Source organism: Paraburkholderia sp. MM5384-R2 (assembly GCF_014201025.1).
In the GTDB taxonomy this organism is placed as follows: Bacteria; Pseudomonadota; Gammaproteobacteria; order Burkholderiales; family Burkholderiaceae; genus Paraburkholderia; species Paraburkholderia tuberum.
Window position 1 is genome coordinate 230687 of the sequence record NZ_JACHDI010000008.1, and the last position, 57204, is coordinate 287890.

Consider the following 57204-nt stretch of genomic DNA (forward strand, 5'->3'; position numbering starts at 1 on the left):
TGGCGCTTTCCTCGACGGAGCCGCCGATCTCGATCCGGTAGCCGACCGGCAGCGTCGCGCGGATCGGCGCGAGCGCGCGGTCCACCGCGTGCGTGACGTCGATGCCTTGCGCGCCGGCCGCCACGTCCGACTGCACGGTGATGGTCGGCTGACGGTCGCGTTCCCAGATCACGCCGTATTCGAGGTCGTTGCGCAGATGTCCGAGCGTGCCGAGCGGCACCGGGCCGTTGGGCGTCGGCATCGCGAGCGCGGTCAGCTGCGACGGGTCGACGCGTTCGGCGCGCGGCGCGCGCAGATCGACGCTGATCAGCTTGTCGCGCTCCCGATACTGCGTGACCGTGTAGCCGGACATCGTCATCGCGAGAAAGCTGGCGATGTCTTCGGACGTCACGCCGAGCTCGCGCGCGCGTTTCTGGTCGATCTCGAAGCGCACCGAGCGCTCGGCGGGTTCGTCCCAGTCGAACTGCACGTTGCGGGTGCCGCGATTGGCGCGCATCGTCGCGGCGACGCGTTCGGCGATCGAGCGCACGGTCGCGATGTCGTCGCCGCTCACGCGGAACTGCACCGGATAGCCGACCGGCGGCCCGTTCTCGAGGCGCGACAGGCGCGTGCGGATCGCCGGGAAGTTGTTGAGCAACTCCGGTTCGAGCCACTGCGCGAGCTTCTCGCGATCCTTGACCGACTTCGCGGTGATCACGAACTGTGCGAAGTTCGGCTGCTGCAATTGCTGATCGAGCGGCAGATAGAAGCGCGGCGCGCCGGTGCCGACGAAGCTGACTGAGTGATCGATTTCAGGCCGGCCTTTGAGAACCTGTTCGAGGCGCTGCGCCTGGCGCAGCGTTGCATCGAACGACGCGCCTTCGGGCAGCCGCACATCGACCAGCAACTCCGGCCGGTCCGAGCTCGGGAAGAACTGCTGCGGCACGAGCGAGAAGCCGGCCATCGCGAGCACGAACAGCAGCACGGTGATCGCGAGCACGACGAAGCGCCGCTCGATGCACCAGCCGATCCAGCCGCGCAAGCGCGTGTAGAAGCGCGTGTCATAGATGTCATGTTCGTGATCGTCAGGCTCGTGCGCATGGCGCTTGCGCTCGGGCAGCATGTGATAGCCGAGCAGCGGAATCAGCACGACCGCCGCGAGCCACGACGCGATCAGCGCGATCGCCGACACCTCGAAGATCGAGCGCGTGTACTCGCCGGTGCTCGACTTCGCGAGCGCGATCGGCAGGAAGCCGGACACGGTGACGAGCGTGCCGGTCAGCATCGGAAACGCGGTGCTGGTGTACGCGAAGGCCGCGGCGCGCGTGCGGTTCCAGCCTTGCTCGAGCTTCACCGACATCATTTCGACCGCGATGATCGCATCGTCGACGAGCAGGCCGAGCGCGAGCACGAGTGTGCCGAGCGATACCTTGTGCAGGCCGATATCGAACAGGTACATGCACAGCGCGGTGACCGCGAGCACCACCGGAATCGAGATCACGACCACCATGCCGGTGCGCACGCCGAGCGACACGAGGCTCACGACCAGCACGATCGCGACCGCTTCGGCGACCGCTTCGAGGAAGTCGTCGACCGAGCGCGCGACCGCGTGCGGCATGCTCGATACTTCGACGAGATTCAATCCGGCGGGCAGCGCGGCGCGCAGTTGGGTCATCTGCTGATCGAGCGCGCGGCCGAGGCGGATCACGTCGCCGCCCGGCTGCATCGTCACGCCGATACCGAGCACGGGTTTGCCGCCGAAGCGCATCTGCGTGACGACCGGGTCGTCGTAGCCGCGCTTGATCGTCGCGATGTCGCCGAGACGCAACGTGCGGTTGTTGATGCGGATCAGCGTGTCGGCGAGCGCGCGCACGTCGTTGAACTGGCCGCTCGGGCGCACGAACACGCGGTCGTCCGTGGTGGTCAGCGTGCCCGCGGGCGCGATCGTGTTCTGCGCGTTGATCGCCTGCCCAAGCTGTTGTGGCGAGATGCCGAGACGCGTCAACTGCGTGTTGGCGATCTCGATGTAGATGTGCTGATCGGGATCGCCGAAATAGTCGACCTTGCCGACGCCCGGCACGCGCACTAGCACCGAGCGTAGCTGGTCCGCGTAATCGTGCAGTTGCGCAGCGGAAAAGCCGTCGCCTTCGAGCGTGTAGATGTTGGTGTAGACGTCGCCGAATTCGTCGTTGAAGAACGGGCCCTGGATGCCCGGCGGCAAGCTCGACGCGATGTCGCCGACTTTCTTGCGCACCTGGTACCACGTCTCGGGCACCTGGCTCACCGGCGCCGAGTCCTTCATCGTGAAGAAGATCAGCGATTCGCCGGGACGCGAGTAGCTGCGCACGAAATCGATGTACGGCGTTTCCTGCAGCTTGCGGCCGATGCGATCGGTCAGCTGCTCCTGTACCTGGCGCGCGGTGGCACCCGGCCAGAACGTGCGGATCACCATCACGCGGAACGTGAAGGGCGGGTCTTCCGACTGCGCGAGCCGCGTGTAGGCGAGAATGCCGAACGCAGTGGCGAGCGCGATCAGGAATACGACCAGCGCCTGATGACGCAGCGCCCACGCGGACAGATTGAAGCGTCCCTCTTCGTGCGACGTGCTCATGAAGCGAAGTCCTCGGGATGCAGCGGTGCGATCGCGCGGACTTTCTGGCCGGCGCTCACGGTGTGCACGCCCTGCAGCACGACGCTTTCGCCATCTTTCAGGCCATCGCTGACGACGAACGTGCGCTCGTAGTAGCGCGTGACGGTTACGCGACGCAGCTCGAGCGTGTTGTCCGCTGCGCGCACGACCCACACGGCCGGTTCGCGCCCCTCGTGAAACAGCGCGGTGACCGGCAGCGTGAACACGCCGTGCTGCGCGGCCGCCGCGGCGAGCGGCACGGCCGGCGTGACGTCGGCGGTCATGCCGAGGCGCACGTCGGCGCCGGCATCGAGCAGGGTCAGACGCGCGCGCCAGGTGCGGCTCTGCGGATCGGCGGCCGGCGACAGCTCGCGCACGCGTGCGCCGAGCGTGCGGCCCGGCAGCGCGGCGAGCGTGACGCTCGCGTTCTGGCCGACCGCGAATGCGGCGAGCGCGCTTTCGGGCACGTCGCACAGCACGTCGACGTCGCCGCTCCACGCGAGGTTGTAGACGGCCTGACCCGCCGACACGTTCTGGCCCGTGTCCGCCTGTTCAGCCGTGATGACGCCCGCATGACCGGCGACGAGCGTCGTGTACTGCAGCTGGTTCTTCGCGAGTGCCGCCTGCTGCTGCGCCTGATCGCGCTGCGCGAGCGCGGACGCGTAGGCGTTGGTGGTCTGTTCGAGCTGCGCGGGCGCGATCAGGTTCTCTTTGGCCTGCGCCCTGTCGCGTTCGAGCTGCTGCTGCGCATAGACGAGGTTGTGCTGCGCGGCGTCGAGCTGCGCCTGCGTGCTCGCGGCGTTTTTCTGCGCATCGGCCGGGTCGAGCAGCGCGACGACTTCGCCGCTTTTCACCGTGTCGCCGAGCCGTACCCGCCGCTCGATGATCTTGCCAGCGACGCGGAACGACAGCGGCGTCGAATAGCGCGCCTGCACTTCGCCGGGCAGCGACGCCGCCTGCAGCGCGTGGCCGTCCGCATGCACGGCGAGCGCGACCACCGGGCGCGGCGCGGGCGCCGCGGCTTCCCTCTTCGAGCAGGCCGCGAGCGCGAGCACGCCTGCCAGCGCCAACGCGCAGGTCTGGCTGGAGAAACCGCGGTGAGAGGATGGGGGAGACTGCTGGCGCATCGCTGACGATGCGGGAGAACCGGGACGCTTCACAATTACCCCATCTGGAGACAGCGAACGAACACGGCAAGCCGCGCGGCCCGCCAGCGAAGACCCGCATGCCGCGCCATGCTAATGGCATACAGGAATGGCTTTGAATGAAGCAATGCATTCTAATACACTCATGTATCTGAATGTATGGATGGATTTGAATTCTTTTGGGTGCTAGGCTTGCGGCCATGAAACGTCAAAGACTGACAAGAGAGCAGAGCAAGGACCAGACGCGGGAGCGGCTGCTCGATGCCGCGCAGGCAATTTTCATGAAGAAGGGCTTCGTCGCGGCGAGTGTCGAGGACATCGCGGCGGCGGCTGGCTATACGCGCGGCGCGTTCTATTCGAACTTCCGCAGCAAGACCGAGCTGTTTCTGGAGCTATTGCGGCGCGATCACGAAGCGATGCAGGCGGGCCTGCATGCGATCTTCGAAAGCGCGGCGTCCCGCGAGGAGATGGAGGCGCGCGTGCTGCGCTACTACAGCTCGCTGCATCGCGAGAACAAGTGTTTTCTGTTGTGGGTGGAGGCGAAGCTACTGGCGGTGCGCGACGGCCGTTTCCGGCTGCGCTTCAACGCGTTCATGCACGAAAAGATCGAACAGTTGAGCGCCTATGTGCGCGAGTTCTCGGAGCGCGTGGGCACGCCGATGTCGATGCCGCCCGAGCAGCTCGCGATCGGCCTGATGGGTCTGTGCGACGGCGTGCAGTTCTTCTACACGGTCGATCCGCAAAATGTGCCGGCGGAGATGGCCGAAACGGTGCTGGCGGGGTTTTTCTCGCGCGTGGTGTTCGGGCGCGATGCGTAACGGTAGGCGTTGAGCCTGGAGGCGCGGATGCGCGGATGCGCGACCCGGAGGGATCGCGCATCAGAGACGGTTCAAGGCGGAAAAATCATTCGACCGGCAGTTGCGCGCAGGCCTCGGCGGCGGGCGCCGCGCACGCGAACGCGTACTGGCCGCTGGCGTCGAGGAATTTTTCCCCGGCGTGCAGGGCAACCTTGATATCGGGGCAGCGCTCGTAAGCGATATAGGCCGAGCTTGCGGCGGCCGACCAGCAAACCAGCGAAAACGCGATCTTTTCCAGCAGACGAAAACGATGTGGCATGGCGGTGTAGCGGTAACTTTCTTTGGCCGCCATCTTACCAGTAAACTAGGGTTTATACCTAGCTAAAATCCACGATAGACGCCGTAATAGTGGCGCGATGGACACGCCGCGCCGAATCTGACCGGAATGTCATGTCTGGGTCAGGGTTGGGACATGTCCTATCGCTAGAATCGGTTGCGTTGGGCGGACCCGCGCGCGCCCATGCGGCGCGGGTCGACACAGGCGGCAACGGTTGCGCCGGCCCGGCTTTACCGAGGCAGGAGTCGTCCATGAATCAACTGCAGTCGATGCGCGTGTTCGTCAAGGTGTCGGACCTCGGCAGTTTCGTCGGCGCGTCGGGCGCGCTGGATCTGTCCACCGCGGTCGTCACGCGGCACGTCGCGGATCTCGAAGCGCGGCTCGGCACGCGACTGCTGAACCGCACCACCCGCCGTCTTTCGCTGACCGAATCGGGCGCGACCTATCTGGAGCGCGTACGCCACATCCTCGCCGATCTCGAGAGCGTCGAGCAGATGGTGGTGGCGCGCAATCACGAGCCGGTCGGCACGCTGCGCATCGTCGCGCCGGTCGTGTTCGGATTGCACAGTCTCGCGCCGGTCGTGCAGTCGTACGCGGCGCGCTATCCCGACGTCGTGCCCGACGTCACGCTCGCCGACCGCCACGTCGATCTGGTCGAAGAGGGCTTCGACGTCGGCATCCTGGCTGCGCGGCACATGCGCAGCGCGAGCATCGTCACGCGGCGGTTGACGACCGGCTACATGACGGTTTGCGCGACGCCCGAGTATCTGGCGCAACACGGCACGCCGAAGCGCCCCGAGGATCTGCTCAGGCATTCGTGCCTGAGCAGGCCGGCCGAGCAGGGCGGCGAGGAGCGGTTGTTCAATGGGCCGGACGGCGAAGTGCGGGTGCGGCCGACCAACGCGATCGCGGCGAACAACGCCGAGATGCTGCGGCAGTTCGCGCTGCTCGGCATGGGCGTGGCGATCCTGCCGAGCTACCTGATCGGCCGTGATCTGACGGCGGGGCGGCTCGTGCGTCTGCTCGACGCGTACAGTCTGCCGCCCATCGAAATCACGATTGCGTATCCGAGCCGGCTGCATCTGCCGGCGAAGGTGCGGACGTTCATCGACCATCTGGTCGAGCATTTCCAGCCGGACAGCGCGCAGGCGCGGGATTCCCGTAGCGTGGCGCCGGTGCGGGTGGTGGCCGGGGTGAGCGGGTCCGACGCTCCGACGGCGCGCGAGATCGCCGACGACGCGCTCGAAAACAGCCGCACGACGCGCCGTGTGACGCGGGTGGCGCGCGCGCGGATCGCGGCGTCGTCGCAGTTCTGACGTGTGAGGTGAGGCGAGGCTGAATCCGGGTTCAAATCCCTAAGCCCGGGCCATAGTTGCCGCCGATCAGGCGCGTGACCGACTCGATGTCGACATAATCCTGCTCCGGCATACCATCGAGCATCGCCAACACCTCGTTGCTCGCGCCGGCTTCGCGCGCGGCGTCGACGAGTGCGTCCTTGTTGGTCGGGAATTCGACTTCGCTGAGAAGATCGGCGATCTGCAGATCGATCGATTCGCCGGGGATATCCGAGGCCGTCATGCGCATGCTCCTGGTGAGCTTAAGTTAGTCACGTCGTTATTGCTGCCACGAAAAGCCAGCGCCTCGCCGCGATGAGTTTCTCGCAGTCTGTTGCAATCCCGCGCCCATCGCCACCCCATCGTCATGACAGCCGGCGCAAACCGGGCAGGCGCGCCGTCGTAGCCGCGCCGCCGCCCGCCGTTGCGGCGGCCCTCACGTGGTCAGATGCTCGTTCTGCCCGGTCAGGCTGCGTTCCAGATGTCGGGACTTCGGCAGCGCAATATGCTCCCATTGCTGCGGACGGCTGGCGTCGGTGCTCGACACGTCTGGGGCCGCAGGCGCGACCGGCGCGGCGTTCGCGCGTTGCGCAAGCGTGATGGAATCCGTGCTGTCCGAGGCGGTATGAACCGGCGCGGCAAAGCACGAGGCTGACAGCGTCACCATGATTAACAGTGTCGAGGTTTTCATCGCCCGACCTCCTAAAGCTCATGCGGCGCTGACAATCGAGCAAACCCTGTGCCGTCCCGCGTCGAGAGGACGGTGCGAGCCGAGGACGGCATGGCGCTGCGCGGCCCCAGGCTCTTTACTATCTTAGATGGCAAATACTGCAACGCGCGCACATTTGCGACAAAACCGGATTGTAGATTCCATCATCGCATGAACAGGCGCGCGCGTCCGCCATGCGCTAGCGCAGCACATCGAAGCGCGTCCACGGCCACGACGGCCGGTCGCGCATATAGCCGTTCAGCCAGTTCCACTGCGGATGCCGCTTCATGAACGCCTGTGCGTCGAACGGCCGGCCGCACGGATGCCCCCAGCGCGCGGTGAAGGCCATCTCGCGGGCCATTTCGCTGTCGATCACCTTGCCGTCGTTCGCGCCCCACGGATTGAACGGCCCGTGATCGGTGCCGCCGAAGCGCGCGTCGTCGAGCTCCAGATGCCCGCAGATCGTGCGCGAGCACGGGTTGTCGTTGCGATCGAGATAGACGTCGTGATGATCGGCGATCATCTGCTTCGCGAGCTCGACGTCGATGCTGCCGCGATGCAGTTCCTCGAGCTGCATGAAACGCAGACGCCGCGCGCCGTTCTTGCGCACGTCGGTATAGTCCTCGCCTTCGCCGATGCATTCCTGGTTGCGGATCTTCAGATCCGTCGCGGTGTTGTAGCCGCTGTAGAAACCGTCTTTGGTGGTCTCGAAGCCCGCATAGTGCAGCCCGAGTTCGTAACGCGCGATCTCGCCGGTCTTCGTGTCGCCGAGCAGCCAACTGTTCGCGTAGCCGCCGTTGTTCGCGAGCGAGAACATGTCGCACCATTCCTTGATGCTGTTCGCATATTGCGACGCGCGCCGCGAGCGATAGAACTCGGGCGCACCGGCCGCGTTGTAGCCCGCGAAGTTCGAGATCGTCGTTTCGGTGATCATCAGGCCGGCCGCCGTGACCCAGAAATCGGTCAGGCTCGAGATGCAGCCCGGCAGGCCCTGCATCAGGATGCGGTTGCCGCGGTCGGGCACGATGTCGAACACGACGTTGAACGCGTCGCCGGCCGCGTAGCGGTCCCACGAGTTGTGCGCCATCACGATGCGGCCGTCGCGCGTCGCGTTGCCGGTCGCGATGAACGCGCTGCAGTGGTGACCGCGCCGGCCGCGCCACAGTTTCGCGCCCAGATGCGGCTGCGCCTGCGCGGCGTGCGTCGGCCACCAGCTTTGCAGCAGATCCATGTAGCCGTTCCACGCAAGCACTTCGGCGAACGGCAGATTCGCGCCGTCGGCGATGCCATGGATTTCATCGGCGAATTCGGTGTCGAGCTTGCTCGCGAACTGGCTCGTCGCGGCATTGACGAAGGTGTCGAACTCCTCGCCGGTGTCCCATTTGGCGAGATAGCGCGCGGTGCGGATCGCGTTTCTGATTTCGTCGGCGAGCAGCTGGCCGTGCTGCTCGCCGCGATCGTACGGCTCGCCTTCGATATGCACGAAAATCCAGCCGGCCTGATCGCGGCGTACGGCCTCGGGGGACGGTTCGCTCATCTTCGCTCCGACGATACGGCGGGCGCTGTCGCTGCGCCCAAGCTGGGCTCACGCGTGCCGGCCGCGTGAAGGGCCGGCGGGTCTGTCCATTGTAGAGAATCCGCGGCGCTTTGCATCGCGCCCCGCGAAGCCTGCGAAAGCTCTAGCGCGACGGACTCATGCGGAAGTACGCATCGAGCAGCGAGGTCTTGTAGACGACGCCGGCGAGCTTCGGATGCGCGGTGCTTTCGATCACCGGCAGCCGCTCGCCCTGAAACGCCATGAAGTGCTGTAACGCGATGGCGAGCGACATGTCCGGCGTCAGCACGTCGAAATGCGGCTGCAGATAATCGGCGGCGGTTTTCATCGACGTTTCACGCCGCTCGAGCAGATCGGACGTGATGTCCTTCAGCGCGACCACGCCGAGAAACGCGCCCGAGTCGTTCGCGACGTACAGATACTTGACCGGATACTCGAGGAACACGCGCGTCATGTCGTGCACGGTCGCGTTCGGCGGCACGACGGTCTGCGCGGGGCGGATCAGCTCGCGCATCTGCGTCGCGCGCAATCGCGAGCGCTCCTGCTCCTCGCGATTGCGGCGCAGCGTGATCTCGTACATCGAGGTCTTGCCGATCGCGCGAGCGACGAAATACGCGACCACGCACGACAGCATCAGCGGCAGCACGACCTGATAGCTCAACGTCATCTCGAAGATCATCAGGATCGCCATCAGCGGCGCCTGGGTCGCGCCCGCGAGGAATGCGCCCATGCCGACCATCGCATAGGCGTAAGCGGCCGACGTCGCATGCGGCCACAACGCGTGCATGCCCTGGCCGAACAGCGAGCCGACCGCCGCGCCGACGAACAGCGTCGGCGTGAACACGCCGCCCACCGCGCCGGAGCCGGCCGTCGCCGCGGTCGCCGCGAGCTTGCAGACGAGCACCAGCAGGAGCGCGGACCAGGTCCACGGCGAATGCAGGATCGAGTTCACGACGCTGTAGCCGTTGCCCCACACCTCGGGCTCCGCGACCGAAATGATGCCGACCACGAGACCGCCGAGCGCGAGCCGCACCGGCAACGCCACCGGCAGCTTGCGAAAGGCCGCCTTCGATGCGTCGAGCAGCCGCAGAAACTGCGGCGCGGCCGCGCCGCACAGCGCGCCGAGCGCGACGAACAGCAGCACCTCGGGACCGGTCACGGTCGGAAACTCCGGCATCTCGTAGGGCGGCTTGTAGCCGGCGAACTCGCGCATCGTGATGTTCGCGACGACCGCCGCGACCAGCACCGGCCCGAAGCTTTCCATCGCGATCGAGCCGAGCACGATCTCGGTGACGAAAAACGCGCCCGCGATCGGCGCGCTGTACGCGGACGTGATACCGGCCGCCGCGCCGCACGCGACGAGCAGGCGCAGCCGCGGCGGATCGAAGTGGACCCAGCGGCCGATCAGCGACGAGGCGAGCGCCGCGAGCTGCACCATCGGACCTTCACGACCGATCGAACCGCCGCTCGCGATCGTAAACAGCGACGACACGCTGCGCCACAGGCTCAGGCGCACCGGCACGACGCCGTCGCCGATCGCGACCGCTTCCATGTAGTCGGTGTGCGTTTTCGTGTCGGCGTGACGCTGCGCAATCAGCAGGAAAATGCCGGCGACGAGACCACCCGCGGCCGGCAGCCAGATGCGCATGGTCCACGGCAGGCTGCGCGCCATGTCGACGAAGCTGCCGGAGCGGCCGGCAATCGCCAGTTGCAGCAGTTCGATGCCCTTGCGAAACACGATGGTCGCCAACGCGCCGGCAATGCCGACCACAACGGCCCAGACCAGCACCGTATGGGCTTCTGAGAGGCGGAAAACGCTTTGGGCGCGGGTGCGCAGCTTCAGCAGGAATGAAAGCACGTCGTCGGTACGGGGCGTGAGGGACGGTTGAAAAACCCGTGGCACAACAGCAGCGCGCCCGCCTCGAATGGCGGGCGCGCGGCGGCGAGCGGGCGGGGGCGGGCGGCGCGGTTCAAGTCGCCGCCTTGTCGAGTTCAGGATAGTGCCGGAAGATGCAGCTTTCGTTATGGCCGATGCGCCGGTCCGAGTCCAGATACGCGGCGATGTTCGGTCTTGCGATCACGGCGTCGTGCAGCGCGGCGAGCCGCGGATAGTGCTCGCCGAAGCGCTTCAGCGCGCGCGGAAACGCGTACAGCAGACCGTCGATCAGTTGGAACATCGACAGGTCCACATAGGTCAGCGTGTCGCCGACCATGAAGCTGTCGCCGGCCGGATTCTGCGCGAGCACGCGCTCGAAGTACGACATGAACTTCGGAATCCGATGGTCGATGAAATCGTGCGCGCGCACCTTCGCCGCGTCTTTCTGATCCTCGTAGTAGAGGCCGCTCGCGAGCGGATGGTGGGTGTCGTGCGCTTCGGTGACGACGTCGGCGATCGTCAGCTGCAGGCCGTTCGCGACATGGCGCAGGCTGTCCACCTCCGGCGCGAGCTTGAGCCGCGGGCCGAGATAGAACAGGATGTTGGCGGTCTGCGCGATCACCAGATCGCCGTCTTTCAGAAACGGTGGCGCGAACGGCGGATACGGCTCGTCGGGGCTTTGCATCACCGCCATCATCGCCTTGGTGCCAAGGCCCTTCGAAGGCTTGCCGCGCGCGACTTCGACATAGTCGACGCCGGCTTCCTCCAGCGCGAGCCGCACGAATTCGCCGCGGCCTTGCAGGCCATCCCAGTAGTACAGTTCCAGGCTCATCGATCGATCCTCATTGCGGTCGCCCGGACGCGTCGCGGCAAGGCGGTTTCACCGCTGTCATCGGACGTCGCGCACGGGCGGGTTGGGGGGCAAAGTTCGCAGCAACGAGTATGCCGTGTGATCGGCCGGGATGGTGCGCGAGAAAGCGCAAAACCCCGCGCGCGGCGGGGTGTCGGGGAAGGCGGGAGAGCCGGCGACGGCTTAGTGGAACAGGTGCTGGACGGTCCATGTGATGCCGAGTCCGCCGGCGATCAGCCATACATAGAGAATCAGGCCGGTGGTCAGCGCGCGCGGACCCGCTTCGCGAATCTGCGAGAAGCGCGTTTCCATGCCGAGTGCGGTCATCGCCATCGTCAGCGCGAAGGTGTCGAACAGGTTCAGCGTCGAGGTGGCGCTTTCCGGCAGCACATGCAGCGAGTTGATCGCCACGCAGGCGAGGAAGCCGAGTGCGAACCAGGGGATCGCCAGCTTGCGCGGGGCGGCGCCGTGCGTGCCGCCATCCTTCGCGCCGCGCGTCGGGCGGTTCACCCACAGGCCGACCACCAGCAATACCGGCACGAGCAGCATCACGCGGGTCATCTTGACGATCGTCGCGATGTGCGTCGCTTCGGGGCTCACGTTGCTCGCCGCGCCGACCACCTGCGCGACCTCGTGGATCGTGCCGCCGAAGAACAGGCCGGCGCCGACCGTGTCGAGATGCAGCCAGCCTGCGTTGAACAGCACCGGGTAGAGGAACATCGACAGCGTGCCGAACAGCACGACGCTGCCGACCGCCATCGCGCTCTTGTGCGGCTTCGACTGCAGCGTCGATTCGAACGCGAGCACCGCGGCCGCGCCGCAGATCGCGCTGCCGGCCGCCGTCAGGAGCGCGGTGTCGCGATCGAGCTTCATGATTTTCATGCCGGCCCAGGTGCCGATCACGAGCGTGCTGACGACGATCAGCACCGACTCCGCCAGACCCGGCAGGCCGACCTGGGCGATTTCCTGCAGGCTCACACGCAAGCCGAAGAACGCGACCGCGATGCGCAGCAGCTTGCGCGCCGAGAAATTCACGCCGGCCGCCCAACTGGCCGGCATGCTGTCGCGCAGCGCGTTGCCGTAGATCGCACCCGCGACGATGCCGACGATCAGCGGACTCAGGCCAAGGCCGGCAATCGCCGGAATCGCCGCGATGCGCGTGACCGCGGCGGCGAACAGCGCGACGAACAGTACGCCGTTGAGCTGGCCGCGGGTGGACAGCGCGGGGGAGGCGGCGGCGAGCGGGGCGGTGGGTGTGGACATGATCGGTGGCTTCGTAACGGACTTGCGTGGGACTGCATAAGCAGCAATGGGGCTAATCCTAAATTAGATATATCGATATGAAAAATCGTGATTTAGAATGTGAAGTATCGGCTCAACGGATATTTAATCGAGATGACCCCGGATCAACTTATAACGTTCGCCGCCGTCGCTGAGCATCGCAACATCAGCCGGGCGGCGGTGGCGCTGCATCTGTCGCAGCCGGCGGTGTCCGGCCAGCTGAGGCAATTGCAGGACGAGTTCGGCGAGCCGCTGTATCAGCGCGATGGCCGCGGGGTGCGGCTGACGCCAGCCGGCGAACAGCTCGCCGCCTATGCGGCGCGGCTGCGCGACACCTGGCGGCAGGCGCATGCCTATCGCGACGCGCTGCGCGGTCTCGAACAGGGCACCTTGCGGATCGGCGCGAGCACGACGCCGGCGAGCTACCTGCTGCCCTACCTGATCGCCGAATTCCATCGCCGCTATCCGCACGTGAGCGTGCATACCGCCAACGGCAACACGGCCGAGATCGTCGGTGCGCTCGGCTCGGTCGACATCGCGATGATCGAGGGTCCCGCCGGCGCCGATCTGCCGCCGGACACGGTCGTCCATGCGTGGCGCGAGGACGAGATCGTCGCGATCATGCCGCGCTCGCATCCGCTCGCGCAGGCGGACAATGGCGGGCGCATCGAGCTGGCCGCGTTCGGCGCGTATCCGCTGGTGCTGCGCGAGGAAGGCTCGGGCGTGCGGCAGACGGTCGAGCGCGAGTTCGTGCGCGCGGGCGTGCCGATGCGCGTGGCGCTCGAAATCGCGGGGGTTGAAGGGGTGAAGGAGGCGGTGCGGGCGGGGATGGGTGTCGGTTTCGTGTCGGCGATGTCGATGCGGCATGAGAACGGTGCGCTGCGGCTCATGTCGCTGAGCCCGCAGCCGCTGACGCGGCGGCTGTCGATTCTGGTGCCGCATGCGAGCGCACCGTCGCGGGTCGTCGAGCAGTTTCTGGCGATGTGCGTCGCGGACGAGGGCGGCTGACTTCCGCGCTGGCAGCGTATGCGGTCGAGAATCCGAACCCGCGCGTGGCGCTGCCGTGCCCGGCGCGCTTCGCTTTACACTCGCCGTATGCCGGCCGCGCCTGGGGATTTCCTCTATGGTGCGCGATGGCTGTCCCGAGCACCATTCGCTCGTCGCGGCGCCTCGGCGCTTTTTTTCGAAGTTTAGTTGGAACCGGTTCCAAAAGCGGTTTCGCTTCAGAATTGCGTGAGTTGGATATGGCTGATGCAGTGGAGATCGTGGTCGTCGCCAGCGCGTTCGGCGTGAACGCCGTGCGCGCCGACGGCCATCTGAAATGGGCGCAGGCGGCAAAGCGCGCCGGCGCGGCGGGTTTCGAAGTGCGCCGGGAGCTGTTCGCGAGCGACGCGGACGCGGACTCGCAACGGCTGCGCGCGCTCGGCGCGGCGTTGGCCGATCTCGGGCTGTGGTCGGTGTTCTCGACGCCCGCATCGTTGTACGCGGCGGACGGCCAGCTCGATACCGACGCCCTGCGTATCGCGCTCGATCAGGCGGCCGCGCTCGGCGCGCGCTTCGTCAAGCTGCAACTCGGCGGCTTCGCGGGCGAGGCTCACGGCGCGGCCATCGTCGCGCACGTCGCGAGCGGCTCGGGCATCACGGGCGGTGCGCAGCCACGGCTCGTCGTCGAAAACGGGCAACTGGCGCAGGGCGGCTCGCCCGCGCAGTTCGTCGGGCTGTTCGATGCGCTCGCGCGTGAAGGCCACGCGGGCGTGCTCGGCATGACGTTCGATACCGGCAACTGGGCGTGGCTCGACGTCGCGCCGCTACCCCTCGCGCCGCAGCTCGCGCCGTACGTCGAGTACATCCATTGCAAGACCACCACGGGCGAGGGCGCGCGGCGCTTTGCGAGCGCGCCGGCCGAGGATGACGCGCCATTGCGCGCGCTCCTCGACCGGCTGCCGCGCGATGTGCCGCGCGGCATCGAGTTTCCGTTCGATCGGAGCCGGATCGACGCGGATGCCGCGCGTTATGTGAGCTGGCTTGCGCGCGCGTAGACGCGGGGCGCGGCATCACGAAGCGCCTCGGTCGAAGCCGTACAGCAGACGAGGCAGCAAGCCAGGCAGCAAAGAACGCATTCCACGCAACACGACTCACCGCATCAGCAGCACCACCAGGAGCCCAGCATGACGCACCCTTACCCCGCGCTCGACGTGATCACCTACGGCGAAGCGATGGCGATGTTCGTCGCCGCCGAAGCCGGCCCGCTCGCGGGCGTCGGGCACTTCACGAAGCGCATCGCCGGCGCGGATCTGAACGTCGCGATCGGCTTGTCCCGACTTGGCTTCAGGGTGGGCTGGATGAGCCGCGTCGGCGACGATTCGTTCGGCCGGTACGTGCGCGACACGCTGACGAAAGAGGGCATCGACCAGCAATGCGTGAGCACCGACGCGCGCCATCCGACCGGCTTCCAGCTGAAGTCGAAGAGCGACGACGGCAGCGACCCGGCGGTCGAATACTTCCGCAAGGGCTCGGCGGCGAGCCATCTGTCGCTCGACGACTACCTCGCCGATTACGTGCTCCCCGCGCGTCATCTGCATCTGACCGGCGTCGCCCCGGCGATCTCGGCAAGCTCGCGCGAACTCGCATTCCACCTGGCCCGCGAAATGCGCGCTGCGGGCAGGACGATCTCGTTCGACCCGAACCTGCGTCCGACGCTATGGCCCTCGCGCGCGGCGATGGTCGAAGGCTTGAACGCGCTCGCGGCGCTCGCCGATTGGGTGCTGCCCGGCATCGGCGAGGGTGAGATTCTGACCGGCCACACGCAGCCGGAGGACATCGCGAAGTTCTATCTCGAGCGCGGCGCGCGCGGCGTGATCGTCAAGCTCGGCGCGCAGGGCGCGTATTACCGCACCGCGACCGATGCCGCGACGATCGCCGGCCGGCCGGTCGCGAACGTCGTCGATACGGTCGGCGCGGGCGATGGTTTCGCCGTCGGCGTGATCAGCGCGCTGCTCGAAGGCCGCACGCTCGCGCAGGCGGTCGCGCGTGGCAACCGGATCGGCGCGCTCGCGATCCAGGTGATCGGCGATTCGGAAGGTTTGCCGAGCCGCGCCGAACTCGACGCGCTGGAGCTGGCCGAGGTACCGGACATCGCAAGCGCGGCCTGACGCGGATCGGACCGCATCGATAGCGCTGCATCCGCAACCAGCATCGACGACAACAAGAGCGCCCACAGCGCGCCCAGATTTTTTCATCATTGATTCGGGACGACGCCGTCCAAGGAGACTTCCATGACCTCATCACTTGCGATTCGCCGCTGGTGGACGATCATGCCGATCGTGTTCATCACCTACAGCCTCGCGTATCTGGATCGCGCGAATTTCGGCTTCGCGTCGGCGGCCGGCATCAACCAGGATCTCGGCATCAGCAAGGGGCTCGCGTCGCTGATCGGCGCGCTGTTCTTCCTCGGCTATTTCTTCTTCCAGATTCCGGGCGCGATCTATGCCGAGCGCCGCAGCGTGAAGAAACTGGTGTTCTGGAGCCTCGTTCTGTGGGGCGGCTGCGCGGCGTTGACCGGCATGGTCAGCAACATTCCGTCGCTGATGGCGATCCGCTTCCTGCTCGGCGTCGTCGAAGCCGCGGTAATGCCGGCGATGCTGATCTTCATCAGCAACTGGTTCACGAAGAGCGAGCGCTCGCGCGCGAACACGTTCCTGATCCTCGGCAACCCGGTCACGGTGCTGTGGATGTCGGTCGTGTCGGGCTATCTCGTGCATTCGTTCGGCTGGCGGCACATGTTCATCGCCGAGGGCGCGCCCGCGATCATCTGGGCGATCTGCTGGTGGTTCCTCGTCAAGGACAAGCCCGAGCAGGTGTCGTGGCTCACGCAAGAGGAAAAGGACGCGCTCGCGCGGACGCTGCGCGCCGAGCAGGCCGCGATCAAGCCGGTGCGCAACTACAGCGAGGCGTTTCGCACGCCCGCGGTCATCAAGCTGTGCGCGCAGTATTTCTGCTGGAGCATCGGTGTTTACGGCTTCGTGCTGTGGCTGCCGTCGATCCTGAAGAACGGCTCGTCGTTCGGCATGGTGGAAACCGGCTGGCTGTCGGCGCTGCCGTATCTGGCCGCGACGATCGCGATGCTTGCAGCTTCGTGGGCATCGGATAAACTCAACCGCCGCAAGGTGTTCGTGTGGCCGTTCCTGCTGATCGGCGCGATTGCGTTCGCGGCGTCGTACGGGCTCGGCTCCGCGCATTTCTGGGTCTCGTATGCGCTGCTCGTGATCGCGGGCGCGGCGATGTACGCGCCGTATGGACCGTTCTTCGCGATCGTTCCGGAGCTGCTGCCGAAGAACGTCGCGGGCGGCGCGATGGCGCTGATCAACAGCATGGGCGCGCTCGGTTCGTTCGTCGGCTCGTACGTGGTCGGTTATCTGAACGGCGCGACCGGTTCGCCCGCGGCATCGTATGCATTCATGAGCGTGGCGCTCGTCGCCGCGGTGATCCTGACGCTCGCCGTCAAGCCGGCCGCGGCCGAACACCGTGGCCCCGCTCGTCCCACCGTCGCAAGGAAAATTAGCTGATGAACAAGATCGTCGCCTGGAAGTCGCTGCCCGAGGATGTGCTCGCTTATCTGCAACAGCATGCGCAGGTCGTGCAGGTCGATCCGTCACAGCATGATGCGCTCGTCGCCGCGCTGCGCGATGCCGACGGCGGCATCGGCGCGAGCGTGCAGATCACGCCGGCGATGCTCGAAGGCGCGAGCCGGCTGAAGGCGCTGTCGACGATCTCGGTCGGCTACGACCAGTTCGACGTCGACGACCTCACGCGCCGCGGCATCGTGCTCGCGCACACTCCGGACGTGCTGACCGAATCGACCGCCGATACCGTGTTCTCGCTGATCCTCGCGTCCGCGCGGCGCGTCGTCGAGCTGGCCGACTGGGTCAAGGCGGGGCAGTGGCGCACGAGCATCGGGCCCGCGCAGTTTGGGCTCGACGTGCAGGGCAAGACGATCGGCATCGTCGGCTTGGGGCGGATCGGCGGCGCGGTCGCGCGACGCGCGGCGCTCGGCTTCAACATGACGGTGCTGTATACGAACCGCAGCGCGAACCACCAGGCGGAGCAGGCGTATGGCGCGCGGCGCGTCGAGCTGGCTGAATTGCTCGCACAGTCCGATTTCGTCTGTCTGCAGGTGCCGCTCACGCGAGAGACGCGGCATCTGATCGGCGCCGCCGAACTGCGCGCGATGAAGAAGAGCGCGATCCTGATCAACGCTTCACGCGGCGCGACCGTCGACGAACCGGCGCTGATCGAGGCGCTGCGCAACGGCACGATTCACGGCGCGGGCCTCGACGTGTTCGACACCGAACCGTTGCCTGCCGACTCGCCGTTGCTCGCCATGCCGAACGTGGTCGCATTGCCGCATATCGGCTCGGCGACGCACGAGACCCGTCATGCGATGGCGCTCAACGCGGCGGAGAACCTGGTCGCCGCGCTCGACGGCACGTTGACGACCAACATCGTCAACCGTGACGTCCTGGCGAAGTGAATCGCAGGGCGGGGCGCAAGCTCCCGCCCTCGGACCGACACGAGCGATGAGCGAATGAGCACGACCCCACCCCCGGCCAGCATGCCGCCTGGTCCCCCGAGCGCGCCGACGCGCCGCGCGACGATCACCGATGTCGCGCGTGAAGCCGGAACCGGCAAGACCAGCATCTCGCGCTATCTGAACGGCGAGTTCAGCGCGCTGTCGCCCGAGCTGCGTGCGCGCATCGAAGCCGCGATCGCGCGGCTCGACTATCAGCCGAACCAGATGGCGCGCGGCCTGAAGCGCGGCCGCAACCGGCTGATCGGCATGCTGGTCGCCGACCTGACCAATCCGTACTCCGTCGAAGTGCTGCAAGGCGTCGAGGCCGCGTGCCACGCGCTCGGCTTGATGCCGCTGATTTGCCACGCGGCGAACGAAGTCGAGATGGAGCGGCGTTACCTGCAACTGCTGACCACGTACCGCGTGGAAGGTGTGATCGTCAACGCGCTAGGCGTGCGCGAGGAGACGTTGCGGCCGGTCGGCGACGGCGGGATTCCGGCGGTGCTGGTCGATCGGCGCGTGGAGGGGCTGGTCGCCGACATGGTCGGTCTCGACAATGGCGCGGCCGCCGCGCTCGGTACGCGGCATCTGCTCGAACGGGGCTTCGAGCACATCTGGTTCGTCGTGCAGCCGTTCGAGCAGGTCAGCTCGCGGCAGTTGCGCGTCGAAGCATTCGATCGGGCGATGCGCGACGATGGCCGCGCGCGCGGTCGTACGCTGGTGCTCGATCTCGCCGATGCAACTGCGCTCGAGCGCGGTCTCGCGGAGCTGGATCGTGCGATCGACTCGCCAGGCGGGGCCGGTGCCGCGCCCGCCGGCGCCTCCCCACGCGTCGCGCTGTTCGCGGCCAACGCACCGGTCGCGTTGCGTCTCGCGCTGCATCTGAACGCGCGTTACGGCGCGCACTGGCAGAGCCGCGTCGCGCTGCTTTCCATCGACGATCCGGATTGGGCCGAGCTCGCCGGCATCACGACGATCCGCCAGCCGACCTACGACATCGGTTATCGCGCGGTCGAATTCCTGCACGAGCGCATCGAAGGCGCGCAGACGGGCGCGCGCGACTGCCTGCTGCCCGGCGAGCTGATCGTGCGTGCGTCGACCGCACGCTGATTTCCGGCCAATCTGCGATGATGCGGGCTGCGGCGCGCAGCGGTTGCGCGCCGGGGATTGCAAGGAACCCCGCAAGGATACTCATGGTCGTGCCACCGCTTACCCTCGCGAGCCTCGCGCTCGCCACGCTCGTCATCGCCGCTTTACCGTTTCTGATTTACCGACAATTGCGCCGTCCGCTCGCGCTTCGGCCGCGCGACGCGATCGCCGGCGTCGCGGTGTTCGCGCTGTTCGCGATGGTCATCGAGCGTGCGCTGCACGACTATCTGTTGCGCGGCAACGAAACGACCGCGGCGTTCCTTTCGCAGCCGCTCGCGTTCGTCGTCTATGGTGCGCTGGCCGCGGGCGTTTGCGAGGAAGTGGGGCGGTTCTTCGGCATGCGGCTGCTCATGAAGCGCGCGGCGGCGCGACCGGCGGTGCGCAAGAAGGCGAACGTCGACGCGCCCGCCGGCGTCGCTGCAAGCGCGGGCGCGAGCCCCGCCGCCAGCACGACCGCCGACACGCGCACCGCCGCATTGCGCGCCGACGATGGCGCCGCGCTCAGCTACGGCCTCGGCCACGGTGGCGCCGAAGCGTGGATGGTCGGCGTGTTCGTGCAGTTCCAGTGGCTCGTGTTCGCGGTCCTCGAAAACCGTGGCCGGCTCGGCGATTACCTCGGCAATCTGCCGGCCGAAGCGGTGATGCGCGTGCATCTGATTCTCGCGAGCCTGACGCCGCAACTGGCCGGCATTTTCGCGCTCGAACGCATCGCGGCGCTGGTGTTCCAGATCGGCCTGTCGGTGCTGATGTGGCGCGGCGTGCGGGCCGGCTCGCGCGGCATCCTGCCGCTCGCGATCGGGGTGCACGCGCTGATCGACGTGCCTGCGGCAATGACGCAGGCTCGGCTGTTGCCGCTCGCGGCGGCCGATACGATCTATGTGGTGGCGGCGGTGTTCGTCGCGGGACTGCTGATACGGATTTACCGGCGGCCGGCGGCGGCGTGAGCGGATGAGCCGCTGGACAGCAGGCGCCTCGCTATCCCTTCAGCGTTTCTCTAAAATGCGCCTACGTTTCAGGACCTTCTTTTCCCGGCAGCCTTCATGGAAGCTTACCAATACGACTGCGCGCATCCGGAGTTCGACGAGCTCGCGCGCGTCATCAGCGATCTGTTTCCCGAGCAGACGCAGTTCATCGAGCGTGCCGCCGACGATGGCACGCCCACACTGACGGTTCACTGGGTAGCAATGCGCTTCGGCTCGACCGCGCGCCGTATCGCGATGACGGTCGCGATCGCGCCGGCGGCGCTCGCGCGTTATCGCGCGATGCCGGCGCGGTTGCGTGGCCGCAGCTTTGCGGTATTGCGCGCGTACGTCGAAGCGAGCCTGGGCTCGCTCGAAGAAATGTACGCGAACGGCCAGGCGGTCCCGCGCGAAGTCACGGTCGATCTCGGCGAAGAGTTCGCGTGAAGCGCGAATGAAGCGCGAATGAAGAGCGAATGAAGAGCGGGCGAAGCGGATTCAATCCGCGAGCCGATAGACCTTCGCGAAACGCGCGGCCTGCACGACGCCGTAGTCGCCGGGCGCGTACTGCATGACCCAGTCGCCGGCCGCGCCGTGCAGCACGTCGCCGCCGCTCGCGCAGCGCGCGAGCGAGAAGGACTCGTCCATCCGGCGGGCGAGTACGACCGCCGGGCGGTTGCGGTAGGCGCCGGCTTCGCCGTGCGCGAGCGCGGCATCGGCGGGCAGGTACTTCGCATCGAAGCGCTCGCGTGACACGACCCAGCGCTCGCCGGTCGAGCCGGTGATCAGCGCATCGCCGCGCACATAGCGGTTCGGGCCTTCGAGGCTCATCAACTGGCCTTCGGCGGCGGCGAATTCGACGCTTACCGTTTCGTCCTTGACGACGCGTTGGGCGTGCGGATCGTCACGCAAATCGAGATTCCTGAGTTCGGTCATGAAGCGGGTGGAAGATTAGGGGGGAGCGTTGCGGCGAGACTTGCCGCTTTGCGGCGATCGTGCGTCGAGTCGCTGGGATGGGTAGCCGGCCCAGACAGCGCGACCCCGAATAATGCCAGATGCATGAGCCGGGCGGGGGAAGGCGAAAGGCTGAGACGTGGTGAGAAAGCCGCTGTTCGGGCGCCATCGGAATTGCCGAAATCAACCGCGTCCGAACGGACCCGCGCCCGCAACGGGGCACCCCCCGCCGCGGGCGCTCTTTCATTACGGCTTGACAGTCGCTTCGCTCGCGGCTTCTGCCGCGGGCTTGCCGCCCTTGCCCTTGCCATGGTGGCCGCGATGATGACCCTCGGGGCCGCCCTGGTGGAACGTCGCGTCGGCGAGCTTCTTCTGCTCCGGCGACAGGCTGCTATACAACGGATCGAACGCATCGACGAGCTTCTTCATGCCGTCCGCATGCGCCTGCGCGATCGTTGCGTACTGTTTCATGTCGTCGAGCGCGCTCACGTTGGTGGCCGCCTTGCGCTGCTCGAACAGCCGGCCCATCGTTTCGCCGTTGCTGCGCATGACGTCGGCGAAGGCCTTCCATTGCGTTTCCTGCGCGGGCGTGATCTTCAGTTGCGAGTGCAGATAAGCGATGCGGTCTTCGACGTTGCGTTCGTGGCCGGCCTTGGCCGCGGAGGCCGAGGCCGTGGTGTCCGGTGCTGCGGCCGGCGCGGCGGTTTGGGCGAACGCGCCGCCCATCGAAACGGCCGTAGCCAGCATAACCAATGCTTTTTTCATCGAAACTCCTGATGTCTGTTCGTTATTGAGACACGGCGCGCGGCGAGCGTCTTGCCCCGCGCCAGCGGCGAATGGCGCCGCACCGCAAGCGGCTGCCGCATTCGCCCGGCGCCGCTATTAGTAACACGTTAACCCTACAATACGGTGCGTGTGCGACAAACGCTTACAACCGAAACGAACGCGAAACGGCTCGCGCCTGAGCCGGCAATCGCGCCGACATACTGCGCCGAGGCCGCCCACAGTGTGCCGTGCATCTGTGACCGTAGCGCGTGACATGGCGCCGCTGCGTGCAGACGCGCGATAATCCGCGACATTCCACACCAACTTCCTTCCCCTTCGATGAGACCTCCGCGCCTCGACCAGCTCGACGACCTCGACCGCAACCTCGTTGCACTGCTGCAAGCCAACGCGCGCGAGAGCGTCGCGAATCTTGCGCGGCAGCTCGGCGTCGCGCGCACGACCGTGATCGCGCGCATTGCGCGGCTCGAGCGCAGCAACGTGATCGCCGGCTACAGCGTGAGGCTTGGCCAGGATGTGCTCGATTCGAGCATCGTCGCGTATGTCGGCATCATCATCGCGCCGAAGCACGGGCCCGCCGTGCAGAAACGCCTCGGCAAAATGCCCGAAGTGCAGCTGCTGTGCGCGGTCAGCGGCGAGTTCGACTACGTGGCATGGCTGCGCGCCGATTCGCCCGAGCGGCTCAACGATCTGCTCGATCAGATCGGCGGGCTAGAGGGCGTCGAGCGGACCACGACGTCGATCATTCTCGCGCGCAAGATCGACCGCGGCACGGTGTGAGTCGGCGGGCGGCGTAACCTCTTCGCGAGTGCTGCGAGAGTCCATCGTTGACGCCTTTTTTACGCTGTTTCGACAAATCGTTTGACCGGTTCGTCAGAACGTCGAACCTGATGGTCATACCGCAGCATTTTACGCGTATGAACTGTTTTTGCTTCTTCCTACACTGTCATTCAAGGGTTCGGCCCGCAGGCGCCGCGCGCAACACGCGGCGCACTTCCCAAGCTCGCAGACAGCACATGGATAACAAGGAGAAGCAGATGAAAGTAGCTATCGTTGGCGCAGGTCTGATCGGTCACACCATTGCCCATATGCTGCGCGAGACGGGCGACTACGAAGTCGTCGCGTTCGACCGCGATCAGCACGCGCTCGACAAGCTCGCCGCCCAGGGCATTCCCACCCGCCGCATCGATTCCGCCGACGCTGCCGTGCTGCGCGCCGCGATCCAGGGCTTCGACGTGCTGATCAACGCGCTGCCGTACTACCTCGCGGTCAACGTCGCATCGGCCGCGAAGGGCGCGGATGTCCATTATTTCGACCTGACCGAGGACGTACGCGCGACGCACGCGATCCGCGCGATCGCCGAAGATGCCGATCACGCATTCATGCCGCAGTGCGGTCTCGCGCCGGGTTTCATCGGCATTGCCGCGCACGAGCTCGCGAATCGCTTCACGGAAATCCGCGACGTGAAGATGCGCGTGGGCGCGCTGCCCGAGTTTCCGACCAATGCGCTGAAGTACAACCTGACGTGGAGCGTCGACGGCCTGATCAACGAGTACTGCCAGCCGTGCGAGGCCATCCGCGATGGCCGCACGCAATGGGTGCAGCCGCTCGAAGGCCTCGAGCATTTCTCGCTCGACGGCACCGAGTACGAAGCGTTCAACACGTCGGGCGGGCTGGGCACGCTGTGCGAAACGCTGGCGGGCCGCGTCGAATCGCTCGACTACAAGTCGGTGCGCTATCCGGGTCATCGCAACCTGATGCAGTTCCTGCTCGAAGACCTGCGTTTGTCGAGCGACCGCGATACGCTGAAGACCATCATGCGTCGCTCGGTGCCGTCGACCGCGCAGGATGTCGTGCTGGTGTTCATCACCGTGAGCGGCATGCGCGACGCTCAGCTGGTGCAGGAGGTGTTCACGCGCAAGATCTTCGCGAAGACCGTCTGCGGCGTGCCGATGAGCGCGATTCAGATCACGACCGCCGGCGCGATGTGCGCGGTGCTCGATCTGTTCCGCGAGCGCAAGCTGCCGCAAAAGGGCTTCGTGCGGCAGGAGCAGGTGTCGCTCGGCGATTTTCTGGCGAACCGCTTCGGCAAGTTGTACGAAGGTCAGTCGCTGGAGGCGATGGCGACGGTTTGAGGCCGGCATGGCTCGCGTCGAATGAAAATCCCCGTACGTCGCCGACGTACGGGGATTTTCCGTTTTTCGGCCCTCATCGGGCCGGCGCGGCACTCGCCAGACAGAAGGGAGGGCCGTCATCCAGCTACGATTTGCGCGACCAGCGCTTCATGGTCCGCCGAACTGGGCGCGGTATTGTCGAACATCAGCAGACCCTCGCGGCTCGCGCCGCTCGGCTCGAAGCGCCGCCGCCGGTAGTCGTCCCAGTGCGCGAGCTTGTACGCATCGTTGGGATTCGCGCGCGCGACGATCCGCTGCCGCGCCACGTCCTCCGAGGTCCGCACCCACACGACACGCAACCTCACGTCCGGCGCGACGCCGAGCCACGCATGATCGAACAGCCGCCGCTCGCGCACCTCGCGAGACAGCGGGCCGACGACCAACGCGCTGATGCCGAGTTCGAGATTGTCGCGCGCCGTATCGATGAGGCCGCGATACTCGGGGTCGCGCAGATGCTGCAGGAAAAGAGGGCTGTCGCGATCGTTCGGATTGCCGGTCAGCATCGCCATCGCGGCCGCGCTATAGCCGCCGTACAGCGTGTCCTTGTCGAGCAGGCAGAAGGGGGTGCCGCTCACTTTCATCAGCGGGCCGAGCAGTTGTTTCGCCAGCGTCGTCTTGCCCGTGCCCGCATGACCGCAAAAGAAAACCAGAGAAGTCACGCAGACTTGTCCTCACGCGGCGCGGCGGCGTCATCGGGGCGCGGGTCGCGCGCGAACGTGCCGTTGGCCTCGAGCCACATCACGTTGATGATGCCGAAGCCGAGCGCCACACCCACGCCGAGAATCCAGGTGAAATACCACATCGCAGTCTCCTTGATCGTGCGTCCGGCGACGCGGATCGACAGCCGCGAGCGCGGCCGCCTGCACCGATCATGAAGAAGAACGCCGCGCCATGCAAGAGGCGCGGCGCCCGAGCTCCGTGCGCCGTGGCTGGCGGAATATCCGCGCGTTGCTATGATGCGCAACGGTGATGCGTACGAGCGTACCGTGTCCGCCGAACCGGCGGACACGGAGCGACGACCCACACCGCGTAGTCGGAAACTTGGGCCACAATCGAGAGCACAGGGGAGAACCAGCATGCCGATGCGCCTGTCTTGCCGCTGCCGGGCCGCCCGGATGGCCGGGTCCGCACGCTGCGCCGCGTTGGCCGCATGCGTCGCGCTCAGCGTGCTCACGCTGGCCGGCTGCGCGTCGACGCCGGCCGAGCCGGTACCGTTCAAACCGGTGCCTGCCGAGCGCATCGTCAGACCGGGCTATACGGCGCCGGGCCCCGGCCTCGTCGCGGTGGACGTGCGGCGCGAGCGATCGCGCGACGTGATCGTGCGGTTCCGCAATGCGCTCGTCTATATCGACGGCGAGCGCGTGACCGACCTGATGAACGGCGAGCACGTGGTGTTCTATCTGTCGCCCGGCGCGCATCGGATCGGCGTATCGACGCAGTTCGATCCGGTCATCGAGCTGAACTTCGTCGTGACGGCCGACCCGCGCTACACGAACCGCGCCTCGGTCACGTTCAACGACGATCACCGCATCGGCCTGCAGCGGGTCGCGCAGTAGCCTGTCGTCGAGCATTAACAATTGGAAACGCGCGGCTCACGCGGCGCGTCTTAACATGGCGGCTGATTCAAGCCGGCTGGAAGCGTGCTTGTCCGTTCATGCAGACCCGTCGACCGTCTTACGCAATGCTTACGTGAGAGGGTGGCGCGGTCTGCTTTCGTATGCAAGGTAATCCGAACATGCTGATCAATTGCGCCGCCTATCAGGACGGCCGGAAACTCGCCGACATCGATATCGACAGCATCAGCGATTACGTCGCGCGGCGCGAGTGCTTCGTCTGGGTCGCACTGAAAGACCCGGAGCCCGAGGAACTCGCGGCCATGAAAGACGAATTCAATCTGCACGAGCTCGCGATCGAAGACGCGCAACACGGTCATCAGCGCCCGAAAATCGAGGAGTACGGCGATTCACTGTTCACCGTGATGCACACGGTCGAGATGGACGAGCAGGGCGAATTCGTGATCGGCGAAGTCGACGTGTTCGTCGGCAGCAACTATGTGCTGTCGGTGCGGCGCGGCACGCGCACCGGCTTCAAGAGCGTGCGCGCGCGCTGCGAGCACGAGCCGCATCTGTTGAAGGAGGGCTCGGCGTTCGTGCTGTACGCGCTGATCGACGATGTGGTCGACCGTTATTTCCCGGTCGTGGAGGCGATCAGCACCGAGCTCGAAATGCTCGAGGACCGCATCTTCGAGAAGAACGATTCGGCCGCCTCGCGCGCGATCGTGCAGGACCTGTACACAATGAAGCGCCGGCTCGTGATCCTGCAGCACCATATCGTGCCGCTGCAGGAAGCGGTCGGCAAACTGACGGGCGGCCGCATTCCGAGTGTTTGCGCAGGCATGCAGGCGTACTTCCGCGACGTCTACGACCACCTCGACCGGATCGTCAGAACCATCGAGGGGCGCCGCGAAATCGTCGTCACGGCGGTGCAGGTGAACCTCGGCATGATCTCGCTCGCCGAGAGCGAAATCACCAAGCGGCTCGGCTCGTTCGCCGCGCTGTTCGCGGTGCCGACCATGATCGCCGGCATCTACGGGATGAACTTCGAGCGCATTCCCGAGCTGCATTTCAAGTTCGGCTATCCGGTCGTGCTGGCGGTGATGCTGGCGATCGACTTCGTGCTGTACCGGCGTTTTCGCAAGGCCGGCTGGCTGTAGCCGGCGCACCGTTCAATTTCCTCGGGGTTTCGCTTGCGGCGCGCGCGATACCAGGCCAGCATAAGCGGCCTGTGGGTCGCGCCGCGCGCGACGCACAGGCGTCACCGACTGCACGAACTGAGCGAGGGAACCTTGCCACACGCTGCCCGGATCGATCGTGCGCATTGCGGCGCCGCAGATGTTGCGCGCCGGTGCGTTGCAACAGCGCGAATCGTTGACATTCCGAAGAGCTTGCGCTGAGAATGGGCCTCGCAAACGTTTGCGCATCACAAAAAATACGGCTCGCCCGCGAGCCTGACAACCTTGGAGATACGCATGAGCCATCGAACCCGTCGTCGCATTCTTGCCGCCGCAGTTCTCGCCACCGCCTCCGCCGTCCTGCCTTTTTCCGCCGCCCACGCGCAGAACGCCCCGGCTCATAAGCCGAAAGTCGCGCTCGTGATGAAGTCGCTCGCCAACGAGTTCTTCCTGACCATGGAGACCGGGGCGAAAGACTATCAGAAGCAGAACCCCGGCAAGTTCGACCTGATCACCAACGGCATCAAGGACGAAACCGACACCGCCAGCCAGATCCGCATCGTCGAGCAGATGATCGTGTCGAAGGTCGACGCGATCGTGCTCGCGCCGGCCGATTCGAAGGCGCTGGTGCCGGTCGTCAAGAAGGCGGTCGACGCGGGCATCATCGTCGTCAACATCGACAACCGGCTCGATCCGGACGTGCTGAAGTCGAAAGACCTGAACGTGCCGTTCGTCGGCCCCGACAATCGCAAGGGCGCGCGGCTCGTCGGTGACTACCTCGCGAAGCGCCTGAAGGCCGGCGACGAGGTCGGCATCCTCGAAGGCGTGTCGACCACCACCAACGCGCAGCAGCGTACCGCGGGCTTCAAGGACGCGATGCAGGCAGTCGGCGCGAAAGTCGTGTCGGTGCAGTCGGGCGAGTGGGAAATCGACAAGGGCAACGCGGTCGCATCGGCGATGCTCAACGAGTATCCGAACCTGAAGGCGCTGCTCGCCGGCAACGACAACATGGCGATCGGCGCGGTGTCGGCCGTGCGCGCGGCCGGCAAGCAGGGCAAGGTGCTGGTGGTCGGCTACGACAACATCAACGCGATCCATCCGATGCTGAAGGACGGCCGCGTGCTCGCCACCGCCGACCAGTTCGCGGCGAAGCAGGCCGTGTTCGGGATCGATACCGCGTTGAAGGCATTGAGCGAAAACAGGAAGCAGTCGCAACTGTCGGGCGTCGTCGAAACGCCGGTCGTTCTGGTGACGAAGGAGACCCTGAAGTAAGCGCGCCGCGCCCGGCGTGAAGCACGAGCCGGGCGCAGCCGGAAAAACGCACGGGAAGCCGCAAAAATCACCACGAATTATGGATAGCGTGTTTTAGAGGCAAACCACCACCCAGCGATCCGCTTTTATTCAACGAACGCTCAAGAATCCCGCCGCACCGCCGTTAATCCCAGAGATAAGCGTCATGACGGCGGCTCGTGTGGTGAGAGGGAGCGCGGCCATGAGCAGCTGTGCATTCCGCGTAGTGGGGCGCCACGAAGGCGCCAGAAGCGCCATGCAACCAGGAGCGCGATGGATTCGACCGACCACGACGCCTTGCCTGTCGTACTGAGCGTCAGCGGCATCGGCAAGACCTATGCCGAACCCGTGCTCGCCGACGTATCGCTGTCGCTGCGAGCGGGCGAGGTATTGGCGTTGACCGGCGAGAACGGCGCGGGCAAGAGCACGCTGTCGAAGATCATCGGCGGGCTCGTCGAAGCGAGCGCGGGCACGATGCGGCTTGCCGACGCGCCGTACGCGCCCGTGAGCCGCACCGAGGCCGAGGCGCTCGGCGTGCGCATGGTCATGCAGGAGTTGAATCTGCTGCCTACGCTGTCGGTCGCCGAGAACCTGTTCCTGAACCGGCTGCCGCGTGCGGGCGCGTTCAGCTTTGGCTGGATCGATCGCGGCAAGCTGCGCGAGAACGCGCGCGAGGCGATGGCGCAGGTCGGGCTCGACGCGATCGATCCCGACACGCTGGTCGGCGAACTGGGCATCGGTCATCAGCAGATGGTCGAGATCGCCCGCAACCTGATCGACGACTGCCGCGTGCTGATCCTCGACGAGCCGACCGCGATGCTGACCGCGCGCGAGGTCGATCTGCTGTTCGAGCAGATCGGGCGGCTCAAGGCTCGCGGCGTCGCGCTCGTCTATATCTCGCACCGGCTCGAAGAGCTGGCGCGGGTCGCCGAACGGGTCGCGGTGCTGCGCGACGGCCGCCTCGTGCATGTCGACGCGATGGCGAACCTGACGAGCGAGCAGATCGTCACGTGGATGGTCGGCCGCGAGCTCGGCGAGCATATCGATCTCGGCGAGCGCAACATCGGCGCGCCGCTCCTGAAAGTGGAGCGGCTCGCGCGCGGCAAGGTCGTGCGCGACGTGTCGTTCGAGGTGCGCGCGGGCGAGATTTTCGGTGTGAGCGGACTGATCGGCGCGGGCCGCACCGAGCTGATGCGGCTCATCTACGGCGCCGACCGCAAGGACGGCGGCAGCGTGTCGCTCGCCGCGACGCCGGGCGCGCCGCCTACGCCGGTGCGAATCGACTCGCCGGCGGACGCGGTACGCGCGGGTATCGCGCTGATCACCGAAGACCGCAAGGGCGAAGGCCTGCTGCTGCCGCAACCGATCGCGGCCAATCTGTCGCTCGGCAATCTCGGCAGCGTCGCGCGGCACGGCCTCGTCGACGCGAAGCGCGAGAACGCGCTGGCGCACAAGCAGATCGCCGCGATGCGGATTCGCAGCTCGGGGCCCGCGCAGGTTGTCGGCGAGTTGTCGGGCGGCAACCAGCAGAAGGTCGTGATCGGCCGCTGGCTCGCGCGCGACTGCCGCGTGCTGTTGTTCGACGAACCGACGCGCGGCATCGACGTCGGCGCGAAGTTCGATATTTACGGCCTGATGGGCGCGCTCGCTCGCGACGGCCGCGCGCTCGTCGTGGTGTCGAGCGATCTGCGCGAACTGATGCTGATCTGCGACCGGATCGGCGTGATGTCGGCGGGCAGCATGACAGGCGTGTTCGAGCGCGCGAGCTGGAGCCAGGATGCGCTGCTCGCGGCTGCGTTCGCCGGCTACCGCGGCCGTGACGCGCTGCTGCACACGCACGGCGTCAACGAAGCAGGGAGTCTGTGATGACCGATCAATCGTGGCGCGAGGCGGCGGGTGTCAAACAGGACGGCCATTTGGGCGGCCAGCAGGACGGCCAGCAGGACGGCAAGCAAGGCGGTGCGCCGGACGCGCCCGCCGTGACGCCGCCCGCCGACCCGTCGGCGCCGCTCGCGAGCGGCAAGCCGGCCGGCACGCGGCTCGGCTTTTCGAACTACCTGGGCCTCGCCGGCGCGCTGCTCGCGATGATCGTGCTGTTCTCGCTGCTGAGTTCGCACTTTCTGACCTACGACACGTTCAGCACGATCGCGAACCAGATTCCGGATCTCGTCGTGATGTCGGTCGGCATGACCTTCGTGCTGATCATCGCGGGGATCGATCTGTCGGTGGGCTCGGTGCTCGCGCTCGGGGCGTCGGTGGTCAGCGTGGTGACGCTGAAGTGGGGCTGGGGGCCAGCTGCCGGCGCGCTGCTCGGGGTCGCGGTCGCGGCGCTGACCGGCACCGTGACCGGCGCGGTGACGGTGGGCTGGCGAATTCCGTCGTTCATCGTGTCGCTCGGCGTGCTCGAGGCGGCGCGCGGCATGGCGTATCAGATGACCAATTCGCGCACTGCGTATATCGGCGATGCATTCGATTTTCTGTCGAACCCGATCGCGCTTGGCATCTCGCCGGCCTTTCTGATCGCGGTCGCGGTGATGGTGATCGCGCAGCTGGTGCTGACGCGCACGGTGTTCGGGCGCTATCTGGTCGGGATCGGCACCAACGAGGAAGCGGTGCGGCTCGCGGGCGTCAATCCGCGGCCGTACAAGGTGATCGTGTTCGCGCTGATGGGCGCGCTGTCCGGACTCGCGGCGCTGTTCCAGATCTCGCGGCTCGAGGCGGCCGATCCGAATGCGGGTGTCGGCCTGGAGCTGCAGGTGATCGCGGCGGTCGTGATCGGCGGCACGAGTCTGATGGGCGGGCGTGGTTCGGTTATCAGCACGTTCTTTGGCGTGCTGATCATTTCGGTGCTGGCGGCGGGCCTCGCGCAGATCGGCGCGAACGAGCCGACCAAGCGCATGATCACCGGCGCGGTGATCGTGGTGTCGGTGGTGCTCGATACGTACCGCAGCCGTCGCAAACGCGCCTGAGGTGGGAGCCGCCGCGCAACGATGAATGACTGCATGGGACCGGAGTAAGCGCTGAAGCGCTAGCTCCGTTCGACCGCGATGAAACTGCATGGGACCGGAGTAAGCGCTGAAGCGCTAACTCCGTTCGACCGCGATGAAACTGCATGGGATCGAAGTAAGCGCTGAAGCGCTAACTCCGTTCGACAGGAGAGCAACAGGTTATGACGACGATCAAGGATGTAGCGGCGGTGGCGGGCGTGTCGTTCACGACGGTATCGCACGTCGTGAACAACTCGCGGCCGGTGTCGGCCGATGCGCGCGCGAAAGTCGAGCACGCGATCCGTCAACTGCACTATGTGCCGTCGGCGGTCGCGCGCTCGCTGAAGGCGCGCGCGACCGCGACGATCGGACTGGTGGTGCCGAACAGCACGAACCCGTATTTCGCGGAGCTCGCGCGCGGCATCGAGGATGGCTGCGCGCGCAATGGCTACTGCGTGTTCTTCTGCAACTCCGACGATGACCCCGCTAAGCAGCGCAACTATCTGCGCGTGCTGCAGGAAAAACGCATCGACGGCTTGATCGTCGCGTCGGCCGGCGACGACGCCGTGCTCGCGCAGGCGCTCGCCGACGCGCGCGAGCCGCTGGTGGTGGTGGACCGCAACATCGAGGGAGTCAGCGCGGACCTCGTGCAGATCGATCACGAGAAGGGCGCATATCTGGCCACCCGTCATCTGCTCGAGCTCGGGCATGTGCGGATCGGTTGCATCACGGGGCCGGTGCAGACTGCGGTCAGCGCGATGCGGGTGCACGGCTTCATTCGCGCGATGGCCGAGCGTGGCATCGAGATTCCGGCCGATGCGATCGTCGAAAGCGATTTTTCGGGGACGGGCGGACATCGCGCGGCCGCGCAGCTGTTCGATACGGTCAGGCCGTCGGCGATTTTCGCGGGCAACGACATGATGGGCATCGGCGCGTTGCGCGCGGCGGCGGAGCGCAATATCAGCGTGCCGCGCGATTGCTCGATCATCGGTTTCGACGATATCGAGCTGGGCCGCTTCACGTTCCCGTCGCTGTCGACGGTCGGACAGTCGGTGCGCGCGCTTGGCGACACGGCCGCGCAGACGCTGATCGACCGGATCGCCGAGGCGTCGTCGAACAGCACCGCGCGGGCGCCTGCGCGCCGCCGCGTGGTGTCGCCGCGGCTGATCGTGCGGGAGTCCACCGCGACATGGGCGGGCGAGAAACGGCGGGATCTGGCGGCCTGATGCGCCGGATCAAGGACGCATGAGGGGCGCTCGAAGGACGCCCGCGCAATAGCGACGCGACCCGTCGCGCAACGGAGGACACTCGAGTGGCAAGCAACCCGACGCGCGCACGCGTCACGGTGGTCGGTAGTCTGAACATGGACCTCGTGGTGCGTTCGCCACGCCTGCCCCAACCGGGCGAGACGCTGGCCGGCCGCGGCTTCGCGCAGGTCGCGGGCGGCAAGGGCGGCAACCAGGCGGTCGCGGCCGCGCGGCTCGGCGCGCAGGTGTCGATGCTCGGCTGCGTCGGTGCCGATGCGAATGGCGCGCAGCTGCGCGCGGGCCTCGAAGCGGAGCGCATCGACTGCGCCGCGCTCGAAACCGGCAGGCAGCCGAGCGGTGTTGCGCTGATCGTCGTCGACGATGCGAGCCAGAACACGATCGTGATCGTCGCGGGCAGCAACGGCGAGCTCACGCCGGCCACCATCGCGCGACACGAAGCGACGCTCGCCGCCGCCGACGTCGTGATCTGTCAGCTCGAAACCCCGCCCGAATCGGTGCGCGCGGCGCTGGCGGCGGCGCGGCGGCTCGGCAAGACCGTGATCCTGAATCCGGCGCCCGCCACCGGCCCGTTGCCGGCCGACTGGCTGCCGCTGATCGACTACCTGATTCCGAACGAACTCGAAGCCGCCGCGCTGAGCGGTCTCCCCGTCGACTCGCCCGAGGACGCCGCACGGGCCGCCGCCGCATTGCGCGCGGCCGGCGCGCGCAACGTGCTGGTCACGCTCGGTGCGCGCGGCGTGCATGCGTCGCTCGAAGGCGCGGCCGCGACGCTGTACGACGCGCCGCGCGTCGAGGCGGTCGACACGACCGCGGCCGGCGACACCTTCATCGGCGGCTTCGCGGCGCAGCTCGCGCAGGGCGCGAGCGTCGATGCGGCGATCCGCTTCGCGCAGCGCGCCGCCGCGCTATCGGTGACGCGCGCGGGCGCACAGCCATCGATTCCGACGCGCTCCGAGGTCGACGCATTGGACTGATGCCGCGGCGGCATTGGCACCGCGCACGCTGCCTGATCGAACTGTCCTGCCATCGCTTCGGCCGACTCCGAACGGCTCGCATCTCCACCCATTCCCGCCGCCAAAACGTCAAAAATCGTGCTTTGACGAATATCGCCGCGTTTCCCCGCGCGCCGCGAACACACTCATTTCCAGTCAACTTGTTTTCAACGTCTTACAACGTCTTTGTTCATACCTTTTAAATGCTTCAAGTCTATGAGTGCGCTGCCGTAAACGGAAATTAGAGCGCTCTGTCAAAAAAGCGCCGGACCCAACACACGCCGTTCCCACGCTGCGTACGCAGCAGCCTCTCATTGAGTACAGCACACAGGACCAAGCATGTTGAATAAAGGCATCACGATCAAGGCGCGAATTGGCCTGATGATGGCGTTCCTCGCCGCGTTGCTGGTTGCGATCGGCGTTTTCGGTCTGTTCGGCATGAGCCGTTCGAACGACGCCTATGAGGACACGTTCACCAACGCGATGCCGGGCGCGGTGAACATCGGCAACGCGGAAATCTACGCGGCGCGCGAACGACTCGCGCTCGACCGCGCCGCGTTCCTGGTCGGCACACCGGAAGCGGCCACCACCATCGAGCGCGGGCGCATGCTCGGGGGCACGTCCGACATGTGGTGGAAAAAATATCTCGATCTGCCACGCAACGCGGACGAAGACCGGCTTGCGCAGGACGTCGCCGCGAAGCGCAACGCGCTGCATCAGCAACTCGAAACGTTCGCCGCGACGATCACGGCGAACGATCAGGGCAAGCTGGTCGAGCACGCGAAGAATCTGCAGGTCGTCTTCAACGACCTCGTCGGCGCCGACGACGCGCTGCGCAAATACCAGTTCGATTCGGCCAGGCAGGGCTACGACTCCGCGCAGAGCAGTTTCCAGACGTTCCGCGTGGTCAGCATCGGCGCGCTGGTGGTCGGCGTGCTGGCGGCGGCGCTGTCGTATCTGACGCTGAGCCGCTCGATTGCGCGTCCGCTCGAGGAGGCGCTCGGCCACTTCGATGCGATTGCGGCCGGCGATCTGCGTCGTCCGGTGATCGCGACATCGCGCGACGAAATGGGGCAACTGCTCGAAGGAATCGCCAGAATGCAGCGCAGCCTCACCGAAACGGTGCGCAGCGTGCGCGGCGGTAGCGAGTCGATCGCGACCGCAACGCGCCAGATCGCGGCGGGCAACATCGACCTGTCGTCGCGGACCGAGGAGCAGGCGTCGGCGCTGCAGGAAACCGCCTCGAGCATGGAGCAGCTGACCGGCACGGTGCGGCAGAATGCCGACAACGCGCGCCAGGCGAGCGCGCTCGCGGCCAACGCGTCCGAGATCGCCAACAAGGGTAGCGCGGTGGTCGGCCAGGTGGTCGGCACGATGGGCGACATCAACCAGAGCTCGGCGAAGATCGCCGACATCATCTCGATCATCGAAGGCATTGCCTTCCAGACCAACATCCTCGCGTTGAACGCAGCCGTCGAGGCGGCGCGCGCCGGCGAGGAGGGGCGCGGCTTCGCGGTCGTCGCGGGCGAAGTGCGCAGCCTCGCGCAGCGTTCGTCGGCGGCGGCCAAGGAGATCAAGGAGCTGATCGATACGTCGGTCGAGCGCGTGCAGTCGGGCTCGGCGCTCGTCGACGAGGCCGGCCGCACGATGAGCGAAATCATCGGCGCGGTGCAGCGCGTGACCGACATCATGGGCGAGATCGCGGCGGCGTCGGAGGAGCAGAGCGGCGGCATCGACCAGGTCGCGCGCGCGGTCACGCAGATGGACGAGGTCACGCAGCAGAATGCGGCGCTCGTCGAGGAAGCGGCCGCCGCCGCGTCGTCGCTCGAAGAGCAGGCGGCGCGGCTGCGCAGCGCGGTCGCGGTGTTCCAGGTCGACGACAGCGGCCGTGGCGGTCACGAAGCGGCGTCGGCGCTTGCTGCGCCGAAGCGCCCGGTGTCCACGAGCCCGGTCGCTACACGCGCACGCAAGCTCACGCCGGCGACGGCGCAGGCGGCGTTGCCGGCGAAGTCATCGATCCCGGCCGCGGCCGCTGTCGCGCCGCCGGTAGCGGCCGCCTCCACGCCCACGCGCGCGCCGGCCAGGTCCGCGGCGACGGCCGGCAGCGATCGGGATTGGGAGACCTTCTGAGCTGGCTCGGATCAGGTGTACATGGGCAGCGGCGCTGTCGTGCGTCAGGTGAGTCGAGACGCGCCGTTGGGCGCAACAGCCGTTCCCGTTCCCGTTCGCTAGCTGTCCGGCATCCGCGTCGCACCCGCGACGATCGCTTCGCGAAAAGCCGCGCCTGGACACCCCATGCGCGGTTTTTTTCAGCTCCGGCAAGAATTAACGTTTGCGCGCCGCCGCCTTTCACCGGCGTGTGTCGCGATCCGGTACATTGACGGGCACGGCCCCGATCCGTTTGCGCGGCGCGCGGCTGCCCGCACCTCCAACAGGTGGTTCCCACATATTGCTACGTCCTGCGAACCCTGCCATGCGCCAGCCACAAAGAACCGACATGACGCGATACGATCTTGCGCAACGCCTCGTCGAGGCACGCCGGCAGCGCCGGCCGATCGACGCGCCCGCACCCGACAGCCTGCCGCCCGACGCGGCGACCGCCTACGCGATCCAGCAGGCGGTGATCGTGGGCCTCGGCGAGTCGACCGGCGCGTGGAAGATCGGCGCGAAGTCGCCGGGCGGCGCCGCGTCGGGCGCACCGATTCCGGCCTCGCTGGTGATGCCGTCGCCAGCGAGGCTCGCGCATGACGGCTTCTTTCGCGTGCTGGTGGAGCTCGAGATCGCGTTTCGCTTCGACGTGACGATCGAGCCGCGCGCTCAGGCGTATGCGCGCGACGAGGTACTGTCGAAGGTCGGCGCCGTGCTGCCGGCCATCGAGATCGTCGACAGCCGCTTCGCCGAATGGCCGAACGTCGCGCCGCTCGCGCAGTTGGCCGACGCGCAGAACAACGGCGCGCTGATCACCGGCCATCCGGCCGCCTATGCGAGCCTCGCGCGCGGCTTCGACTTCGTGTCGCCGGAACTGGAGCTGAGTTTCAACGGCCGCTCGCTGATACCGGAAGTGACCGGCAATCCGGCAGGCGATCCGCGCGAGCTGCTCGTGTGGTTCGTCAACCATTGCGCGGCGATGGGCATCACGATCGAGCGCAACTGGACCTTGACCACCGGTTCATACGTCGGCGCGCACAAGATCGACGAACCCGGCATCGTGCGTGGTCATATCGACGGATTGGGTGAAGTGGAAATTGAACTGACCTGATCGATGCTGCGGCGCTTGTAACCGCAAATTACAACGCTTGATTCCAAACGGCTGCCCGCGTGCAGCCGTTTTTATTTTGGCGAATTTGAAACGGTGGCAGTCTTTGAATCGTCAACCTGTTCGAATGCATTTGTTGCAACTTTGCCGCGTCCTTCCGTATACCTATGAGAGCGCCGCGAGTTCGTCACGTGCATGCCTTTGGTGACGAAGTGTGCGTGCGCAGACAGCCGCATTTCGATGGAGGGTCGACGGTGCGGGTACGGGATGTGCAATAGCAACGTGGTGACTTGACGCGATGCAGCGGTCCGGCGAAGTCCTGCAGGAGCACTGAATAGCGATGCGGTGCTGAAGAAAGTAGCGATACAGCGGGGCAGCAGATGATGTGATTGGTGTGCTGCACGAGTAAAAAAAATTGTAGGTGGTCGAATCTCTGTTTCCAGGTGAGGATTGTAGCGTGGCGGTTACGGCGCGATTTTCGCAACGTAGTCCGTGAAAAAAAATTTAAAAGGGTTTAGGATGAATTCGAGCGATGTCGTTTCCGAATAGCGCGCCGCGCACGACATCGCCCCAGACTTCGGCGAGGAGGTAGCATGGATATCTACAGCAGTTTCGCGACCCGCTTCGAGAAAACACGGGAGGACGAACTCTCGCTCGAGGAGTATCTCGCGCTCTGCAAAGACAATCCCGCCGCGTACGCCACTGCGGGCGAACGCATGTTGACGGCAATCGGAGAACCGGAACAGATCGACACTCGCAACGATCCGCGTTTATCGCGTATCTTCGCGAACAAGGTCATCAAGGTATACCCCGCATTCCGTGAATTCTACGGAATGGAAGAGGTGATCGAGCAGGTGGTCGCCTACTTCCGGCATTCGGCCCAGGGGCTCGAAGAAAAGAAGCAGATCCTGTATCTGTTAGGACCGGTCGGCGGCGGCAAGTCGTCGATCGCGGAACGTCTGAAGCAATTGATGGAACGCGTGCCGTTCTATGCCATCAAGGGCTCGCCCGTCAACGAATCGCCGCTCGGTCTGTTCGACTACGAGGAAGACGGTCCGATCCTCGAAGAGCAATATGGCATTCCTCGTCGCTACCTGCGAGGCATTCTGAGTCCGTGGGCGGTCAAGCGCCTGCACGAGTACAACGGCGACATCCGCAAGTTCCGCGTGGTGCGCCGCTATCCGTCGATCCTTCGCCAGATCGCCATCTCGAAGACCGAACCGGGCGACGAGAACAATCAGGACATTTCGTCGCTGGTCGGCAAGGTCGACATCCGCAAGCTCGAACAGTACGCGCAGGACGATGCCGACGCGTACAGCTACTCGGGCGGCCTGTGCCTCGCCAATCAGGGCCTGCTCGAGTTCGTCGAAATGTTCAAGGCGCCGATCAAGGTGTTGCACCCGCTGCTCACGGCGACCCAGGAAGGCAACTTCAAGGGCACGGAAGGCTTCGGCGCGATTCCGTTCGACGGCATCATCCTCGCTCACTCGAACGAATCGGAATGGAAGGCATTCCGCAACAACCGCAACAACGAGGCACTGCTCGACCGGATCTTCGTCGTCAAGGTGCCGTACTGCCTGCGCTATAGCGAAGAGGTCAAGATTTACGAGAAGCTGCTGCGCAACTCGTCGCTCGCCAACGCGGTCTGCGCGCCGGGCACGCTGAAGATGATGGGGCAGTTGTCCGTGCTCACGCGTTTGCACGAGCCGGAGAACTCGAGCCTGTTCTCGAAGATGCAGGTCTACGACGGCGAGAATCTGAAGGACACGGACCCGAAGGCGAAGTCGTATCAGGAGTATCGCGACTTCGCGGGCGTCGACGAAGGCATGACCGGCGTGTCGACCCGCTTCGCGTTCAAGATTCTGTCGCGCGTGTTCAACTTCGACTCGACCGAGGTCGCGGCCAATCCGGTGCATCTGATGTACGTGCTCGAACAGCAGATCGAACGCGAGCAGTTCCCGCCGGAAACCGAGCAGAAGTATCTGTCCTTCATCAAGGACGTGCTCGCGTCGCGCTATGCGGAGTTCATCGGCAAGGAGATTCAGACCGCGTACCTGGAGTCGTACTCCGAGTACGGTCAGAACATCTTCGACCGCTATGTCACGTATGCGGACTTCTGGATCCAGGATCAGGAGTTCCGCGACCACGACACCGGCGAAAGCTTCGACCGTGCCGCGTTGAACGCCGAGCTGGAGAAGATCGAGAAGCCCGCGGGCATCAGCAATCCGAAGGACTTCCGCAACGAGATCGTGAATTTCGTGCTGCGTGCGCGGGCCGCGAATGCGGGCAAGAACCCCGCGTGGATCAGCTACGAGAAGCTGCGCGTCGTGATCGAAAAGAAGATGTTCTCGAACACGGAAGAGCTGTTGCCGGTGATCTCGTTCAACGCGAAAGGCTCGGCCGAAGAGCAGCGCAAGCATGAAGACTTCGTCAATCGCATGGTGGCGAAGGGCTATACGCCGAAGCAGGTGCGCTTGCTGTGCGACTGGTATCTGCGCGTGCGCAAGTCGTCATGATGCGCGCATGATACTCATGGTGTGCCGCCCGTACGGTTCGACCGTACGGGCAACCGGCGAGGCGCAAGCCGCATAGCATTGCACTGCGCGGCGGGCGTCTCGCGCACCCGAAATATTAGTGCGGCCGCAGGGAATCGCGGTTGCATGGACGGGAGACCGGGCGTGCTTCATCAAATCATCGACCGCAGGTTGGCAGGCAAGAACAAGAGTATTGCGAACCGTGAGCGCTTTTTGCGCCGCGTCAAAAACTATATTCGTCGTGCCGTTTCGGAGGCGGTGCGCGATCGCAGCATCAAGGACATCCAGAACACCCAGAGCATCACCATTCCGCGCAAGGACATCGCGGAGCCGTCGTTCCGTCATGGACCGGGCGGCCGGCGCGAGATGGTGCATCCCGGCAACTCGGACTACATCCGCGGGGACAAGATCCAGCGCCCGCAAGGCGGCGGTGGCGGCGGCGGAGGCAGTCAGGCCAGCAACGAGGGCGAGGGTCAGGACGACTTCGTGTTCGAGCTGAGCCGCGAAGAGTTCATGCAGTATTTCTTCGACGACCTCGAACTGCCGCGTCTCGTCAAGACCCATCTGACGGCCGTGCCGACGTGGAAAAGCGTCCGCGCGGGCTGGGCCGCGGAGGGCACGCCGAACAATATCGACGTGGTGCGCTCGTTGCGCAGCGCGCTCGGCCGGCGCATCGCGCTCGGCGCGCCGCTCGTCAACCAACTGCACGAAATGGAGCGGCAGCTCGAAGAGTTGAAGGCCGATCCCGCCGATCGCCGCGACGAGATCAAGCTGCTCGAAGACGACATCCACCATCTGAAAGGACGCATCTGGCGGATCCCGTTCATCGATCCGTTCGATCTGCGCTACGTGAATCGCGTGAAGCAGCCCACGCCGTCGAGCCAGGCGGTGATGTTCTGTCTGATGGACGTGTCCGGTTCGATGGACGAGCAGCGCAAGGATCTCGCGAAGCGCTTCTTCATCCTGCTGTACCTGTTCCTGAAGCGTAACTACGAGCGCATCGAAGTCGTGTTCATCCGCCACCACACGCGCGCCGAGGAAGTCGACGAAGACACGTTCTTCCACTCGACCGAAAGCGGCGGTACCGTGGTGTCGAGCGCGCTCGAACTGATGCGCAAGGTGATGGACGAGCGCTACTCGCCGACTGAATGGAACATTTACGGCGCCCAGGCTTCCGACGGCGACAACTGGACCGACGACTCGCCGAAGTGCCGCAAAATACTCTCGGATGACATCCTGGAGAAGGTGCGGTATTTCGCGTATATTCAGGTGACGCCCGAAGAGCAGAATCTGTGGCTCGAATACGCGCAACTGGCGCTGTCGCAACCGCACATGGCGATGAAGAAGGTCGAAACCGCGGCCGATATTTATCCGGTGTTTCGCGAGTTGTTCGAGAAGCAGGCGGCGACTTCTTGATGGGATACTGGTGGCGCACGAAGCGCCTGAACGACGAAGCGCGCGGCGATTCGTACGACAAGGGCTAAGCCGCCGTATGATCGCGCCGCAGCGCAACAAAGGCGTGCCGCAGCGACAGTCGGGGCATGCCGAGGCAGGAGCGGCCAGCACGGGAGCCGCTCACGCCGGAGCAGTCCGCGATGCTGCAGCACGGGACACACCGGAACGCCCAACGAGGGCAAAGGGAAGTCCGTATGAACGTAGCCGATAGACGGCCTCTGCCGTGCCCGTCCGACTGGACCTTCGAATTGATCGAAGAGTACGACTCGCATATTGCCCGTGTTGCGGAGCAATACGAGCTCGACGTATATCCGATCCAGCTCGAACTCATCAGCGCCGAACAGATGATGGATGCCTATGCGTCCGTCGGCATGCCTGTGAACTACCGTCACTGGTCGTTCGGCAAACATTTCCTTGCTACCGAAAAAAGCTATCGCCGCGGCCAGATGGGGCTCGCGTACGAAATCGTCATCAATTCGAACCCCTGCATCGCCTATCTGATGGAAGAGAACACGATGACGATGCAGGCGCTCGTCATCGCGCATGCGGCCTACGGTCACAACTCGTTCTTCAAGGGCAACTATCTGTTCGGCTTATGGACGGACGCGCACGCGATCATCGACTACCTCGTCTACGCGAAAAACTACATCGCGGAATGCGAGGAGCGCTATGGGCTCGATCGCGTCGAGGAATTGCTCGACTCGTGCCACGCGCTGATGAACTACGGCGTGGACCGCTACAAGCGGCCGCAGAAGCTGTCGCTCCAGAAGGAGTTCGCCGCGCGTCGCGAACGTGAGGCGTATCTGCAGTCGCAGGTCAACGAGTTGTGGCGCACGTTGCCCACGCGCCATACGCCGCTGCCCGAAGAGGTCGAGGGGCGCTATCCGCCCGAGCCGCAGGAAAACCTGCTGTATTTCGCGGAGAAAAACGCGCCGCTGCTCGAAGCGTGGGAGCGCGAGGTGATCCGCATCGTGCGCAAGATCGGTCAGTACTTCTATCCGCAGCGGCAGACCCAGGTGATGAACGAAGGCTGGGCGACGTTCTGGCACTACACGCTGCTCAATACGATGTACAACCAGGGCAAGCTCGAAGACGGCTTCATGATGGAGTTTCTCCATTCACACAGCAACGTCGTCTATCAGCCGCCGGTCACGAAGCCGTATTACAGCGGCATCAATCCGTATGCGCTGGGCTTTTCGATGATGAGCGATATCCGGCGCATCTGCGAAGCGCCGACCGACGAAGACCGCAAGTGGTTTCCGAATCTGGCCGGCAGTCCGTGGCTGCCCGCGATGCACTACGCGATGCGCAACTTCAAGGACGAGAGCTTCATCGCGCAGTATCTGTCGCCGCATCTGATCCGCGAAATGCGCCTGTTCTCGGTGCTCGACGACGACATGCGCGACGCGCTCGAAGTCTCGGCGATTCACGACGATAGCGGCTACCAGTACGTGCGCCAGGCGTTGTCGCGGCAGTACGACATGCATCACCGCGAGCCGAACATTCAGGTGTGGGCCGTCAATACACGCGGCGATCGCAGCCTGACGTTGCGGCATTTCATGAGCGACAACCGGCACCTGTCGTCGGATAGCGAAGAGGTGCTCAAGCACATGGCGCGCTTGTGGCAGTTCGACGTGTACCTCGAGAGCGTCGACGAAAACGGTACCGTCAGAAAACGCTACGACTGCCGGTATATGCCGCCGTCCGTGAGAATATGAGCGCCGCCTGACTCCCGCCTGAGCGGTTCGTCTCGCCCGTCAAGCCCCTGCCAGTCCCCAACTGGCAGGGGCTTCGTGCTTCTGGTGCGCAAATCTGGCCGACCCAGGGCTTTCATCAGGCCACGCTGACAAGAAACCTTCCTGTGCTTTCATTTATGTAAAATTCGCGCACCCGCGACGGCCGCTCAGGCTGGGCGCGCGACATCAAGGCGGCGCCACGACCGTCCTCCTCGTTTAAATAAGGAAAGACACCAGCATGAACGACCAAACCGAACAATACGTCGTGGCCTCGGCGCACGACACGCGGCGCCGCATTTTTGCAATCGTCGGCGCTTCATCGGGCAATCTCGTCGAGTGGTTCGACTTCTATGTGTATTCGTTCACGGCGCTTTACTTCGCGCCGTCGTTCTTCCCGAGCGGCAACACGACCACGCAGTTGCTGAACACGGCCGGCGTGTTCGCCGCGGGCTTCCTGATGCGGCCGATTGGCGGCTGGTTCTTCGGGCGGCTCGCCGACAAACGTGGTCGCCGCACCGCGATGATGGTGTCGGTATTCATGATGTGCGGCGGCTCGCTGGTGATCGCGATGCTGCCCACCTACGCGCAGATCGGCGCACTCGCGCCGGCGTTGCTGCTGCTCGCGCGGCTGTTGCAGGGGCTGTCGGTGGGCGGCGAATACGGCACCAGCGCGACCTATATGAGCGAAGTCGCGTTGAAGGGCCGGCGTGGCTTTTTCGCGTCGTTCCAGTATGTCACGCTGATCGGCGGCCAACTGTGCGCGCTGCTCGTGCTCGTGACCCTGCAACAGACGCTGACGACCGAAGAGCTGAAGGCGTGGGGCTGGCGTGTGCCGTTCGTGATTGGCGCCTTCGCCGCGTTGATCGCGCTCTATCTGCGTAAATCCCTTGATGAAACCACCACCGCGGCGATGCGCCAGCGCAAGGAAGCGGGCACGCTGCGCGGGCTGTGGGAGCACAAGACCGCGTTCATGACGGTGCTCGGCTTCACGGCCGGCGGCTCGCTGATCTTCTATACGTTCACCACCTACATGCAAAAGTACCTGGTCAACACGGCCGGCATGCACGCGAAGACCGCGAGCTCGGTGATGACCGCCGCGTTGTTCGTCTACATGCTGATGCAGCCGGCGTTCGGCGCATTGTCGGACCGCATCGGGCGGCGCCGCTCGATGCTGTGTTTCGGCCTGTTCGCGACCCTCGGCACGGTGCCGCTGCTGCATGCGCTGAAAGACGTGACGAGCCCGTATGCGGCCTTCGCGTTGATCGTGGTGGCGCTCGCGATCGTCAGCTTCTATACGTCGATCAGCGGCCTGATCAAGGCGGAAATGTTTCCACCGCAAGTGCGTGCGCTTGGCGTAGGGCTGTCGTATGCGCTCGCCAATGCGATCTTTGGCGGCTCGGCGGAATATGTCGCGCTGTGGCTGAAGTCCGCCGGTGTCGAGACGATGTTCTTCTGGTACGTGACGGCGCTGTGCGCACTCGCGGGTATCGTGTCGCTGCGCATGCGCGATCCGTCGTCGGAGGGGTATCTGCGGCACGAGCCGTGAACCGCTAGTCGGGCACGGCGAAACGTCGTGCCGCGATGGCAGCGTTCAGGCGGCGGTCCAGGGCAACCGGGCCGCCGTTTTTCATGGCATCGACGTTTGCGCGTCAATCCGCAAGCGAGGAGCAGCGCGCTTCGCTCAACTGACGACGATCCGTCTCCCCCACGCATGCAGCAGGTCGCGCAAGCTCTCGGCCTGTTCCATCGTCGACGAACTCATCGACCCTCGCGGCCTCATTCACCGTGGCCGCTCCAACCGCCGCGACCGTCGCCATCGAAGGCGTCGCCGCTACGCCGGCGACAGCATCGGCCGCGGCGCGCGGCATCGACAGGCGGCCACGCCAGGCCGCGCGCGCCAGCATCAGCAGATGGTAGTAAAGCCGCGCGCTAAAGCCGTAGTTGTAGGCGAACAGATGCGCGCGCGCGATGCGCCAGCCCGCGCGCGCCTCGCCGTTTCTCGCGTGAATCGACACCACGATCGGTACGAGCCGCCGCAGCGCCTGCCGTCGCGACGGTTCGAGCGGCGCCGGCAGACGCAGCGACTTCACGAACGCGTAGGCGCTCAACGTTGCGGCCGTGCTCGTGCCGCGCGTGCTGTGCGAGACCGACGTCGCGGTCTTTCGATACACCGACACATAGTCGTGCAGATAAAACACCTCGCGCGCGGCCAGGCATAGCTCGGTGCCGAACACGTAGTCGCAGCAGACGCCATACCGCGCGTCGTAGCCGACCCGCTTGACGAGCCGCGCGTCGGCCATCCAGCCATTGTTCGGAAACATCTGGATCAGGCCGGTGCGGCCCGCGAGCGGCTGGAGACCCTCGCGGGCGTGAGTGCGCCGGAACGCCTCGTTCAGGCGCGCGCTCGCGGCGAGATCGATCGCGCCATCGTGATCCGCTTCGTATTGCGCACCGAATGCCGCATCGAGCCGCGGATAGCGCTGCCATAACGACACGAGTTTGTCGACGGCGTCGCTCGTCAGCAGATCGTCGTCGTGGATCAGCAGGATCTTGTCGCCGCGCGCCCGCTCGAACAGGCTCGACACATTGCGCGCCTGGCCAAGCGGCGGCTCGTGCTTCTCGTAGCGCACGCGCGGCTCGTCGCGGTAACGCTGCAAGATCAGTTGCCGCGAGCGCGCGTCCGTCGAATCGTCGCCAATCACGATTTCGACATGCGGATAGCTTTGCGCGAGACACGAGTCGACGCATTCGATCAGCAGGTCGGGACGATTGCAGGTGGGCACGCAGATGGACACATGGGCGAGCGCCGCACGGGCGAGGGGAGAACTTGACGCGTTGGACATGATGACGCCTTTTATCGATCGGAAGCGGCAAAAACCGGCGGAAAGCGGCAGCCGGTTCGCAGGGCGCACACCTTGCTGCAAGCAGCAAAATAGTCCAAGGCGTCAAAAAAATATTCGGTAAAAATGAGGAAGAAATGTTTGCTTACAGAAAGGTGCTGGAAGGGAAAAGTGATGCGGCCCGGGTGCACGACGCAGCCAGGGCCGCTCCGATATAGGGTTCTATTTTTTCAACCGACCGAGGGTTCGCCCTCGCCGGGCTTTTTGCCCGGACGGTCCGCCGGAGACTGCTTGTGACCTTCGTCGTGGCGCTCGGGCATCTTGCTCTTCGCGTTGTCGCTATGCACGGCGTGGTGCCGATGCGCGAAATCCTCGGTCTGAGCGCTGGCCTCGCTTTTCGATTCGTTGTCGGCCGCGCTGTTTGCTTCGCCTTGGGATTTTTCCGTCGTCTTGCTCATCGCTGCTCTCCTGGAGGGAAGACAAGCCTCCGGCAGCAAGACCCGGACCCGGGCGGGAGCAAACAGACGTTCCGCGCTCAGGCAGCCGCGTGGCGCGGCCTGCCGCCCGTCAGCGACATGATGAAGTCGAGAAACACGCGCACCTTGGCCGGCGGATGGTGCCGTGACGGATACAGCGCATACAGCGGGTACACCTCGTCGCCCCAATCCGGAAAGAGCTCGATCAGCTTGCCGCTCGCGAGCAGCGACTCCGCGCCGAGCGCGAGAATCTGCGCGATGCCCTGGCCCGCGATGCATACGCTATGCAGCGTGCCGACGTCGTTGACGGTCAGCCGCCCCTGCGGCGTCAGCGCGAGCTGCTTGCGGCCGCGATGGAATTCCCAGCCGAACGGATAACCGGTGAGCGGATCGCGAAACTTGATGCAGATATGCCGGCCGTCTTCGAGCTCGCCCGGATTCGCAGGCTTGCCATGCTTCTTCAGATACGACGGCGCCGCGACGGTCAGGATGCGCGTATCGAGCAGCTTGCGGGCGACGAGCGTCGACACCGGCGGGTCGCCGAAGCGGATCGCGACATCGAAGCCGTCCCCGACCATGTCGCCCAACTGGTCGCGCGTGACGAGTTCGAGCTGCAGGTCCGGATGTTTGTCGATGAAGCCGCCGAGGCGCGGCCCGAGCACGAGCCGCGAAAAGAACGGGTCCATGTTGACGCGCAGACGCCCGCGCACCGCGGTCGCGCCGTGCGCGGCGGAGGCGGCCGCTTCCTCGAGTCCGCCGAGCAGCGGCACGATCTGCTCGTAGAAACGCCGGCCTTCGTCGGTCAGCGTGACCGAGCGCGTGGTGCGGTCGAACAGACGAATGCCGAGGCGTGCTTCGAGCCGGGCGACCGAGCGGCTTACGCCCGATTGCGACATGTCGAGCGCTTCACCGGCGGCCGCGAAACTGCCGCAATCGACGATCGCAGTCAGGACGCCCATGCCGTTCAGCACGCGCTCATCAAATGGCGTCGGGGCTCCCTGCCTGGTAGCCATGGATGCCCGACATGCTAACGCCAAGACCTTTCGAATGCATGCGCCGGCACGCGATGAAACGGGTCGCGTCTCAACGCCCCGCGCTCGGCGCAGCCTGGCCGCGAATCACGCGCGTGCCCGACGGGTCGTCGAGGTGGCGGAAGATCCACGCGGACACGAGCGTGATCGCGCCGACGCACACGAATGCGAGCCGGAAGCCAAGCGCCGCCGACCATTGCGCCGCGAACAGATTGACGAGCCCGCCGCCGATCGACACGCCAAGCCCGATCGCAAGCATCTGCACCATCGAGAACAGGCTATTGCCCATGCCGGCGTCTTCGTGCGACAGGTCCTTCAGCGTGACACTGTTCATCGCCGCGAACTGCATCGAGTTGGCCGCGCCGAACACCGCGAGGATCGCGATTTCGATCACGAGCGGTGTGCCGAGCGAAATCAGCGAGAACGCGACGATCGCCGAGCCGACGATGACCGTGTTGACGAGCAGGAAGGTGTCGTAGCCGTAGCGGCGCACGAGCGGCGCGATCCAGCGTTTCGCGAGCGTGCCGGCGAGTGCCGCGGGCAGCATCATCAGACCCGAGTGCAGCGGCGAGTAGCCGAGCTGCAATTGCAGCAGCAGCGGCACGAGGAACGGCACCGCGCTCGAACCGACCCGGCATACGAGGTTGCCGATCAGGCCGACGCTGAAGTTCGGCTCGCCGAACAGCGACAGCTTGAACAGCGGATCGCGGCGGTTTCTGGCGTACGGAATATAGGCGAGCGCGCTGGCGACGGCCAACGCGAACAGCCCCGCCGACCACGCCGCGCGATGCGAGGGGACCGGCGCGTCGATCGCGAGCGAAAACGCGATCATGCACGACGACAGCAGGGCGCAGCCGATCACATCGAACGGTGGCGCCTGCGCCTCGTCATGCGACGGCAGAAAGCGGTGCACCGCGTACAGACCGAGCGCGCCGATCGGCACGTTGATCAGAAAGATCCAGTGCCACGTGATCGCCTGCACGAACCAGCCGCCGAGCGTTGGTCCGGCGATCGGGCCGAGCTGCCCCGCGATCGATATGAACGCGAGCGCCGACACGTATTGCTCGCCCGACACGCTGCGCAGCACCGCGAGGCGTCCGATCGGCAGCAGCATCGAGCCGCCGAGGCCTTGCAGCACGCGCGCCATCACGAGCTGGCCGAGCGTGTGCGCGCTCGAGCAGCAGATCGAGCCGAGCACGAACACGAGAATGGCGGCGAAATAGACGCGGCGGGTGCCGAAGCGGTCGGCAAGCCAGCCGGAGGCGGGCGTCAGCATCGCCATCGTCAGCGTGTAGGCGACGACGACCGGTTGCATCGCGAGCGGCGCGACGCGCAGGCTGTTCGCGATCGACGGCAGCGCGGTGTTGACGATCGTCGTGTCGAGCGACTGCATGAAGAAGCCGGCGGCGACGATCCATAGTAGGGCGGTTTGAGAGGAATCCTTGGTCATGTTTTCGACAGCGGGCGCGGCGGCGGCAAAGCGCCGCCAGAGCGGGGCCAGGCGGAATTCCGTCATCTTATTGACATCCTCGTCAATCGGGAACCCCACTAAGCCCGCTGACTGTTATCGACAATGCCGATAAGCAGCCCCACAATCACCCATGCTCAATCCAATCTGGCTCAAGACCTTCTCGACCGTCGCGGCTTGCCATAGCTTCACCGAAGCGGGGCGGCGGCTCGACCTGACGCAGTCGAGCGTCAGCGAACATATCCGGCGCCTCGAACAGAGCGTGGGCCGGCGCCTGTTCCTGCGCGACACCCATTCGCTCGCGATGACACCCGACGGCGAAGCGATGCTCGCGCATGCGAGCGTGATCCTGCAGGCGCTGTCGCGCGCGGAATCGCAGTTTCGCGCGCCGCGTCTGAAGGGGCGCGTGCGGCTCGGCTCGTCGGACGACATCGCGCTCGGCCCGCTTCCCACCGTGCTCGCGGCGTTTCGCAACGCGCATCCCGACGTCGAACTGGAAATCACGATCGGCATGACGGGCAGGCTCTACGAGTTGCTCGACGCGGGCGCGATCGATCTGCTGGTCGGCAAGCGCCGGCTCGGTGACCGGCGCGGCGTGCCGCTCTTCACCGGGCGCCTGGAATGGCTCGCGCGGACCGGCACGCTCGTCGATCTGGGTCAGCCGCTGCCGCTGATTCTGGTCGCCGAGCCGAGCGTGACGCGCGCGGTCGTGCTCGATGCGCTCGCCGAAGCCGGCGCGAGCTGGCAGATCGTCTGCACGAGCAGCAGTCATTCCGGCTGTATCGCGGCCGCGCGCGGCGGACTCGGCATCACCGTGCGGCCGCAGTATCTGGCCGCGCGCGGCCTCGCGCCGCCGTTGAATGCGGCCGGACTGCCGACGCTGCCGTCGGTGGAATTCATCGCGCTGGCGGCGAAGCGCTTGAGTCGCCCGGCGGGCACGCTGCTGCAGTTGCTGCATGACAGCGATCTGCGCGGGTCGTGGATCGGGGAGTGAGGCTGGCAGTGCGTCGCCTCATGCTGCCGTCATGCCGAGGCTCAGGCCGGCATCTTCCGGAACGAGATCGCGAAGCGGTTCCATGCATTGATCGCCGAGACGAGCAGCGTCAGGTCGACCAGTTCCTCGTCGCTGAAATGCGGCCGCACCGCCTGCCATACCGCGTCGGGCACATGATCGTGCGACACCAGCGTGAGCGCTTCGGTCCACTCGAGCGCCGCGCGTTCGCGGTCGGTGAAGAACGGCGTTTCGCGCCACACGACGACGGTCGCGAGACGCCGCTCGGTTTCGCCGCCCTTGCGCGCGTCCGCCGTATGCATATCGACGCAATACGCGCAGCCGTTGATCTGCGACGCGCGCAAGCGCACCAGTTCGGTCAGCGATTTTTCGAGCGACGATTTGCCGATGCGCTCTTCGACGCCGAGCAGCGATTTGATCGCGGCGGGATTCGCTTTGTAGAAGTCGAGGCGTTGTTCCATGATGGGCTCCTGGGCGGGTTTGACGATGCGATGCATCGGACTGGCGTTAGCTTAGTCCGTCGTTTGGATCACAAGAATGGCCGATTCCAGATATTTTCAGGTAGCCACTTTCGGGCGTTGAGCGGGCACGCCCAGCACCCTTACCGTCGACGATGGCATCGTTGCCGCGTGCGGGCCGATTCGGTATGGTGGGTCATCGACGCTTCCATTGCGCCTTTCACCGTGATCCGGAGACCTGCCCCATGACCGTTGCCACCGATCCGTCCGCTGTGCCCACCTCGCCGATCCGCACCGATGTCCTGATCGTCGGCGCCGGTCCCGTGGCTCTGTTCGCGGCATTCGAGGCCGGCGTGATCGGCCTCACCTGTCAGATCGTCGACATACTCGGGCGGGTCGGCGGCCAATGCATCGAGCTGTATCCCGACAAGCCGATCTACGATATCCCCGCGATTCCGTCGTGCACCGCGCGCGAACTGGTCGAGCGACTGGTCGCGCAGTGCAAGCCGTTCGATGTGCCGATTCATCTGGAACAGCGCGTCGACACGGTCGAGCAGCGCGACGACGGACGCTGGACCGTGCGCACGCAGCGCGGCCTCGTGTTCGACGTCGCGGCGATCCTGCTCGCCGCCGGTAACGGCGCGTTCGTCCCGCAAAAGCTCCCGCTCCCCGAGGCCGTGCCGCTGGAAAAGCGCTACGTGCACTACAGCGTGCCGCGCCTCGCCGATTTCGCCGACAAAAACGTGGTCGTCGCGGGCGGCGGCGATTCGGCGCTCGACTGGGCGCTGGCACTACGCAAGGTCGCGCGGCGCGTGACCCTCGTGCATCGGCGCGCCGGCTTCAGCGCGGCCGATTCGAGCGTCGAGCTGATGCGGCGCGCGGTCGACGCTGGCGAGATGGACTTCGTCGTCGGCGGGATCGCGGCGCTCGATGTGGAAGACGGCGCGCTGCGTTCGCTGACGCTGCGGCAGGTCAACGGCGAGACACAGCTCGAAGCCGAACATCTGATCGCGCTGTATGGACTCGTCGCCGATCTCGGACCGATCGCGCAGTGGGGACTGACGCTTCATGGCGGGCGCGTCGACGTTGATACTTCGAACTACGAAAGCTCGCGGCCGGGCATTTTCGCCGTCGGCGACATCGCGAACTATCCGAACAAGCAGAAGCTGATCCTGTCGGGCTTTCACGAGGCGTCGCTCGCGCTGCGCAAGGCGTACGCGTACGCGTATCCCGACAAGAAACGCGTGCATGTCCATTCAAGCTACGACGCGAAGCTCGCGGAAAAGATCGGCGCGGCGGCTTGACGGGCGCGCCGGCGCAGCAACCATTTCGACTCGCGACGCGTGCCGATTTGCCGCGATGTCGCGCCGGGCCGGCCGTTGGCATCACGCGACGGTCGGCCCGCCGTTATCTGCTCGTGTTCCTCGCGGCAGGCAGTATTTTCGAGCGGGTCGACTCGCAGCGGCCGCGGCGCTCGCGGCCTTGTCTTTCTTTCTTCCTGGCCTCATGGTGGCCGATCGCGCAGCCCGCCGCGTCGTGAATACCTTTTTCAATTGACACGCCTGTTTTTGCCAACGAAGGCCAAAACGGAAAGCCGAAACCGCAGCGCGGCGACGTTTTCCGTCATGACCCGCTGGCTATCGCGGTGCTCGCCGTTATAAGCTTGGCGCCTTATCAGCCGGCGCGCGCGCGCCCTTGGCGACGCATCCCGGCCCCTCCGTGGGCCGCGCAACCGCTTGCGCGACGGCTTCGCCCCCGGCCAGGCGCGAGGTTTGCTCAAAACGAAAGTTCTAATGACGTGTCCGCCATGACCCAGCTCGATGCTTCTTCTTCCCACGACCACGCCGAGCGCGTTCGAGTGCAGGCCGAGGCCGCGCCGTCGGCGCCCGTCGGCGTCGATTATTTGTCGCTCGTGCAGGCAATTTCGGACTACGCGATCTTTCTGCTCGATGCGAAGGGCAACATCGTCAGCTGGAACGCCGGCGCGCAGAAGCTGAAGGGCTACACGGAAAGCGAGATCGTCGGCCAGCACTTCTCGCGCTTCTATACCGCGGAAGCCGTCGCGCGCGGCTGGCCGACCTACGAGCTTGAACAGGCGGCGCTGACCGGCCGTTTCGAGGACGAAGGCTGGCGCGTGCGCAAGGACGGCACGACGTTCTGGGCGAACGTCGTGATCACCGCGATACGCAACGAGAAGGGCGCGGTCACGGGCTTCGCGAAGATCACGCGCGACCTGACCGCGCAGCGCGAATACCTCGAAGCGCTGCGCCAGAGCGAGGAGCGCTTCCGTCTGCTCGTCGATAGCGTGAAGGACTACGCGATCTTCATGCTCGATCCGCAAGGCTTCGTCGTCAGCTGGAATTCGGGCGCCGCGCGCATCAAGGGCTATACGCACGACGAAATCGTCGGCCGGCACTTCTCGCAGTTCTATGTGCCCGAGGAGGCCGCGGCCGGCAAGCCCGCGCGCGAGCTCGCGATCGCGCGCCAGATCGGCGCCGTCGAAGACGAAGGCTGGCGCATGCGCAAGGACGGTTCGACGTTCTGGGCCAACGTGATCATCACGGCCGTCTATGACGAATCGCGACGCTTGCGCGGCTTCGCCAAGGTCACACGCGATTTGACCGAGCGGCGCCGGCGCGAGGAACTGGAGCGCTCCGGGGAGCGCATGCGCGAATTTCTCGCGACGCTCGCGCACGAACTGCGCAATCCGCTCGCGCCGGTGCGCAACGCGATCGGCACGATGCAGATGGAAACCGATCTGAGCCCGGTGGTCGCGCGGGCGCGCGATCTGATCGATCGCCAGGTCACGCACCTGACGCGACTCGTCGACGATCTGCTCGATATCGGCCGCATCATGTCCGACAAGGTCGAACTGCGTATTGCGCGCGTCGATCTCGCCGAGCTCGTCGCGCGCGCGATCGAAGCGGCGCGGCCGTTCACCGACTCGCGCGAGCAGCGCGTGGTCGCGCATGTGCCCGACGCCCCCGTGATGATTCGCGGCGACATGACGAGGCTCGTGCAGGTCCTGCAAAACCTGCTGCACAACGCGTCGAAGTTTTCGCCGAACGGCAGTGCGATCGAGATGCAGGGACGTGTCGACTTTCGTATGGCGGTGCTCGAAGTGCGCGACCCCGGCTGCGGCATTCCGGTGCGCTCGCTCGACAAGATCTTCGAACTGTTCGCGCAGGAGAAGGAAGGGCAAAGTTTCGGCGAGGGCGGCCTTGGGATCGGCCTGACGCTGTGCAAGTCGCTCGTCGAAATGCATGGTGGCAGCATCGTCGCGAGCAGCGAAGGACTGGGACTCGGCAGCACGTTCACGCTGAGTCTGCCGCTCGCCTCCGCGCAGTCCGACACCGCGCAGAGCGGCACGATCGATGCCGCGCCCCACGTGCAGCCGCTGCGCGTTCTCCTCGTCGACGACAATCGCGATTCGGCCGACAGCCTCGCGATGCTGCTCGAACTGAAGGGCCACGAGGTGCGTATCGCCTACGAGGGCGAGCAGGCGCTGCAGATCTCGCCACGCTTCTCGCCGCATCTCGCGCTGATCGACCTCGCGATGCCGAAGATGGATGGCTATGCGACGCTCGCGGCGATGCGCGCGCTGCCCGAGATGTCGCGCACGATGTACGCGGCGATGACGGGTTTCGGCCATGCGAGCGATCTCGATCGAACTCGCAACGCGGGTTTTCATGCGCACCTCGTGAAGCCGGTCGAGATGGCGGTCCTCGACGCGTTGCTCGCGAAGGCGGATGGACGTCTGAGCGGAAGCGGCGGGACGTAGCCGCTGTTTCGCTGCGCGGCTGCCTCGCCAGCCGGGGCACGGTGTTTGCTGCGACTCTGCATACGTTCCAGTCCGCCGCCGCCCGGCGGGCCGTCGATCGAACCGGTGCAGGGAGGCACGATGCTCGACACGCGCGACCACGCGGCCAGCTTCAAGGCCCAGTCACGGCAGGTCTCAAATCAACACGGTGGCCGCGCACTACGCGCGAGCGCCCGCGCGCCGCAGCCCGGCAAGCCTGCTATCTCGCTCGACGATTTTCTGCGCGACGCGCGTTTCGATGCGAACGATCCCGCTGCCCTCGGAGCACTGCTCGCTGATCTGATCGAGCGCGGCTACGATCGCGCGCCGACCTTGCCATGGCCGGGGCATGGCGAGACGCTGGTGCGCTGGCGCGCGCTGGCCGCCGTCGCCGCATGCGACCTCGGTCTCGTCAAACTGTTCGAAGGCCATACCGATGCGCTCGCGATTCTCGCCGAGCTCAATGGTCCGCTGCCGCCCGCGGCAAGCCGCTGGGGCGTGTGGGCCGCCGAAGCGCCGCACGCGCGGGTGCGCGCCATCGACGAAGGAATCCAGACCGTTGCCGGCGAGGGCGCGCAGGTGCGCCTGTCCGGCACCAAAGCCTGGTGCTCCGGCGCGCAGGCGCTCACCCATGCGCTCGTGAGCGCATGGCGCGACGACGAGCCCGTGCTCGCGGCGCTCGCGCTGGACCAGAGCTCGATCTCGATCGATACATCGAAGTGGCAGGCCGTCGGCATGCAGGCGACCGCGAGCGCGGATGTCACGTTCAAAGACACCGTGGCGACGCTCGTCGGCGTGCCGCATGCGTATCTGCGCCGCGCGGGCTTCTGGCATGGCGGCGCCGGTATCGCCGCGTGCTGGTACGGCGCGGCCGCGCAAATCGCGCGCACGCTGCGCGACGCGTGCGCCCGGCACGCGGACGCGCATCGGCTCGCTCATCTCGGTGCGACCGATGTCGCCTTGCAGTCGGCCGCTGCGCTGCTGCGCGAAACCGCCGCGTGGATCGACGCGCAGCCGTCGGCCGATGCAGCGACGCGCGTGTTGCGCGCGCGTCTGGCCGTCGAGCAGGCCGCGAGCGCCGTGATCGAGCACGCGACACGCGCGCTCGGCGCGGGCCCGTTGTGCCGCGACGCGCGCTTCGCGCGGGCGCTTGCCGACCTGCCGGTGTTTCTGCGGCAGAGCCACGCGGAACGCGACCTCGCATTGCTCGGCGAACGGCTCGTCGAGGCCGCTGACACGACTGCCGCGCCGGCATCGCATCAGGCGTCTTCGCAAACACTCGCGCCGTGGACGCTATGACTTTTTTCCCCCTGCCTTGGGAGGATCGCTGAGATGAGCTCGACGGCGCCGTACTTCGATGAACTCTACCGACGCAGCGACGATCCGTGGCGTTTGCGCGAAGGCTGGTACGAACGCCGCAAGCGTTCGCTGACGCTCGCGCTGCTGCCGCGGGCGCGCTATCGCAACGCGTTCGAGCCGGGCTGCGCGAACGGCGAATTGACGGCCGGGCTCGCGACGCGCTGCGACGCACTGCTCGCCGCCGATCTGCACGCGCGCGCCGTCGAGCTTGCGTGTGAACGCGTGGCGGGCGCATCGAACGTGCGGATCGAGCAGCGCAGGGTGCCGCGCGACTGGCCGACGGAGCACGGGCCGTTCGATCTGATCGTGATCAGCGAGTTCGCGTACTACCTCGACGCGGCCGAGCTCGAAACGCTGGCCGCGCGCATCGCCGGGTCGCTGACGCCGGACGGCACGCTGCTCGCCTGTCATTGGCGCCGGCCGTTCGCCGAAGCGCGCGAATCCGCCGACCATGCGCACGCGCTATTCGATGCGCGCTGCGGTCTCGCGCGTCTCGCGCATCACGACGAAGCCGACTTGCTGATCGACGTGTGGTCGCGCGACGCACGTTCGGTCGCGCAGCGCGAGGGGCTTCTATGATGGGCGTGATCGTTCCGGCGCATAACGAAGAGGCGCTGCTCGCACGGTGCCTCGCGGCCTTGCTCGAAGCGTCGCGACACGAAGCGCTCGCCGGCGAGGAGGTGCGGATCGTCGTCGCGCTCGACGCGTGCAGCGATTTCAGCGGAGCGATCGCGCGCGCTTACGGCGTGCAGACGCTGACGCTGAAGGCACGCAACGTCGGCGTCGCGCGGGCGCTCGGCGCGTCGCTGCTGCTCGCGCACGGCGCGCGCTGGCTGGCGTTTACCGATGCCGACAGCCGCGTGTCGCCCGGTTGGCTGGCCGCGCAACTGGCGCTCGGCGCCGATGCGGTGTGCGGCTCGATCGCCGTCGACGACTGGAGCGCGCATCCGCACAGCGTGCGCGAATATTTTCGCAAGACGTATGTCGACGCCGACGGACATCGTCATGTGCACGGCGCGAATCTCGGCGTTTCCGCCGACGCCTATCGGCGCGCGGGCGGCTTTCCGCCGCTCAAGTGCAGCGAGGACGCCGCGCTCGTCGATCGCCTGATCGCGACTGGCGCGCGCATCGCGTGGAGCGCCGCGCCGCGCGTGACCACGAGCGCGCGCACCGTGGCCCGCGTGAGCGGCGGTTTCGGCGATACGCTCATCTCATGGGCGACGGACGGCGCGCTGGCCTGAGCGACGGCGATGCGTCGTGGGCTCGTCTCGCTCGCAACTATCCGGACACCAGAACATTTCGCACGGCAATCCGCCGCGGGGAGGACGAACATGATGGACGCGTTTTTCGTTCTATTCGGCCAAGGCAGGGAGCTCGATCCGTTGCAGATGGGTATGCGCTCGATCGCCGTGTTCGTGATCGCGCTCGCGCTGATCCGTGTATCGGGGCGCCGTTCATTCGGGCAGCGCTCGCCGTTCGATTCGGTCGTCGTGATTCTGCTCGGCGCGACGCTGAGCCGCGCGATCGTCGGTGCGTCGCCGTTTATCGCGACCGTGGTCGCGTCGTTCGCGATCGTCGTGTGTCACCGGGTGCTCGCGTGGTCGTTCATACGCTCGCGCCGCTTCGAGCTGCTGGTGGGCGGCGCCGAGCGAGAGGTGTTCAGCGACGGCAAGTTCCACGCGAACGAAATGCACGCGGCGCTCGTCACGCGCACCGACATCGAGGAAAGCGTGCGGCAGAAAACCGGCTCGCGCTCGATGGACGACGTGGCCGCCGCGATTCTCGAACGCAATGGCGAAGTGAGCGTGATTCGCAAGCGCGCTTGAGCGCCCGAACCCGTGAAGAGCGGGGCGCTCGCGCGGGGACACGGCAGCCGGCTCAGCCGCGCCCGCCTCGCGAAATCTCCGCGCCCGCGCCGCGCGGCAGGCGCAGCGTGACCGGAATCGACGCGAACGAGCATAGCCCGACCACCAGAAACGCGGGCCAGAAATCCGACCAGGTGATGCTCGGATGCCCATGCAGCGCGCGCGAAACCTGCAGCACGATGCCGCCGACCGTCACGCCGAGGCCGAGCGACATCTGCTGCACGACGCTGCCGAGGCTCGTCGCGCGGCCGACGTCGCGGCTCGCGATCTCCGCGTAGGTCAGGGAGTTGAGGCTCGTGAACTGCAACGCGGGGAAGAAGCCGCCGAGCAACACGACGACCCAGATGATCCACGTCGGCGTGTGCGGGAAAAACAGCCCGCACGCGGCGATCGAAATGCCCGATAGCGCGGCGTTGAACACGAGCACCTGGCGAAAGCCGAAGCGGCGCAGCACCGTGGAGGCGATCGTGCGCATGAACATGCCGCCGAACGCGGACGCGCAGGTGATCAGGCCCGATTGGAACGCGCTCATGCCGTGACCTTCCTGCAGCAGCAGCGGCAGCAGGA

General features: G+C 65.9%; 51 protein-coding genes (2 of these 51 only partly in view). 32 read left to right on the forward strand and 19 right to left on the reverse strand.

Translation table 11 applies throughout. The features are described from left to right. Positions 1–2590, reverse strand: partial view of an efflux RND transporter permease subunit gene (locus HDG37_RS16015; protein ID WP_184049283.1) — the 5' portion only. 539 nt of this gene lie to the left of the window's left edge; 2590 of the gene's 3129 nt are visible here — the first part of the coding sequence; the start codon lies at positions 2588–2590; its stop codon lies beyond the left edge, outside the window. Then, positions 2587–3735 (reverse strand): efflux RND transporter periplasmic adaptor subunit, encoded by a 1149-nt coding sequence (locus HDG37_RS16020; RefSeq protein WP_184049285.1) that lies wholly within the window; start codon positions 3733–3735, stop codon positions 2587–2589. Before HDG37_RS16020 ends, HDG37_RS16015 begins: the two co-directional genes overlap by 4 nt. A 218-nt stretch (positions 3736–3953) precedes the next feature. Here HDG37_RS16020 and HDG37_RS16025 point away from each other — a divergent pair, with 218 nt between their 5' ends. Continuing rightward, positions 3954–4571 (forward strand): TetR/AcrR family transcriptional regulator, encoded by a 618-nt coding sequence (locus HDG37_RS16025; protein ID WP_090805323.1) that lies wholly within the window; start codon positions 3954–3956, stop codon positions 4569–4571. A gap of 85 nt (positions 4572–4656) precedes the next feature. On the opposite strand, the gene HDG37_RS16030 is transcribed toward HDG37_RS16025, so the two are convergent. Then, positions 4657–4869, reverse strand: coding sequence for a hypothetical protein (locus HDG37_RS16030; protein ID WP_184049376.1), 213 nt, complete (start codon positions 4867–4869; stop codon positions 4657–4659). 269 nt (positions 4870–5138) lie between these two features. On the opposite strand from HDG37_RS16030, the gene HDG37_RS16035 reads away from it, so the two are divergent. Continuing rightward, a complete protein-coding gene (locus HDG37_RS16035) occupies positions 5139–6203 on the forward strand; it encodes a LysR family transcriptional regulator (protein ID WP_184049287.1) in 1065 nt (354 codons plus the stop codon). A 31-nt stretch (positions 6204–6234) separates the two neighbouring features. On the opposite strand, the gene HDG37_RS16040 is transcribed toward HDG37_RS16035, so the two are convergent. From HDG37_RS16040 to HDG37_RS16065, 6 genes are all read right to left on the reverse strand, one after another. Continuing rightward, entirely contained in the window at positions 6235–6465 is a 231-nt protein-coding gene (locus HDG37_RS16040; protein ID WP_184003893.1) for a DUF2795 domain-containing protein, read from the reverse strand. Positions 6466–6657: 192 nt separating this feature from the next. Then, positions 6658–6912, reverse strand: a complete 255-nt coding sequence (locus HDG37_RS16045) for a hypothetical protein (protein WP_184049289.1) — start codon at positions 6910–6912, stop codon at positions 6658–6660. A gap of 217 nt (positions 6913–7129) precedes the next feature. Continuing rightward, positions 7130–8467, reverse strand: coding sequence for a C45 family peptidase (locus HDG37_RS16050; protein ID WP_184049291.1), 1338 nt, complete (start codon positions 8465–8467; stop codon positions 7130–7132). A gap of 142 nt (positions 8468–8609) precedes the next feature. Beyond that, complete coding sequence (locus tag HDG37_RS16055; RefSeq protein ID WP_184049292.1) at positions 8610–10343, reverse strand: ClcB-like voltage-gated chloride channel protein; 1734 nt, start codon at positions 10341–10343, stop codon at positions 8610–8612. 112 nt (positions 10344–10455) lie between these two features. Further along, entirely contained in the window at positions 10456–11193 is a 738-nt protein-coding gene (locus HDG37_RS16060; protein WP_184049294.1) for a glutathione S-transferase, read from the reverse strand. Between the two features lie 201 nt (positions 11194–11394). After that, positions 11395–12474, reverse strand: a complete 1080-nt coding sequence (locus tag HDG37_RS16065) for a YeiH family protein (RefSeq protein WP_184049296.1) — start codon at positions 12472–12474, stop codon at positions 11395–11397. 132 nt (positions 12475–12606) lie between these two features. Between HDG37_RS16065 and HDG37_RS16070 the strand changes: the two genes are divergently transcribed. The 8 genes from HDG37_RS16070 (at position 12607) to HDG37_RS16105 (ending at position 20616) form a co-directional block, all read left to right on the forward strand. Continuing rightward, the gene (locus tag HDG37_RS16070; protein ID WP_184049298.1) at positions 12607–13500 is read left to right on the forward strand and encodes a LysR family transcriptional regulator; all 894 of its coding nucleotides are present in this window, start codon (positions 12607–12609) and stop codon (positions 13498–13500) included. Positions 13501–13736: 236 nt separating this feature from the next. Then, a complete protein-coding gene (locus tag HDG37_RS16075; RefSeq protein ID WP_184049300.1) occupies positions 13737–14531 on the forward strand; it encodes a sugar phosphate isomerase/epimerase in 795 nt (264 codons plus the stop codon). Between the two features lie 129 nt (positions 14532–14660). Next, complete coding sequence (locus HDG37_RS16080) at positions 14661–15644, forward strand: sugar kinase (RefSeq protein WP_260334880.1); 984 nt, start codon at positions 14661–14663, stop codon at positions 15642–15644. A gap of 123 nt (positions 15645–15767) precedes the next feature. Continuing rightward, the gene (locus tag HDG37_RS16085) at positions 15768–17057 is read left to right on the forward strand and encodes an MFS transporter (protein ID WP_184049302.1); all 1290 of its coding nucleotides are present in this window, start codon (positions 15768–15770) and stop codon (positions 17055–17057) included. Then, entirely contained in the window at positions 17057–18022 is a 966-nt protein-coding gene (locus HDG37_RS16090) for a D-glycerate dehydrogenase (protein ID WP_184049303.1), read from the forward strand. Before HDG37_RS16085 ends, HDG37_RS16090 begins: the two co-directional genes overlap by 1 nt. A 54-nt stretch (positions 18023–18076) precedes the next feature. Beyond that, positions 18077–19171 carry a LacI family DNA-binding transcriptional regulator gene (locus HDG37_RS16095; protein WP_184049305.1) on the forward strand — a complete coding sequence of 365 codons (1095 nt, stop codon included), beginning with the start codon at positions 18077–18079 and terminating at the stop codon, positions 19169–19171. Between the two features lie 83 nt (positions 19172–19254). Next, positions 19255–20154: a YhfC family intramembrane metalloprotease gene (locus HDG37_RS16100; RefSeq protein ID WP_184049307.1), complete on the forward strand. Its 900-nt coding sequence runs from the start codon at positions 19255–19257 to the stop codon at positions 20152–20154. Between the two features lie 96 nt (positions 20155–20250). Beyond that, positions 20251–20616, forward strand: a complete 366-nt coding sequence (locus HDG37_RS16105; protein ID WP_018417736.1) for a DUF3022 domain-containing protein — start codon at positions 20251–20253, stop codon at positions 20614–20616. A gap of 51 nt (positions 20617–20667) precedes the next feature. Here HDG37_RS16105 and HDG37_RS16110 read toward each other — a convergent pair whose 3' ends face one another. Continuing rightward, the gene (locus HDG37_RS16110) at positions 20668–21105 is read right to left on the reverse strand and encodes a PGDYG domain-containing protein (protein WP_090805302.1); all 438 of its coding nucleotides are present in this window, start codon (positions 21103–21105) and stop codon (positions 20668–20670) included. Between the two features lie 264 nt (positions 21106–21369). Continuing rightward, the gene (locus HDG37_RS16115) at positions 21370–21888 is read right to left on the reverse strand and encodes a Spy/CpxP family protein refolding chaperone (protein ID WP_184049309.1); all 519 of its coding nucleotides are present in this window, start codon (positions 21886–21888) and stop codon (positions 21370–21372) included. A gap of 339 nt (positions 21889–22227) precedes the next feature. On the opposite strand from HDG37_RS16115, the gene HDG37_RS16120 reads away from it, so the two are divergent. Both HDG37_RS16120 and HDG37_RS16125 read left to right on the forward strand, forming a co-directional pair. Further along, positions 22228–22686, forward strand: a complete 459-nt coding sequence (locus HDG37_RS16120) for an Lrp/AsnC family transcriptional regulator (protein WP_008922942.1) — start codon at positions 22228–22230, stop codon at positions 22684–22686. 257 nt (positions 22687–22943) lie between these two features. Next, on the forward strand, positions 22944–24041 hold the full coding sequence (locus HDG37_RS16125; protein ID WP_184049312.1) for a saccharopine dehydrogenase family protein: 1098 nt from the start codon (positions 22944–22946) through the stop codon (positions 24039–24041). Between the two features lie 116 nt (positions 24042–24157). Here the strand turns inward: HDG37_RS16125 and HDG37_RS16130 are convergent, their stop codons facing one another. Together HDG37_RS16130 and cydX are read right to left on the reverse strand one after the other, a co-directional pair. Further along, a complete protein-coding gene (locus HDG37_RS16130) occupies positions 24158–24739 on the reverse strand; it encodes an ATP-binding protein (RefSeq protein WP_184049314.1) in 582 nt (193 codons plus the stop codon). Next, complete coding sequence (cydX, locus tag HDG37_RS16135; protein ID WP_184049316.1) at positions 24736–24882, reverse strand: cytochrome bd-I oxidase subunit CydX; 147 nt, start codon at positions 24880–24882, stop codon at positions 24736–24738. Before cydX ends, HDG37_RS16130 begins: the two co-directional genes overlap by 4 nt. 313 nt (positions 24883–25195) lie before the next feature. Here cydX and HDG37_RS16140 point away from each other — a divergent pair, with 313 nt between their 5' ends. The 13 genes from HDG37_RS16140 (at position 25196) to HDG37_RS16200 (ending at position 43875) form a co-directional block, all read left to right on the forward strand. Further along, positions 25196–25636, forward strand: a complete 441-nt coding sequence (locus HDG37_RS16140) for a hypothetical protein (protein WP_260334881.1) — start codon at positions 25196–25198, stop codon at positions 25634–25636. Positions 25637–25815: 179 nt separating this feature from the next. Next, positions 25816–26793, forward strand: coding sequence for a magnesium/cobalt transporter CorA (gene corA / locus HDG37_RS16145; RefSeq protein ID WP_184049320.1), 978 nt, complete (start codon positions 25816–25818; stop codon positions 26791–26793). A 315-nt stretch (positions 26794–27108) separates the two neighbouring features. Next, a complete protein-coding gene (locus tag HDG37_RS16150; RefSeq protein ID WP_184049321.1) occupies positions 27109–28083 on the forward strand; it encodes a sugar ABC transporter substrate-binding protein in 975 nt (324 codons plus the stop codon). A 291-nt stretch (positions 28084–28374) separates the two neighbouring features. Beyond that, on the forward strand, positions 28375–29967 hold the full coding sequence (locus tag HDG37_RS16155; RefSeq protein WP_184049323.1) for a sugar ABC transporter ATP-binding protein: 1593 nt from the start codon (positions 28375–28377) through the stop codon (positions 29965–29967). Next, positions 29967–31070: an ABC transporter permease gene (locus tag HDG37_RS16160; RefSeq protein WP_184049325.1), complete on the forward strand. Its 1104-nt coding sequence runs from the start codon at positions 29967–29969 to the stop codon at positions 31068–31070. The genes HDG37_RS16155 and HDG37_RS16160 overlap by 1 nt, the downstream gene beginning before the upstream one ends. A gap of 200 nt (positions 31071–31270) precedes the next feature. After that, the gene (locus tag HDG37_RS16165; RefSeq protein ID WP_184049327.1) at positions 31271–32314 is read left to right on the forward strand and encodes a LacI family DNA-binding transcriptional regulator; all 1044 of its coding nucleotides are present in this window, start codon (positions 31271–31273) and stop codon (positions 32312–32314) included. An 86-nt stretch (positions 32315–32400) separates the two neighbouring features. Next, positions 32401–33330, forward strand: coding sequence for a ribokinase (rbsK, locus tag HDG37_RS16170; RefSeq protein WP_184049329.1), 930 nt, complete (start codon positions 32401–32403; stop codon positions 33328–33330). Between the two features lie 357 nt (positions 33331–33687). Further along, a complete protein-coding gene (locus HDG37_RS16175; protein WP_184049331.1) occupies positions 33688–35478 on the forward strand; it encodes a methyl-accepting chemotaxis protein in 1791 nt (596 codons plus the stop codon). Positions 35479–35845: 367 nt separating this feature from the next. Continuing rightward, on the forward strand, positions 35846–36607 hold the full coding sequence (locus HDG37_RS16180) for a 2-keto-4-pentenoate hydratase (RefSeq protein WP_184049333.1): 762 nt from the start codon (positions 35846–35848) through the stop codon (positions 36605–36607). 590 nt (positions 36608–37197) lie between these two features. Beyond that, positions 37198–39120: a PrkA family serine protein kinase gene (locus HDG37_RS16185; protein ID WP_184022724.1), complete on the forward strand. Its 1923-nt coding sequence runs from the start codon at positions 37198–37200 to the stop codon at positions 39118–39120. A 162-nt stretch (positions 39121–39282) separates the two neighbouring features. Next, entirely contained in the window at positions 39283–40554 is a 1272-nt protein-coding gene (locus HDG37_RS16190) for a YeaH/YhbH family protein (RefSeq protein WP_184049335.1), read from the forward strand. A 233-nt stretch (positions 40555–40787) separates the two neighbouring features. After that, positions 40788–42311 carry a SpoVR family protein gene (locus tag HDG37_RS16195; protein WP_184049337.1) on the forward strand — a complete coding sequence of 508 codons (1524 nt, stop codon included), beginning with the start codon at positions 40788–40790 and terminating at the stop codon, positions 42309–42311. A 256-nt stretch (positions 42312–42567) separates the two neighbouring features. Continuing rightward, complete coding sequence (locus HDG37_RS16200) at positions 42568–43875, forward strand: MFS family transporter (RefSeq protein ID WP_184049339.1); 1308 nt, start codon at positions 42568–42570, stop codon at positions 43873–43875. 103 nt (positions 43876–43978) lie between these two features. On the opposite strand, the gene HDG37_RS16205 is transcribed toward HDG37_RS16200, so the two are convergent. From HDG37_RS16205 to HDG37_RS16220, 4 genes are all read right to left on the reverse strand, one after another. Beyond that, the gene (locus HDG37_RS16205; protein WP_260334882.1) at positions 43979–45172 is read right to left on the reverse strand and encodes a glycosyltransferase family 2 protein; all 1194 of its coding nucleotides are present in this window, start codon (positions 45170–45172) and stop codon (positions 43979–43981) included. Positions 45173–45399: 227 nt separating this feature from the next. Continuing rightward, positions 45400–45627 carry a hypothetical protein gene (locus HDG37_RS16210; RefSeq protein WP_184049341.1) on the reverse strand — a complete coding sequence of 76 codons (228 nt, stop codon included), beginning with the start codon at positions 45625–45627 and terminating at the stop codon, positions 45400–45402. Between the two features lie 77 nt (positions 45628–45704). Next, positions 45705–46658 (reverse strand): LysR family transcriptional regulator, encoded by a 954-nt coding sequence (locus tag HDG37_RS16215; protein ID WP_184049343.1) that lies wholly within the window; start codon positions 46656–46658, stop codon positions 45705–45707. A 70-nt stretch (positions 46659–46728) separates the two neighbouring features. Then, positions 46729–48126, reverse strand: coding sequence for a DHA2 family efflux MFS transporter permease subunit (locus HDG37_RS16220; protein ID WP_221312038.1), 1398 nt, complete (start codon positions 48124–48126; stop codon positions 46729–46731). A 151-nt stretch (positions 48127–48277) separates the two neighbouring features. Between HDG37_RS16220 and HDG37_RS16225 the strand changes: the two genes are divergently transcribed. Then, positions 48278–49138, forward strand: coding sequence for a LysR family transcriptional regulator (locus HDG37_RS16225; protein ID WP_184049345.1), 861 nt, complete (start codon positions 48278–48280; stop codon positions 49136–49138). A gap of 41 nt (positions 49139–49179) precedes the next feature. On the opposite strand, the gene HDG37_RS16230 is transcribed toward HDG37_RS16225, so the two are convergent. Then, positions 49180–49617: a carboxymuconolactone decarboxylase family protein gene (locus tag HDG37_RS16230; protein WP_184022732.1), complete on the reverse strand. Its 438-nt coding sequence runs from the start codon at positions 49615–49617 to the stop codon at positions 49180–49182. A 242-nt stretch (positions 49618–49859) separates the two neighbouring features. Here HDG37_RS16230 and HDG37_RS16235 point away from each other — a divergent pair, with 242 nt between their 5' ends. The 6 genes from HDG37_RS16235 to HDG37_RS16260 all read left to right on the forward strand — a co-directional run bounded on the left by HDG37_RS16235 (position 49860) and on the right by HDG37_RS16260 (position 56598). Then, positions 49860–50918 carry an NAD(P)/FAD-dependent oxidoreductase gene (locus HDG37_RS16235; RefSeq protein ID WP_184049347.1) on the forward strand — a complete coding sequence of 353 codons (1059 nt, stop codon included), beginning with the start codon at positions 49860–49862 and terminating at the stop codon, positions 50916–50918. A 503-nt stretch (positions 50919–51421) separates the two neighbouring features. Further along, on the forward strand, positions 51422–53395 hold the full coding sequence (locus HDG37_RS16240; RefSeq protein WP_184049348.1) for a PAS domain-containing sensor histidine kinase: 1974 nt from the start codon (positions 51422–51424) through the stop codon (positions 53393–53395). Between the two features lie 120 nt (positions 53396–53515). Beyond that, positions 53516–54712, forward strand: a complete 1197-nt coding sequence (locus HDG37_RS16245; RefSeq protein ID WP_184049350.1) for an acyl-CoA dehydrogenase family protein — start codon at positions 53516–53518, stop codon at positions 54710–54712. 33 nt (positions 54713–54745) lie between these two features. Beyond that, positions 54746–55351 carry an SAM-dependent methyltransferase gene (locus tag HDG37_RS16250; protein ID WP_184049352.1) on the forward strand — a complete coding sequence of 202 codons (606 nt, stop codon included), beginning with the start codon at positions 54746–54748 and terminating at the stop codon, positions 55349–55351. Next, positions 55348–56013 (forward strand): glycosyltransferase family 2 protein, encoded by a 666-nt coding sequence (locus HDG37_RS16255; protein ID WP_184049354.1) that lies wholly within the window; start codon positions 55348–55350, stop codon positions 56011–56013. The genes HDG37_RS16250 and HDG37_RS16255 overlap by 4 nt, the downstream gene beginning before the upstream one ends. Positions 56014–56103: 90 nt before the next feature. Next, complete coding sequence (locus HDG37_RS16260; RefSeq protein ID WP_090805813.1) at positions 56104–56598, forward strand: DUF421 domain-containing protein; 495 nt, start codon at positions 56104–56106, stop codon at positions 56596–56598. A 52-nt stretch (positions 56599–56650) separates the two neighbouring features. Here HDG37_RS16260 and HDG37_RS16265 read toward each other — a convergent pair whose 3' ends face one another. Then, positions 56651–57204: the final stretch of an MFS transporter gene (locus tag HDG37_RS16265; RefSeq protein ID WP_184049356.1), read on the reverse strand. The gene runs 850 nt beyond the window's last position; 554 of the gene's 1404 nt are visible here — the last part of the coding sequence; its start codon lies off the right edge, out of view; it ends in the stop codon at positions 56651–56653.

Bases quoted from the DNA above. Each gene is read 5' to 3' on its own strand.
- HDG37_RS16020 (WP_184049285.1), bottom strand. From the start codon at position 3,735: ATGCGCCAGCAGTCTCCCCCATCCTCTCACCGCGGTTTCTCCAGCCAG.
- HDG37_RS16025 (WP_090805323.1), top strand. From the start codon at position 3,954: ATGAAACGTCAAAGACTGACAAGAGAGCAGAGCAAGGACCAGACGCGG.
- HDG37_RS16030 (WP_184049376.1), bottom strand. From the start codon at position 4,869: ATGCCACATCGTTTTCGTCTGCTGGAAAAGATCGCGTTTTCGCTGGTT.
- HDG37_RS16035 (WP_184049287.1), top strand. From the start codon at position 5,139: ATGAATCAACTGCAGTCGATGCGCGTGTTCGTCAAGGTGTCGGACCTC.
- HDG37_RS16040 (WP_184003893.1), bottom strand. From the start codon at position 6,465: ATGACGGCCTCGGATATCCCCGGCGAATCGATCGATCTGCAGATCGCC.
- HDG37_RS16045 (WP_184049289.1), bottom strand. From the start codon at position 6,912: ATGAAAACCTCGACACTGTTAATCATGGTGACGCTGTCAGCCTCGTGC.
- HDG37_RS16050 (WP_184049291.1), bottom strand. From the start codon at position 8,467: ATGAGCGAACCGTCCCCCGAGGCCGTACGCCGCGATCAGGCCGGCTGG.
- HDG37_RS16060 (WP_184049294.1), bottom strand. From the start codon at position 11,193: ATGAGCCTGGAACTGTACTACTGGGATGGCCTGCAAGGCCGCGGCGAA.
- HDG37_RS16065 (WP_184049296.1), bottom strand. From the start codon at position 12,474: ATGTCCACACCCACCGCCCCGCTCGCCGCCGCCTCCCCCGCGCTGTCC.
- HDG37_RS16070 (WP_184049298.1), top strand. From the start codon at position 12,607: ATGACCCCGGATCAACTTATAACGTTCGCCGCCGTCGCTGAGCATCGC.
- HDG37_RS16075 (WP_184049300.1), top strand. From the start codon at position 13,737: ATGGCTGATGCAGTGGAGATCGTGGTCGTCGCCAGCGCGTTCGGCGTG.
- HDG37_RS16080 (WP_260334880.1), top strand. From the start codon at position 14,661: ATGACGCACCCTTACCCCGCGCTCGACGTGATCACCTACGGCGAAGCG.
- HDG37_RS16085 (WP_184049302.1), top strand. From the start codon at position 15,768: ATGACCTCATCACTTGCGATTCGCCGCTGGTGGACGATCATGCCGATC.
- HDG37_RS16090 (WP_184049303.1), top strand. From the start codon at position 17,057: ATGAACAAGATCGTCGCCTGGAAGTCGCTGCCCGAGGATGTGCTCGCT.
- HDG37_RS16095 (WP_184049305.1), top strand. From the start codon at position 18,077: ATGAGCACGACCCCACCCCCGGCCAGCATGCCGCCTGGTCCCCCGAGC.
- HDG37_RS16100 (WP_184049307.1), top strand. From the start codon at position 19,255: ATGGTCGTGCCACCGCTTACCCTCGCGAGCCTCGCGCTCGCCACGCTC.
- HDG37_RS16105 (WP_018417736.1), top strand. From the start codon at position 20,251: ATGGAAGCTTACCAATACGACTGCGCGCATCCGGAGTTCGACGAGCTC.
- HDG37_RS16110 (WP_090805302.1), bottom strand. From the start codon at position 21,105: ATGACCGAACTCAGGAATCTCGATTTGCGTGACGATCCGCACGCCCAA.
- HDG37_RS16115 (WP_184049309.1), bottom strand. From the start codon at position 21,888: ATGAAAAAAGCATTGGTTATGCTGGCTACGGCCGTTTCGATGGGCGGC.
- HDG37_RS16120 (WP_008922942.1), top strand. From the start codon at position 22,228: ATGAGACCTCCGCGCCTCGACCAGCTCGACGACCTCGACCGCAACCTC.
- HDG37_RS16125 (WP_184049312.1), top strand. From the start codon at position 22,944: ATGAAAGTAGCTATCGTTGGCGCAGGTCTGATCGGTCACACCATTGCC.
- cydX (WP_184049316.1), bottom strand. From the start codon at position 24,882: ATGTGGTATTTCACCTGGATTCTCGGCGTGGGTGTGGCGCTCGGCTTC.
- HDG37_RS16140 (WP_260334881.1), top strand. From the start codon at position 25,196: ATGGCCGGGTCCGCACGCTGCGCCGCGTTGGCCGCATGCGTCGCGCTC.
- corA (WP_184049320.1), top strand. From the start codon at position 25,816: ATGCTGATCAATTGCGCCGCCTATCAGGACGGCCGGAAACTCGCCGAC.
- HDG37_RS16150 (WP_184049321.1), top strand. From the start codon at position 27,109: ATGAGCCATCGAACCCGTCGTCGCATTCTTGCCGCCGCAGTTCTCGCC.
- HDG37_RS16155 (WP_184049323.1), top strand. From the start codon at position 28,375: ATGGATTCGACCGACCACGACGCCTTGCCTGTCGTACTGAGCGTCAGC.
- HDG37_RS16160 (WP_184049325.1), top strand. From the start codon at position 29,967: ATGACCGATCAATCGTGGCGCGAGGCGGCGGGTGTCAAACAGGACGGC.
- HDG37_RS16165 (WP_184049327.1), top strand. From the start codon at position 31,271: ATGACGACGATCAAGGATGTAGCGGCGGTGGCGGGCGTGTCGTTCACG.
- HDG37_RS16175 (WP_184049331.1), top strand. From the start codon at position 33,688: ATGTTGAATAAAGGCATCACGATCAAGGCGCGAATTGGCCTGATGATG.
- HDG37_RS16180 (WP_184049333.1), top strand. From the start codon at position 35,846: ATGACGCGATACGATCTTGCGCAACGCCTCGTCGAGGCACGCCGGCAG.
- HDG37_RS16185 (WP_184022724.1), top strand. From the start codon at position 37,198: ATGGATATCTACAGCAGTTTCGCGACCCGCTTCGAGAAAACACGGGAG.
- HDG37_RS16195 (WP_184049337.1), top strand. From the start codon at position 40,788: ATGAACGTAGCCGATAGACGGCCTCTGCCGTGCCCGTCCGACTGGACC.
- HDG37_RS16200 (WP_184049339.1), top strand. From the start codon at position 42,568: ATGAACGACCAAACCGAACAATACGTCGTGGCCTCGGCGCACGACACG.
- HDG37_RS16205 (WP_260334882.1), bottom strand. From the start codon at position 45,172: ATGTCCAACGCGTCAAGTTCTCCCCTCGCCCGTGCGGCGCTCGCCCAT.
- HDG37_RS16210 (WP_184049341.1), bottom strand. From the start codon at position 45,627: ATGAGCAAGACGACGGAAAAATCCCAAGGCGAAGCAAACAGCGCGGCC.
- HDG37_RS16215 (WP_184049343.1), bottom strand. From the start codon at position 46,658: ATGGCTACCAGGCAGGGAGCCCCGACGCCATTTGATGAGCGCGTGCTG.
- HDG37_RS16220 (WP_221312038.1), bottom strand. From the start codon at position 48,126: ATGACCAAGGATTCCTCTCAAACCGCCCTACTATGGATCGTCGCCGCC.
- HDG37_RS16225 (WP_184049345.1), top strand. From the start codon at position 48,278: ATGCTCAATCCAATCTGGCTCAAGACCTTCTCGACCGTCGCGGCTTGC.
- HDG37_RS16230 (WP_184022732.1), bottom strand. From the start codon at position 49,617: ATGGAACAACGCCTCGACTTCTACAAAGCGAATCCCGCCGCGATCAAA.
- HDG37_RS16235 (WP_184049347.1), top strand. From the start codon at position 49,860: ATGACCGTTGCCACCGATCCGTCCGCTGTGCCCACCTCGCCGATCCGC.
- HDG37_RS16240 (WP_184049348.1), top strand. From the start codon at position 51,422: ATGACCCAGCTCGATGCTTCTTCTTCCCACGACCACGCCGAGCGCGTT.
- HDG37_RS16245 (WP_184049350.1), top strand. From the start codon at position 53,516: ATGCTCGACACGCGCGACCACGCGGCCAGCTTCAAGGCCCAGTCACGG.
- HDG37_RS16250 (WP_184049352.1), top strand. From the start codon at position 54,746: ATGAGCTCGACGGCGCCGTACTTCGATGAACTCTACCGACGCAGCGAC.
- HDG37_RS16255 (WP_184049354.1), top strand. From the start codon at position 55,348: ATGATGGGCGTGATCGTTCCGGCGCATAACGAAGAGGCGCTGCTCGCA.
- HDG37_RS16260 (WP_090805813.1), top strand. From the start codon at position 56,104: ATGATGGACGCGTTTTTCGTTCTATTCGGCCAAGGCAGGGAGCTCGAT.